We start from the raw sequence: 56,585 nt of genomic DNA on the forward strand, positions 1-56,585 counted from the left end.
GCCAGTTCGACGGGGTCGCCCTGGTCGCGCAGGTTCTGGAAGTTGACGCCCTTCACCACGCGTCCGGCGGCCACGTCGAGACAAGGGATGACCCGGACCGCGACGCTCATCAGATCCGCGCCGCGTGGATCGAGGTGACCAGGATCGCCCGGGCGCCCAGCTCGTAGAGGTCGTCCATGACGTGGTTGGTGCTGTCGCGCTTGATCATCACGCGCACCGCCACCCAGTCGGGCTCGCCGAGCGGCGAGACGGTGGGCGACTCGACGCCCGGAGTGAGCGCGACGGCCTGCTCCAGCAGGGCGACGGGGAGGTTGTAGTCGACCAGCACGTACTGGCGCGCGACCATGACGCCCTGCAGCCGGCGGAGCAGGGTGTCGACGCCGCTCGCGGGCGACGGCGAGGAGACCAGCACGGCCTCCGACTCCAGGATGACCGGGCCGAAGATCTCCAGGCCCTGCTTGCGCAGCGTCGAGCCGGTCTCCACCACGTCGGCCACGGCGTCCGCGACGCCGAGCCGCACAGCGGACTCCACCGCGCCGTCCAGCTTGATGAGCGAGGCGTCCACGCCGTTCTCGGCGAGGAAGCCGCCGACCAGGCCGGGGTAGCTCGTGGCGACGCGCTTGCCCTCCAGGTCGGTGAGGTCGCTGTAGGCGCCCGCCGGGCCGGCGAACCGGAAGGTCGACGCGGCGAAGTCGAGCGCTGCGATCTCGGCGGCGGGCGACTCGGAGTCGATGAGGAGGTCGCGGCCGGTGATGCCGACGTCGAGGGCGCCGGAGCCGACGTAGGTGGCGATGTCGCGCGGGCGCAGGTAGAAGAACTCCACGCCGTTGCGCGGGTCGGCGACGATCAGCTCCTTGGGGTCGCGGCGGCCGTTGTAACCGGCCTCGTGGAGCATCTGCGCCGCGGTCTCGGAGAGGGAGCCCTTGTTGGGGACGGCGATCTTCAGCATGTGATGTGGCTTTCGTGACGTGACGGACGGAGGCTGGGGGCGTTCGTCACAGATGTCGGTACACGTCGGCCGGCGTCAGGCCCTTGGCGAGCAGCAGCACCTGGAGGTGGTAGAGCAGCTGCGAGATCTCCTCGGCGGTCGCCTCGTCGGACTCGTACTCGGCGGCCATCCAGACCTCGGCGGCCTCCTCCACGATCTTCTTCCCGATGGCGTGCACGCCCGCGTCCAGCTCGCGAACCGTCCCAGAACCTTCCGGGCGGGCCTGGGCCTTCTCGCTGAGCTCGGCGAAGAGGTCGTCGAAGGTTTTCACCGTTACAGCGTACCGGTCGCGGGGCGCGGCTCGCTCCGCGTGACGCGGGAACGCGGCGGACTGCTGGCCGATGTGCTAATGTCGGCGGGTCTCATCTGACATATTCCATCTCGACGAGGAGATCCCCATGGTATCGACCGCCTCCCCGCCCCCCGCCGGCCGCCGCACGTTCTGGCCGCTGCTGCTCTGCTGGGTGATCGTCGCCCTCGACGGCTTCGACCTGGTGGTGCTCGGCACCGTGATCCCCACCCTGCTGAGCACCCGGGACCTCGGCTTCGACGCGGCGGCGGCCACAGCGGTCGCCACCGCCGGCCTGGTCGGCGTGGGCGTCGGCGCCCTCACGGTCGGCCCGTTGGCCGACCGCTTCGGCAGGAGGCTGTGCCTCGTCAGCTGCGTGACGGTGTTCTCGGTGCTCACGCTCGCGATCGTGATCGCGCCGAACGCCTTCGTCTTCGGCCTGCTCCGGGTGCTCGCCGGGTTCGCGCTCGGAGCCTGCCTCCCCGTCACGATCGCGTACGTCACCGACCTCATGCCGAGCGCACGCGCCGGCAAGGCGACCACGCTGACGATGACCGGCTACCACGCCGGCGCCGTCCTCACCGCGCTCCTCGCCATCGCCGTCATCCCGGACTGGCGCCTGCTGTTCGCGATCGGCGGCATCGCCGGACTGGTTGCCGTGCCGCTCATCCTGATCGCGCTGCCGGAGTCGCGCCCGGAGCGCACGGACGCCCCGCGCCCGACCGTGCGGCGACTGGTCGAGCCGCGCTACCTGACGATCAGCATCGGCGTCTGGGTCGCGTCCTTCATGGGGCTGCTGCTGGTCTACGGGCTCAACACCTGGCTGCCCCAGCTGATGCGCGACGCGGGCTACGGCTCGACCGACTCCCTCGGCCTGCTGCTCACCCTCAACGCGGGGGCCGTCACCGGGCTGGTCATCGCCGGGGTCGTGGCCGACCGGGCGGGCACCAAGCGGGTCGCCATGGCCTGGTTCGTGCTCGCCGGCGCCCTGCTGGCGATCCTCAGCATCCGGCTGGAGGACGTGACCATGGTGTACCTCACGGTCTTCGTCACGGGCGTGTTCGTGTTCTCGGCGCAGGTGCTCGTCTACGCGTTCATCACGCAGCTGTACCCGCAGGAGATCCGTGGCACGGCGCTGGGCTTCGCCGCGGGGATCGGCCGGCTGGGCGCGATCCTCGGGCCGGCGGTCACCGGGACGCTCGTCTCGCTGGGGATGGCCTACCCCGGCGGGTTCTACGTGTTCGCGGCGACGGCGCTGCTCGCGGTGGGGGCGCTCGCAGTCATCCCCACGCGGGCGCCGGCGCGGGTCGCGGAGTCGGAGACCGCCCGGGTCTGAGCAGTATCCGGGTCTGAGCTCTACCCGGTGGTGGCGCCGTCGTCAGTGGGCGTGCGCCGCCACCGCTGTCCGCAGGCCGGCGATCCGCTCGGCGGGCTCGCCGCGGAAGACGCTGGAGCCGGCCACGAACGTGTCCGCGCCGTTCTCGGCGGCGATCACGATGGTCTCCTCGGTGATCCCGCCGTCCACCTGCAGCCAGACGTCGAGGCCGCGGGCCGCGACGGCCTCCCGCAGCGAGCGCAGCTTGGGCATCGTCTCGACCATGAAGGACTGGCCGCCGAAGCCCGGCTCCACCGTCATGACGAGCACCTGGTCGAACTCCGGCAGGAGGTCGAGGTAGTCGTCGGCGGGCGTGCCGGGCTTGAGTGCGATCCCGGCGCGGGCGCCGATCGCGCGCAGCCGGCGGGCGAGCGCCACGGGGTCGGCGGCGGCCTCCGCGTGGAAGGTCACCGAGTAGGCGCCGAGCTCCGCGTAGCCGGGGGCCCAGCGGTCGGGGTCGTCGATCATCAGGTGCACGTCGAGCGGGATCGGGCTCACATCCTGGATGCGGCCCACCATCTGCGGGCCGAACGTCAGGTTCGGCACGAAGTGGTTGTCCATGATGTCCACGTGCACCAGATCGGCCGTGGCGATCCTGCCGAGGTCCCGCTCCAGGTTCACGAAGTCGGCCGCCAGGATGCTCGGGTTGATGCGCGTCGCCATGCTTCCAGCCTATTGGTCGGCGGACCCGGAACCGGTCACGCCGGCTTCTCCAGGAGGGCGATGAACATGGCGTCGGTCAGGTGGCGGTGCGGCCAGAGCTGGACGAAGTCGCCGTCCCCCGCGAGGTCGAGCCGCTCCTCGGCGACCGCCTGCACGATCTCTACGGTCTGCACCGGCCGGAGCGCGTCGCGGTGCCGGTCGAGGGCGTCCGCCACGACCGCGCGGGTCTCGGCGACGTGCGGGGAGCAGGTGACGTAGGCGAGGAGTCCGCCCGGCTTGAGCGCCGCCGCCGCGGAATCCAGCAGGCGCGCCTGCAGCGCGGTCAGCTCGGCCACATCGCGCGGGGTCTTCCGCCAGCGCGCCTCCGGACGCCGCCGGAGCGCGCCGAGCCCGGTGCACGGTGCGTCGAGCAGAATCCGGTCGAACGCCTCCGGCTCCTCCGCCCCGATGTCGACGCCGTCGCGCTCCCAGACCGGGACGTCGAGCGGCACGCCGGCGAGGGCGCGGCGGACCAGCTCCGCACGGGCGGGCACGAGCTCGTTCGCGACCAGGGTCGCCCCGCCCGCGAACGCCTCGGCGGCGAGCAGCGCGGCCTTGCCGCCCGGGCCGGCACACAGGTCGAGCCAGCGCTCCCCCGGCTCGATCGGCCGGGCACGCGTGAGCGCGAGCGCGGCGAGCTGCGAACCCTCGTCCTGGACGCGGAGACGGCCATCGGCGCCGGTGACGAGCCCCTGCGGGTCGCCGCCGCCCGCGGTGAACCCGACGGGCGAGAACCGGTCGGGACGCGCGCCCTCCGGCGGCTCGGCGAGGCCGGGCAGCGCGATCAGGTTGACCCGCGGGGCGGTGTTGTCGGCGTCCAGCAAGGCCTCCAGCTCGTCGCCGCGGCCCTCCGCCTCCAACGCGCGGTGGAACGCCCGCACGATCCAGGCCGGGTGCGACGTGAGCGCGGCGAAGCGCTCGTCGTCGTTGCCGGTGTCCGCGAGGACGCGCGCGCGCCACTCCTCGGGCGTCGACCGGCCGATCTCGCGGAGCACGCCGTTGACGAACCCGGTGCCGGAGCGGCTGCCGACCTGCCGGGCGAGGGCGACCGACTCGTTCACGGCCGCGTGCGAGGCCACCCGGGTCGAGAGGAGCTGGTGGGCGCCGAGCCGGAGGACGTCGAGCAGCGGCGGGTCGATCTTGTCGACGGTGCGGCCGGCGGCGCGCGCGATGACCCGGTCGTAGTAGCCCTGCATGCGCAGGGTGCCGTAGGTCAGCTCGGTGGCGAGGGCGGCGTCGGCGGGCGACAGGCCCGCCCGCGCGATCCTCCCCGGCAGCAGGAGGTTGGCGTAGGCGTCCGACTCGCGGACGGCCGAGATGACGTCGAGGGCGACCTTGCGGGACGGCTGGGCGCGGGCGCGCTCGGCGCCGCTGCGGCCGCGGCTGTGGTCGTTGTGCCTGCGGTCGTTGTGCCTGCGCTCGTTGTGCTTGTGGTCGCTCATGCCAGCACCGCCTCTCCGCCTGCGCCGCGCCACCAGTCGGCGGCGGCCATCGCGCGCTTGCCGGCCGGCTGCACCGTGATCAGTTCGAGTGGGGTGGTGCCCGTGCCCACCTGGATGCGTCCCTCGGTGTCGGCAACGACACCGGCCGGCAGCGAGAGCCCGGCCGCGGGTCGGGCGGCGTGGATCTTGAACCGCTCCCCGTCGAGCAGCGCCCAGGCGCCGGGTTCCGGCGTCACCCCGCGCAGCCGGGCGTAGACCTCCTCCACCGGCCGGTTCAGGTCGAGGTGGGCGTCGTCGATCGTCAGCTTGGGCGCGAGCACCGGCTCCCCCGACTGCGGCGTGGCCACCGCGCTGCCGTCCTCGAGGGCGGCGACGGTGTCCACCAGCAGCGACGTGCCCTCCTCGGCCAGCGAGTCGAGCAGCTCCCCCGCGGTCGCGTCGGCGGGGATCGGGCGGCGGAGCTCGGCGAACACGTCCCCGGCGTCGAGGCCTGGCACGAGCTGGAACACGGCGGCGCCGGTCTCGGCGTCGCCCGCCATCACGGCGCGCTGCACCGGCGCCGCTCCGCGCCAGCGCGGCAGCAGCGAGAAGTGCAGGTTGACCCAGCCGAGCCGTGGCGTGGAGAGCAGCGGCTCGCGGACCAGGCCGCCGTAGGCGACGATCACCCCGAGGTCGGGCTCGAGCCCCGCGACCTGGCGGGTGACGTCGTCATCGAGCCGGTTCGCCTTGATCACCGGGAGGTCGAGCTCGCTCGCGGCGTCCGCGACCGGCGACGGCGTCAGGATCCGCTTGCGCCCGAGCGGCGCATCCTCGCGGGTGATGACGGCGGCGATGTCGAAGCGTTCGGCGAGGGCGGTCAGGGAGGGGACGGCGACGGCGGGCGTGCCGGCGAAGACGAGGCGCATGTCAAGGTTCTTTCGGTCTGGTCCAGCCCCCGAGTCTACCCGCGCCACCCCCACCCCCACCCCCACCCCCACCCCCGCTCGCTGAGGGGCACGTTGTTGTCACTTCGGGGCGCCGAAAGTGACAACGACGTGCCCCTCGGCGGTGGAGACGAGGTCCGTCAGAGGATTTCGGGGTCGTCGAAGCGGACGCGTAGCGTCGGCGCCGGCCGGTAGCCGGGGCGGCCTCCCGGAGCCCGGCGGCGCTGTGTCGCGTTGCGGACGACCGTCGCGCGCACCGCAGCGGCCACTTCGGCGCCCTTCGCGTACTCGAACCGCAGGATGGCGCGTACCGTCTTCTCGTCGACCTCGGCCGGGCCGAGCACGTCGATCAGCAGCTCGGGATCGACCGCCTTCAGCACGCCGTCGACGGCATCGGGGGCGCCGGTGACGGACGCCAGGCGCACGGCCGGCGGGAAGCGCAGCTGGCGCCGGTCGGCGAGCTCCTCCCGGGCGAAGTCGACGAGGCGTCCGGTCGCGAAGTCGCGCGCGAGGTCGCCGGACACGCCGACGAGCACGGTCGGCGCACCCGCCGCGGCCAGGACTGCGGCGCTCGTCCACCAGCGCAGGCAGTCCTCCGCCACGTGCAGCGTCTCCCTGGCCAGCATCCGCTCACCGTCGAGCAGCAGCACGGCCTGGTAGCCGCCCTCGGCGATCGGCTCGGCGCCGCGGGTCGCCACCACGAGCGCAGGGGCGGACCCGACGCGCAGCACCGGGTGATCGCCGTCGGCGAGGATCACGCGCGTGCCGGGGAAGGCGCGGCCCAGCTCCTCGGCCGTCCGGCCAGAGCCCGGCGTCACCATCCGGAGCTTGGTCTGCTCGCAGCGCGAGCAGTGCCAGTCGATCGCCAGGGCGCCGCACCAGTCGCAGGACGGCGTCGCGCCGGCCCTGCGCTGCCCGAGCGGGCCGGTGCAGCGGGCGCAGCGCGCCGCCTGTCCGCAGTTCGCACAGCTCAGCACGGGCACGTAGCCGGGCCGGGCCACCTGCACGAGCACCGGGCCGGGCGGCCTCCCGCTCTCGCCGCTCAGCGCCTCCCGGGCCGCCCGCCACGCCGACGACGGGATGCGCGCCGCCCTGGCCGCCGGCTCGTCGGCGCTCTGGTTGGCGGTGAGCACGACCTTGGCCGTGTGCGACCGCTCCGGCCCGAGGTCGCGCAGCCAGCCGAGCTCGACGAGCCGCTGCGTCTCGACGCTTCGGACGAGGCCGCTCAGCACGAGCGCCCCGCCGTCCAGCTCCTGGCGCACCAGTGCGGCGTCGCGCGTGTGCACGTAGGGGCTCAGCTGCTCGGCGAGCAGCGGATCGGAGTCCTCCCAGACCGCGACGAGCCCGAGCCGGGCGGCCGGGGCGTAGACCACCGACCGGTTGCCGATCACGATGCGCGCGCCGGAGAGCGCGGCGAGGAAGCCCTTGTACCGTTCCGGGTTCGACTGCGACGCGTCCGCGCGGACCACGGCGGAGGCCGGAGCGATCGCCGCGAGCGCGGCCGCCAGCTGTTCGAGGTCGCGGTGGTCGGGCACGGCGAGGATGGCGGTGCGGCCGCCGCGCCAGGTGGCCGTCGCCAGCGCCGCGAGCGTGATGGCCCACTCCCCGACCCACGTGCCGTCCGGCAGCCTGCTCAGCCGTGGGATCGGCCGCAGGGCGATGCGCTCGCCGGCCAGGACGGCGGCCTCCACTACGCCGGCGCCGTACCCGCGCACGGGGAACGGCGCGGACTGCTCTGCAGCGACAACCCCCGCAGTCTCGGCGGGCCCAGCACCCGCGGCCTCCTGCGCCGCCAGCCACGCCTTCTCGACCCGCACCATCCGCGGCGGCACCGCCAAGCGGAGGATGTCGCTGGCCGTGCCCGCGCTGCGGTCGGCGAGCCGGCGGGCGAGCCGCCACACGGAGTCGGTGAGCACCGGAACCGGCGACACCACGGCCTCCAGCGGGCTCAGCGTGCCGGAGAACGCCTCGTCGGGCTCGGCGAGCTCCACCAGGTACCCGTCGGCGACGCGGCCGGCCGAGCGCAGCGGGACGCGCACCCGCACCCCCGGAACCGCCTGCGCGGCGAGCTCGTCCGGGACGCTGTAGTCGAACAGATGGTCGAGCTGCGGGAGCGGCGAGTCCAGGACCACACGGGCGACCGTCGCGGCCGCCGGCACCGCTACAGCCCCGCGGCGGAGCGCAGGTCGTCGACGCGGTCCAGCCGCTCCCAGGTGAAGTCGGGGAGTTCGCGGCCGAAGTGGCCGTAGGTCGCCGTCTGCGCGTAGATCGGCCGGAGCAGGTCCAGATCGCGCACGATCGCGGCCGGGCGCAGGTCGAACACCTCGCGGATGGCGCCGATGATGCGCTCGTCGGACACGGTGCCGGTGCCGAACGACTCCACGTAGAGCCCGACCGGGGCGGCCTTGCCGATCGCGTAGGCGATCTGCACCTCGAGCCGGTCGGCGAGGCCCGCCGCGACGGCGTTCTTCGCCACCCAGCGCATCGCGTACGCGGCCGAGCGGTCGACCTTCGACGGGTCCTTGCCCGAGAACGCGCCGCCGCCGTGCCGGCTCGCGCCGCCGTAGGTGTCGACGATGATCTTGCGCCCGGTGAGGCCGGCGTCGCCCTTCGGGCCGCCGATCTCGAACCGGCCGGTCGGGTTGATGAGGGTGCGGATGTGCTTGGTCTCCAGCCCAGCGGCGTGCATGACCGGGGCGATGACTTCTTCGATGACCTCGGCCTGGAGCTGCTCGCTGGAGACGTGCGGGGCGTGCTGCGTCGAGAGCACCACGGTCTCCACCGAGCGCGGCGTGTAGCCCTCGTAGCCGATGGTGACCTGCGTCTTGCCGTCCGGGCGGAGGTAGTCGAGCGTGCCGTCCTTGCGCACGGCGGCAAGACGCTCGGCGAGGCGGTGCGCCAGCCAGATCGGCAGCGGCATGTACTGCGGCGTCTCGGTGGTGGCGAACCCGAACATGATGCCCTGGTCGCCCGCGCCCTGGCGGTCGAGGTCGTCGGTGCTCTGCTCGGCGCGCGACTCGAACGCATTGTCTACGCCCTGGGCGATGTCGGGCGACTGCGCGCCGATCGAGACGGAGACGCCGCACTGTGTGCCGTCGAAGCTCACATCGGACGAGTCGTAGCCGATCTCCACGATCTTCTCGCGCACCAGGGCCGGGATCTCGACGTACCCCTTCGTCGTCACCTCACCGGCGACGTGGACCAGGCCGGTGGTGACCAGCGTCTCGACCGCGACGCGGCTGTGCGGGTCCACCGCGAGCAGGGCATCCAGGATGCTGTCGGAGATCTGGTCGCAGATCTTGTCGGGGTGTCCCTCCGTGACCGACTCTGACGTGAAGAGGCGCAGATCTGCCATTGTTCTCCCTGATCGTTGATCGCGGCGCGGAGGTTCGGGGCCAGGGATGCCGTGGCCCGGTCGAGGTCTAGACGACGACGTCCAAGATACGGTCGGCCACCGACAGCTTGCTCCCCGAGGCCTCCATCACTATATCGCCGCCCCTGCGGAGGACCACGACCTCGTTGCTCTCCGTTGCGAAGCCCTGCTCCCAGCCGACCTGGTTGAGGACGAGGAAGTCGCTGCCCTTCGCGGCGAGCTTGCTGCGGCCCAGCTCGATGAGGGTCGACGGGTCCGGCTCGGTCTCCGCGGCGAAGCCGACGACGACCTGGCCCTCGCGCTTGGCGGCGGAGAGCCCGGCGAGGATGTCCGGGTTCGCGACCAGCTCGATGGTCAGGCGGTCGCCCGCCTCGGACTTCTTGATCTTGGAGTCGCGCAGCTCGGCCGGCCGGTAGTCGGCCACGGCCGCGGTCATCACGATCAGGTCGGCCGACTGCGCCGCCGTGGTGACGGCCTCCTGCAGTTCGAGCGCGGTCTGCACCGTGACGAGCTCGACGCCCTCGGGCGGATCGACCTCCAGGTGCGCCGCGATGAGCACGACGTCGGCACCACGGGCCTGTGCGGCCGCTGCGACGGCGACGCCCTGGCGGCCGCTCGACCGGTTGCCGAGGAAGCGTACCGGGTCCAGCGGCTCGCGGGTGCCGCCCGCGGTCACGACCACGCGCTTGCCGGCGAGGTCGACTCCCCCGCGCGGTCGCCGGGAGGCCTCGTTCGCGCGGCGGCGCTCCGAGAGCACCACGACATCCGCGACGGGCTCGGGGACCGCGGAGACGGCCAGGCGCGGCGACAGGCCGGCGGCACGCAGCGCGGCGCGGACGATGACGTCGGGCTCCTCCATGCGGCCGGGCCCGGAGTCGGCGCCGGTGAGCTGGCCGGAGGCCGGGCCCACGACGGTGACGCCGCGGCTGCGCAGGGTGGCGACGTTGGCGACCGTGGCCGGGTTGCGCCACATCTCGGTGTGCATCGCCGGGGCGACGACCAGCGGGGCGGTGGAGGCCAGGACCGTGTTGCCGAGCAGGTCGTCGGCGATGCCGGCGGCGAGCTTCGCGAGCGTGTTCGCCGTCGCCGGTGCGATCACGATGAGGTCGGCGGACTGGCCGATGGCGACGTGCCGCACCTCGGCGACGCCCTCGTAGAGGTCGGTCGCCACCGGGTTGCGGCTGATCGCCTCGAGCGTCGGCCGGCCGACGAACCGCAGCGCGGCCTCCGTCGCCACCACGTGCACCGAGTGTCCTTCGAGGACCAGCGCGCGGATGACGCCGACGGCTTTGTACGCGGCGATGCCGCCGGTCACTCCGACGACGACGGTCAATCGTGGGCTCACGGCGGCATCTCCTCACACGCCGGGCGCACCCGGCTGCGGTCGTACGTTTCGCGCTGTGTCAGCGAATCTGTTGCGGCGGCTCTCTGTCTGCCGGGCGATCCGGGGAGGTTACTCCGCGGCGAGCGGCTTGATGACGAGCTTGTCCTCGTTGATCTCGTGCAGGGCGACCGAGAGCGGCTTGTCGTCGACGGACGAGTCGACCAGCGGGCCGACGTTGTCGAACAGGCTGCCCTCGTGCAGGTCGGCGTAGTAGTCGTTGATCTGGCGCGCGCGCTTGGACGCGAAGATGACCAGCGCGTACTTGGACTCGACGCGGGCCAGGAGTTCGTCGATGGGCGGGTCGATGATGCCGTTGTTGGTGGTTGCCATGCGGAAACCCTCTCTCTCATGCTCCCGGCTCGTGGTGCGAGGCGCGGAAATCTGCGGGTGGCGCCGGACGTGGCGCGACATGTCCTGTCAGAGACTGGCGGTCTACGGGCGCGACGGCGCCGCGCGGACCTTCATCAAGTCTACGACCTCCCGAGCGGCCTCAGCGACGGTGTGGTTGACCACACGGTAGTCGAACTCGTCCTGGGCTGCCAATTCCACCTTCGCGGTCTCGAGCCGGCGCTGCTGCTCCGCGGCCTCTTCGGTGCCGCGGCCGATCAGGCGGCGGACCAGCTCATCCCAGGTCGGCGGCAGCAGGAAGATCAGCCGCGCCTCCGGCATCGACTCGCGCACCTGGCGCGCGCCCTGGAGGTCGATCTCCAGCAGGACGCTCCTGCCCTGGTCGAGCGCTGCCTCGATCGGGGCGCGCGGCGTGCCGTAGCGGTAGGCGTTGTGCACCGTGGCGTGCTCCAGGAGCTCGCCTGCCTCGATCATCCGGTCGAACTCGGCGTCGTCGACGAAGTAGTAGTTGACGCCGTCCACCTCGCCGGGCCGCGGCGCACGCGTGGTCGCGGAGACCGACAGCAGCACGTCGGGGTAGTTCTCGCGGATGTAGGTGGAGACCGTTCCCTTGCCGACCGCGGTCGGGCCGGCGAGCACCACGAGCTGGTTGCGCCGGCGGCCGGCGCGGTTCTCGCGGTCGATCAGGAACTCGCGCAGCTTGAGCCGCTGGTGCCTGCCGAGCCCGCCGAGCCGTTTGGCCGGCGAGATGGCGAGCCGCTGCAGAGCCTCCTGCATCTTGGTGCTACCGATCGCGGGCACGCTCAGCAGGAACTCGGTGACGCGCAGCCGGCCTTCGACGCCGTCCGGCGCGGCGGTCGCGTGGTCGAGCACGACCAGCGGCGAGATCTCGCGTGCGGCGATGGCGTTCTTGACGGCGGCGCGCGCACGGCGGGCGGCGACGGCGGCCGCGGAGGCCGCGGTCCGGTCGACGTCGGGCGGCGCGGGGCGGCGCGAGGGCGTGGTGGTGTCGCTGGTCGGCTCAGCCATGGCTGGCGCGCACCTCCTCCGCGCGGCGCGCGACCGCACCGGCCAGACCGTCCGGGCCCGCGCTCAGCAGCCCGCGCGACTCGCTCACGATCACTCCGGGCGCGAACGCCCCGAAGATCCGCTCCACGTCGGCCACCCGGGCGCCCTGGTGGCCGAAGCCGGGCGCGAGCACCGGGGCGGCCGGCGCCACCGGGTCCGCCGTGTCGATCCCGTAGTCGCCCAGGGCGACCGTGGCGCCCAGCACCAGGCCGACGGTGCCGAAAGGATGCGGAGGCTGCTCCTGGTTGAACGCGTGCACGTCTTCGATGATCGCACGGGCGACCGTCATGCCGGCGCGCGGGCCGTCCGCGACGACCGCCTGCTGGATGGCGGCGGCCTCCGGGTTGGAGGTCGCCGCGAGCACGAACAGGCCCTTGCCCGTCGCCTCGGCCAGCCGCATCGGCTCGGCGATCGAGCCGACGCCCTGGAAGGCCGCGATGGTCATGGCGTCGGCCTCCAGCGGCGAGCCGGGGGTCAGCCACGCCTCGGCGTAGGCCGCGACGCTCGTGCCGATGTCGCCGCGCTTGGCGTCGGCGACGACCAGGAGGCCGGCGTCGCGCGCGGCTCGGATGACGTCCTCCAGAGCCGCGTAGCCCGCCGAGCCGTAGCGCTCGAAGAACGCGACCTGCGGCTTCACGATCCCGGCCCGGCCGGCGACGGCCTCCACCGCGCGCAAGCCGAACTCGCGCACGCCGTCGGCCGTCGCCGGCAGGCCCCAGTCCGCCAGCAGGTGCGCGTGCGGGTCGATGCCGACGCACAGGCGGCCGCGCGCGTCGAACGCGGCGGCCAGCCTGTCGCCGAACGACACGGCGCTCCCGCCCGTCACGCCCGCGCGGCCCTCTGCCGTGCGTACTCCTGCAACGACGTCACCTCGAAGCCCTCGCGCACCGCGTCGAGCGACGCGACGGCGGCGCTCAGCTCGGCGATCGTGGTGAACAGCGGCTTGTCGCCGGCCACCGCCGCGGCGCGGATCTCGTACCCGTCCGCACGGGCGGAGCGGCCGCTCGGCGTGTTGATGACGACGTCCACCTCGTTGCGGGTGATGAGCCCGACGACCGAGTCCTCCTCCGGCGCCTCGCTGAACTTGCGCACGATGCCGGCGGCGATGCCGTTGCGGTTGAGCACCTCCGCGGTGCCCTCCGTCGCGACGATGTCGTAGCCGAGCTGCTTCAGCCGGAGCACCGGGAGGACGATCGCGCGCTTGTCGCGGTCGGAGACCGAGACGAACACGGTGCCCTTCAGCGGCATCCCGCCGTAGGCCGCGGCCTGGCTCTTGGCGAACGCGGTCGGGAAGTCGCGGTCGATGCCCATTACCTCGCCGGTCGAGCGCATCTCCGGGCCGAGGACGGAGTCCACGATCTTGCCCTCGCGGGTGCGGAAGCGCTTGAACGGGAGCACGGCCTCCTTGACCGCGACCGGCGAGTCCATCGGGATGACCGAGCCGTCGGTCTCCGGCAGCAGGCCCTCCTCGATCAGCCCGGCGACGGTGTCGCCGACCATGATCCGCGACGCGGCCTTGGCGAGCGGGATGCCGAGCGCCTTCGAGACGAACGGCACGGTCCGCGACGCGCGCGGGTTGGCCTCCAGCACATAGAGCACACCCGCGCCGATGGCGAACTGCACGTTCAGCAGGCCGCGCACGCCGATGCCCTCGGCGATCTTCAGCGTGGCCTCGCGCACCCGGTCGATCTCGCGGCGGCCCAGCGTGATCGGCGGCAGGGTGCAGCTCGAGTCGCCGGAGTGGATGCCGGCCTCCTCGATGTGCTCCATCACGCCGCCGATGTAGAGCCGCTCGCCGTCGAACAGGGCGTCGACGTCGATCTCGATCGCGTCGTCCAGGAACCGGTCGACCAGCAGCGGGTGCGACGGGCCGACGATGCCCTGACCCGCGACGCGCTCGAAGTAGTCCGCGAGCGAGGCGGTGTCGTAGACGATCTCCATGCCGCGGCCGCCGAGCACGAAGCTGGGGCGCACCAGCACCGGGTAGCCGATCTGCTCCGCGGCGTGCGCGGCGCTCGGGAAGTCGATCGCGGTGCCGTTGCGCGGCGCCAGCAGGCCGGCGTTCTCCAGGATCTCGGCGAACAGGCCGCGCTCCTCCGCCAGGTCGATCGCCTCGGGCGTGGTGCCGAGAATCGGTACGCCCGCCGCCTCCAGCCCCTTGGCGAGGCCGAGGGCGGTCTGGCCGCCGAGCTGCACGACCACGCCGACCAGCTCGCCGGACTGCGACTCGGCGTGGATGACCTCCAGCACGTCCTCCAGCGTCAGCGGCTCGAAGTACAGGCGGTCGGAGGTGTCGTAGTCGGTCGAGACCGTCTCCGGGTTGCAGTTGATCATGATCGTCTCGAACCCGGCGTCGTGCAGCGCGAACGACGCGTGCACGCACGAGTAGTCGAACTCGACGCCCTGGCCGATGCGGTTCGGGCCGGAGCCGAGGATGACGACCTTGCGGCTGTCGCTCGGGGCGACCTCGGTCTCCTCGTCGTAGCTGGAGTAGTGGTACGGCGTGAGCGCCGGGAACTCGCCCGCGCAGGTGTCCACCGTCTTGTAGACCGGGCGCACGCCGAGGATGTGCCGCACCTCGCGCACGTCCGCCTCGCCGAAGCCGCGCAGCTCGCCGATCTGGGCGTCCGAGAAGCCGTGGTCCTTGGCGTAGCGGAGGGTGTCGGTGTCGAGCGTCTCGGCGTCGCGGAGCTGCTCGGCGACCTCGTTGATCAGCACGATCTGGTCGATGAACCAGGGGTCGATCTTGGTGGCCTCGAACACCTGCTCCGGCGTCGCGCCCAGGCGCAGCGCCTGCTGGACGTCCACGATCCGGCCGTCCGTCGGCGTCGCGATCGACTCCAGCAGCTGCTCCACGGTGCGGGACTCCTGGCCCCAGTGGAACGACGAGCCGCGCTTCTCCAGCGAGCGCAGCGCCTTCTGCAGCGCGCTCGTGAAGCTGCGGCCGATCGCCATCGCCTCGCCCACCGACTTCATGGTGGTGGTCAGCGTCGGGTCGGCGGCAGGGAACTTCTCGAACGCGAACCGCGGCACCTTGACCACGACGTAGTCGAGCGTCGGCTCGAAGCTCGCCGGGGTCACCCGGGTGATGTCGTTGGGGATCTCGTCGAGCCGGTAGCCGATCGCGAGCTTCGCGGCGATCTTCGCGATCGGGAAGCCGGTGGCCTTCGACGCCAGCGCCGACGACCGCGAGACGCGCGGGTTCATCTCGATGACGATGATCCGGCCGTTCTCCGGGTCCACCGCGAACTGGATGTTGCAGCCGCCGGTGTCGACGCCGACCGCGCGGATGATGTCGATGCCGATGTCGCGCAGCTTCTGGTACTCGCGGTCGGTCAGCGTCAGCGCGGGCGCGACGGTGATCGAGTCGCCGGTGTGCACGCCGACCGGGTCGACGTTCTCGATCGAGCAGACGACCACCGTGTTGTCGGAGGTGTCGCGCATCAGCTCGAGCTCGTACTCCTTCCAGCCGAGGATCGACTCCTCGAGCAGGACCTCGCTGGTCGGGCTCTGGTGGATGCCGTCGCCGGCGATGCGGCGCAGGTCATCCGGCGTGTAGGCGAAGCCCGAGCCGAGGCCGCCCATGGTGAACGACGGGCGGACGACCAGCGGGTAGCCGAGGTCCTCGGCGAACTCCAGGGCCTCCTCGACGGTGTGCGCGATGTGCGAGCGCGCCACCTCGGCGCCGGCGGCGATCACCAGGTCTTTGAAGATCTGGCGGTCCTCGCCCTTCTGGATGGCCTCGAACTTCGCGCCGATCAGCTCGACGCCGTACTTCTCCAGGATGCCGTGCTCGTGCAGCTGCATGGCCGCGTTGAGCGCGGTCTGGCCGCCCAGGGTCGGCAGGATCGCGTCCGGCTTCTCCTTGGCGATGATGGTCTCGATGACCTCCCAGGTGATCGGCTCGACGTAGGTGGCGTCGGCGAAGTCGGGGTCGGTCATGATGGTGGCCGGGTTGGAGTTGACCAGGATGACACGCACGCCTTCCTGCTTCAGCACCCGGCACGCCTGGGTGCCCGAGTAGTCGAACTCGCAGGCCTGGCCGATGACGATCGGGCCGGACCCGATGACCAGGACGGAGTGGATGTCGTCGCGCTTGGGCATCAGTCGGTGCCTTCCTGGGTCTGGTCGTCGTTCGAGCCGGCCTCACGTGCGTGAATCATTTCCAGGAACCGGTCGAAGAGGTAGTTGGCGTCGTGCGGGCCGGCCGCGGCCTCCGGGTGGTACTGCACGCTGAACGCGTCGATGTCGAGGCAGTTCAGGCCCTCCACGACGTTGTCGTTGAGGCTGAAGTGGCTGACCTCCACCTGGCCGAAGCCGGCCGGCGAGTCGAAGGTCGCGTCGATCGGCGCCTTGACCGCGAAGCCGTGGTTCTGGGCGGTGATCTCCACCCGGCCGGTGCGCTTGTCGAGCACGGGCTGGTTGATCCCGCGGTGGCCGAACGGCAGTTTGTAGGTCGTCAGGCCGAGCGCGCGGCCGAGGAGCTGGTTGCCGAAGCAGATGCCGAAGTACGGCAGCCCGGCGCGCAGCGTCTCCTGGAGCAGAGCGACATGCTTGTCGGAGGCCTGCGGGTCGCCGGGGCCGTTCGAGAAGAACAGCGCGGACGGCTTCAGGCTGAGCACGTGCTCGGCGGTCACCTGCTGCGGGAGGACGTGCACGTCCAGCCCGCGCGCGGCGAGGTTGTCGAGCGTGGACTTCTTGACGCCCAGGTCGAGCACCGCGACCGAGCCGACGCGCTCCCCGACCGCGGGGACCGTGTACGGCTCGACGGTGGAGACCTCGGCCGACAGGTTGCGGCCGGACATCTTCGCGCCGGAGAGCACCAGCTCGAGCTGCTCGGAGTCGCTCAGCCCGAAGTCGCCGCCGGAGAAGATCCCGGCGCGCATGGCGCCCGTCGAGCGGATGTGGCGGGTCACGGCGCGGGTGTCGATGCCGCTGATGCCGACGACGCCCTGCTCGACGAGGTCGTCGTCCAGGCTGCGCTGAGCGCGGAAGTTGGACACCACCCGGCTGGGCTCGCGGACGACGAAGCCGTCCACCCAGATCCGGCGGGACTCCATGTCCTCGTCGTTCGTGCCGGTATTGCCGATGTGCGGCGCCGTCATCAGGACGATCTGCCCCGCGTACGACGGGTCGGTCAGGGTCTCCTGGTAGCCGGTCATGCCGGTGGCGAAGACCGCCTCGCCGAGCGTCCGCCCGCGGGCGCCGTAGGCCCGGCCCACGTAGCGCTTCCCGTCTTCGAGGACGAGCACGGCAGGTTCTGCTGCAGCCACGTCACACCTCCCAATCTTCGGGGTTAGTACTGTCCGTTGTTGCCTCGGGCGTCGAACCGCCCGGGAGGATGTCTTCCACGGCCGCGGTCAGGAGGCCGCGGCCGGCCGGGTCCACGACCCGGAAGTAGCTGTCGGCGGCCGCGCCGCCGCTGGTGGTCCAGCCGAGCCGGAGCAGGCCGTCCCGCTCCACGACCCGGTCGATCGTGACCGTCGCCGCGCCGACGCCGGTGAGCGCCGACGCCGGGATGAAGACCGGCTGCTCCCCCGTCACGCGCAGCTGCACGCCGTCGGCGGAGACCTCGACGGTGCCCTTGCCGCGATACGACAACCCGGGCAGCGCCAGGCGCTCCAGGGACTCGCCGGCCTTGGTCGTCGCGACGTAGAGCACGTCGGAGGCCGCGGTCACCGCCGCCGCCGTCGCCGGCGCCGGGTAGCCGCCGCCCGCCGGGGCGTCGCGCCGCACGCGCCGGCGCCAGCCGACCAGCGCGAGCGCCAGCACGACGATGACGACGAGCAGGATGCCGATGGTGGGCAGGAGCTTATCCACGTGCGGCCTCCAGCTCCTCGACCACGGCACCGTCGAGCACGGTCGCGTAGCCGCGGTGGAAGGTCGCCAGCACCCGTCCGGGCAGCGTCATCGACAGGTAGGGCGAGTTGACGCCCTTGCCCGCGAGGTCGCCGGTCGTGAACTCCCGCGAGGCCGTCGGGTCGTAGAGGAACAGCTCGGCAGGCGAGCCGGTCTCCAGCGGGAGGCCGTGGCCGTCCAGGCGGCCGATGCGGGCCGGAGTCGCCGAGAGCACCCGGGCGATGTCCGTCCAGCCGAGCAGACCGTTGTCGACCACAGAGGCCTGCACGACCGAGAGTGCGGATTCCAGCCCCACCATCCCGAAGGCCGCAGCGTCCCACTCGCAGTCCTTGGACTCCACCGGGTGCGGCGCGTGGTCGGTGGCGACGATGTCGATCGTCCCGTCCGCGAGGCCGGCGCGCAGCGCCTCCACGTCCTCCGCGCGGCGCAGCGGAGGGTTCACCTTGTAGCGGGAGTCGTACCCGGAGGCGAGCTCCTCGGTCAGCAGCAGGTGGTGCGGCGTCACCTCGGCCGTGACGTCGACGCCGCGCGCCTTCGCCCAGCGGATGACGTCGACCGAGCCGGCCGTCGACACGTGGCAGACATGCAGGCGGGAGCCGACGTGCTCGGCGAGGAGCACATCACGGGCGATGATCGACTCCTCGGCCACGGCCGGCCAGCCGGTCAGGCCGAGCTCGCCGGACAGCGCGCCCTCGTTCATCTGGGCGCCCTCGGTGAGCCGCGGCTCCTGCGCGTGCTGCGCGATCACACCGCCGAACGCCTTGACGTACTCCAGGGCCCGGCGCATCAGCAGCGGGTCGGACACGCACTTTCCGTCGTCGGAGAAGACCCGCACCTTGGCGCGGGAGTCGGCCATCGCGCCGAGCTCGGCGAGCTGCTCGCCCGCGAGGCCGACGGTCACGGCGCCGATCGGCTGCACGGTCGCGTAGCCCGCGGCCTCACCGAGCCGGAGCACCTGCTCCACGACGCCGGCGGTGTCGGCGACCGGGGAGGTGTTCGCCATCGGGAAGACCGCGGTGAAGCCTCCCGCCGCCGCGGCGCGCGTGCCGGTGAGGACAGTCTCGCTCTGCTCGTAGCCGGGCTCGCGCAGGTGGGTGTGCAGGTCGACCAGGCCGGGGAGGGCGATCAGGCCGTCCGCGTCGATCACGGTCGCGCCCGCGTCGGACGCATCCCGGCCGGTGGCGGCGATCCGGCCGCCGGCGAGGAGCAGGTCGGTGCGGCTTCCGTCGGCCAGAGTCGCGCCGCGGATCAAGAACTTCTGCGTCGCACTCTCGCTCATCGCACACCACCATCGTTCATCGTCTGGGAACTGTTGTCGCCTCCGGACAGCAGCAGGTACAGCGCGGCCATTCGCACGGACACGCCGTTGGCGACCTGCTCCCGCACCGTCGACCGCGGCGAGTCGGCGGCGGCCGCCGAGATCTCCAGCCCGCGGTTCATCGGTCCCGGGTGCATCACAATGCTATCGGCCCCGAGACGCGCCAGCCGTTCGTCGTCGAGGCCCCAGCGCCGCGCGTACTCGCGCTCGGACGGGAAGTAGGCCGCGCGCATCCGCTCGCCCTGGATGCGGAGCATCATCACGACGTCGGGCCGGGCGTCGATCGCCGCGTCCAGGTCGTAGCCGATGGCGGCCGGCCAGCTCGACACGTCGACCGGCAGGAGCGTCGGCGGGGCGACCAGGTCCACTCGCGCGCCGAGCGTCTGCAGCAGCCACACGTTGGACCGGGCCACCCGCGAGTGCAGGATGTCGCCGACGATGGTCACCGTCACGCCGTCGAGGTCGCGGCCGCGGGAGGCGCGGCCGTGCAGCCGGCGCCGCATGGTGAAGGCGTCGAGCAGCGCCTGGGTCGGGTGCTCGTGGGTGCCGTCGCCGGCGTTGAGCACGCCCGCGTCGATCCAGCCGCTGGTCGCCAGGGTCAACGGCGCCCCGGAGGCGCTGTGCCGCACGACGACCGCGTCCGCGCCCATCGCCGCCAGCGTCTGCGCGGTGTCCTTCAGGCTCTCGCCCTTGGAGACGCTGGACCCCTTGGCGGAGAAGTTGATGACGTCCGCCGACAGCCGCTTCGCCGCCGCCTCGAACGAGATGCGCGTGCGGGTGGAGTCCTCGAAGAACAGGTTGACGACCGTCTTGCCGCGCAGCGTCGGGAGCTTCTTGACCTCGCGGTCCTGCACGTCCGCCATGTCCTCGGCGACGTCGAGCAGGGTGATCGCGTCGCCGCGCGACAGGGTCTTGGTGCTCAGCAGGTGCCTCATGCCGACGCCTCCTCGATCGTCACGGACTCCTCGCCGTCGACCTCGTCGAGCCGCACGAAGATCCGCTCGGACGCCGCCGACGGCAGGTTCTTGCCGACGAAGTCCGCGCGGATCGGCAGCTCGCGGTGGCCGCGGTCGACCAGCACGGCGAGCCGGACGGCCCGGGGCCTGCCCAGGTCGCTGAGCGCGTCGAGCGCGGCCCGGATGGTGCGGCCGGAGAACAGCACGTCGTCCACCAGGACCACGGTCCGCCCGTCGATCGGCCCCGGCAGCGAGGTCGGCTGCGGCGCCCGGGTGGGATGCCGCGACAGATCGTCGCGGTACATCGTCACGTCGAGCGAGCCGACGATGTCGTCGGGCGACGCGACCGAGTCCGGCTCGATCCGCTGGATGTTCTCGGCGATCCGCCGGGCGAGGACGACGCCGCGCGTCGGGATGCCCAGGATCACCAGGTCGTTCGTTCCCCGGTTGGACTCCAGGATCTCGTGGGAGATCCGAGTCAACGCCCGGGCGATGTCAGCCTGCTGCAGCACGGTACGCGCTGTCATGCCGACCTCCTTCCCCGCCTCGCAGGACGGCTGTTAAAGGATGCCAATTGGGTCGAGCCTAGCAGGGACTCCGGCGCTCACCGACCGAGGAAGCTCGCGAACTCCTTCTCGTCGCTGATCGACCCGGTGTACTGCTTGCCGTTCACGATGACCGTCGGCGTGCCCTGGATGTTGTCGAGCACCTTCGTGCCGTCGACCTCGATCGGACCGGTCTGGGAGTGGGCGGTGTTGGCCTGCGCCCACGCCTGGTACGGGCCGCTGCGGTCGATGCAGTCGCCGATGTCCGCGATGCCGAGGTCGGTCGCGAGCTTGGCGAGCTCCGTGTCGGTCAGTCCGCTGGAGTTCTCCTCGGGCTGGTTCGTGAACAGCGCCTGGTAGTAGTCGAGCGCCCGCTCCGGGTCGTGCACGGCCACGCAGACGAGCGCCGCGGCCGCGCGCGTGGAGTAGCCGGTGCCGTTCGAGGCCCGGTCCAGGAACGTCAGCGGGTGCAGCCGGAGGGTGATCGAATCGTCTGCGACGGCCTTCGCCAGCGTCTCGCCGTTCGTCTTCTCGAAGGCGCCGCACACCGGGCACATCGCGTCGAACCAGATGTCGACCTTCTTCGAGCCGGACCCCGCCGAGATGAAACCGCCGTCGAAGTTGGCGGCGCCGTCGGTCCCGGTGGCCGGCTTGGCGGTCGCGACCGGGACGTTCGAGTTGCCGCCGAGCAGCGAGCAGGAGGCGACGCCCGCGGTCACCGCGACCGCCAGGGCGACAGCGGCGACGATCCGGCGGAGCCGGCGCGTCGCACTCATGCGCGCTGCGGCCGGTTCTGCGCGATCTTCGCCAGCAGGCCGTTCACGAATCCGGCGGAGTCGTCCGTCGACAGCACGGTCGCGGCCTCCACGGCCTCCGAGATCGCCACGCCGTCCGGCACCTCGTCGTTGAACAGCAGCTCCCAGACGCCGATGCGCAGGATGGCGCGGTCGACGGCGGGCATGCGCGCCAGCGTCCAGCCCTGCGCGTACGTCTCGATCTGCTCGTCGATCTCGTCCTGGTGGTCGATCACGCCGTCCACGATCTCGCGCGCGTACAGCCAGGAGGCCTCACGAGTCGGCTCGTTGGCGGCGCGCTCCGCCTCGGTGGCCAGCGCCTGCGGCAGGGTCAGCTGGCGCAGGTCGGCGCTGAACAGCACATCGAGCGCGCGCTTGCGCGCCTTGGTCCGGGCGCTCACTAGTCGTTGACGCGGCCGAGGTAGTCGCCGGTGCGGGTGTCGACCTTGACCTTGGTGCCGGTCTCGAGGAACAGCGGGACCTGGATCTGGTAGCCGGTCTCCACGGTCGCCGGCTTGGTGCCGCCGGTGGAGCGGTCGCCCTGCAGGCCGGGCTCGGTGTAGGTGATCTCCAGGACGACCGAGGCGGGCAGCTCGACGTAGAGCGGCGAGCCCTCGTGCAGCGCGACCGTCACGTTCTGGTTCTCCAGCATGAAGTTGGCGGCGTCGGCGACGACCGTGCCGCTGATGGTGATCTGGTCGTAGTCGCTGGTGTCCATGAAGACGAAGTCGGCGCCGTCCTGGTACAGGTACTGGTACTCGCGGCGGTCGACGTTGGTGATGTCGATCTTCGCCCCGGCGTTGTAGGTGCGGTCGACGGTCTTGCCGGTCGTGACGTTCTTCAGCTTCGTGCGGACGAACGCTCCACCCTTGCCCGGCTTGACGTGCTGGAACTCGATGACGCTCCAGAGCTGTCCGTCGATGTTGAGGACGATGCCGTTCTTGATGTCAGCGGTCGATGCCATGCCAGAGTTCCATTCGGTTTGCGGAAGATTCGGGTGGATCCGGCGCCCCTCGCCGTCCACGACGGGCCCGGCGTACGGAGCCCCAGAAGATTCTAGACGTCAGCGCGCGTTTCGGCGAATGAACGCCAGAGCGAGCCGGTACGACTCGAACCCGAAACCGGCGATGACACCGGTCGAGACCGCGCTGATCACACTGGTGTGCCGGAACTCCTCGCGGGCGTGCGGGTTGGACAGGTGCACCTCGATGACGGTGCCGCCGGCCTTCGTCACGAGCGAGACCGCATCCCGCAGCGCGTAGGAGTAGTGGGTCCACGCGCCCGCGTTGAGGATGACCGGGGCGCCGGAGTCCGCGGCCTCGTGCAGCCAGCCGAGCAACTCCCCCTCGACGTCGGTCTGGCGGAGGTCGATCACCGCGTCGGGGGCGTCGCGCTGCAGTTCCGCGCGGAGGTCGTCGAGCGTTCCCGCGCCGTAGACGTCCGGCTCGCGGGTGCCGAGCCGGCCGAGGTTGGGACCGTTCAGGACGAGGACTGCACTCATGCCGCTCACCCTACCGGCGCTTCGCCGTCGGCGAGCGGACGGACGCGCACCGCCGACCAGACGTCGTCGACGGCGACATTGCTGATCGCGCGCCAGCCGAACGCTCCGGCCTCCCGGATGAAGGTGTCCCGATTGAAGTCGGCCTTGCCGCCCTTCGGGTAGAGGAACCAGACCGCGCGGGCGCCGGCGAGCGCGGGCAGTTCGGCCCCGAACCGCGCCAGGAGCTCGTCGCGGGTGCGCACGAACGTCACGGACACCACGGCCTCCCCCGGATCGACCTCCGTCACGCCGTCCGGCAGGGCGCCGAGCACGACGCGCTCGTCCTCTCCGGCCCCGACGAGGCTCAGGGCGTCGCCCGCCTTCAGGAGCAGCTTCTGCACGACGGTCTTGGCCATCAGGAGCCCACCTCCTGGTAGGCGGCGAACAGGAGGCTCTGGTCCGGCCCGGCGAGCACGGTCGGCCGCCCGATGTCGTCCAGCACGATGAACCGCAGCAGGCTGCCGCGCGCCTTCTTGTCGCGCTGCATGGTCGCCAGCAGGGTCTGCCAGCGGCCGAGCGGGTAACTGGTCGGCAGCGTGAGCGACTCCAGGATGCGCCGGTGCCGGTCCACGGCCTCGTCGCTCAGCCGGCCGCTCAGCCGGCCGAGCTCGGCGGCGTAGACCATCCCGACCGAGACCGCGGCGCCGTGCCGCCACTGGTAGCGCTCGGCGTGCTCGATCGCGTGGCCGAGGGTGTGGCCGTAGTTGAGGATCTCGCGGAGGCCCTGCTCGGTGAAGTCCTCCCCCACCACCCGGGCCTTGATCCCGACGGACAGCTCGACCAGGCGGCGGAACTCCGGCGACTCCGGGTCGGTCGCGACATCGACGTCCCGCTCGACGATGTCCAGGATCTCCGGTTCGGCGATGAAGCCGTACTTGACGACCTCGGCGAAGCCCGCGAGGAGCTCGTTGCGGCCGAGCGAGGTGAGCGTGTCCAGGTCGCAGATCACCGCGGCCGGCGCGTAGAAGACGCCGACCAGGTTCTTGCCCTCGGCGGTGTTGATGCCGGTCTTGCCTCCGACCGCCGCGTCCACCATCCCGAGCAGCGTCGTCGGCACCTGCACCAGGCGCACGCCGCGCAGCCAGGTGGCCGCGACGAAGCCCGCCAGGTCGGTTACCGCGCCACCGCCGAAGCCGACGACCGCGTCCGACCGGGTGAAGTCGGCCTGGCCCATGATCCCCCACAGGAACGACGCGACCTCCACGCGCTTCGCGGCCTCCGCGTCCGGGACCTCGGCGAGCAGCACCTCGTACTGGCCGACGAGCGACTCGCGCAGCTCCGCCGCGGCGGCGCCGAGGGTCGGCGGGTGCACGACGAGCACCTTGTTCACACCGCTGCCGAGGTGTGCGGCGAGGCCGAACCGGAGGCCGCGCCCGATGACGACCGGGTACTGGTTCGCGCCGGCGACGAGGATCTCGGTGGGCTGGTCGGTCATGACTCTCCTTGTTCGGTGCTGCGGCCGCCTTCCACCCAGCGCGCGATCTCCTCGACGATGGTCTCGATCGGCCGGGTCGAGGTGTCAGCGGTGTAGTCCGCGAGCGACTGGTACAGCGGGGTGCGCGCCTCCACGAGCCGCGTCCACGACTCCAGGTCGGTGACCAGCGGGCGCTTGCGGTTGGTGATCCGGGAGGCGATGGCCTCCGGCCGGACGGTGAGCAGGACGACCCGCGTCGCCGCGAGGTCCGCCTGCGTGTCCGGGTCGAGCACCGCTCCCCCGCCCAGCGAGACGATGCCGGGCCGGGCGACCGCCTCGGCGACCGCGGCCCGTTCGAGGGCGCGGAAGTAGGGCTCGCCGTGCTCCGCGAAGATGTCGGCGATGGCCCCGTGCCCGGCGACCACGACCGCGTCGGTGTCGACGAACGGGAGGCCGAGCCGCCGGGCGAGGCGCTTGCCCAGCCGCGTCTTGCCCGCTGCGGGTGGGCCGATCAGGACGATCGTCACCGGACTCAGGCGTACGGCGCGCTGACGCGCTCCGTCGCCAGATTCTGCGGGATGTTGTCGAGGTACCCGCGGAGGTTGCGCGCCGTCTCGGTGACGGAGTCGCCGCCGAACTTCTCCAGCACGGCGTTCGCGAGCACGAGCGCGACCATGGCCTCCGCGACCACGCCGGCCGCGGGGACCGCGCAGACGTCGGAGCGCTGGTGGTGCGCGGGCGCGGCCTCACTGGTCGCGACGTCGATGGTGCGCAGCGAGTGCGGGACCGTGGCGATCGGCTTCATGCCCGCGCGCACACGGAGCACACTGCCGGTGCTCATGCCGCCCTCCGTGCCGCCGGCACGATCGCTGGTGCGCTGGATGGCGCCCTCCTCGGTGACGAGCTCGTCATGCGCCTGCGAGCCGCGCCGGGTGGTGGTCAGGAAGCCGTCGCCGACCTCCACGCCCTTGATCGCCTGGATGCCCATCAGCGCGGCGGCGAGCTGCGCGTCGAGGCGGCGGTCCCAGTGCACGTGCGAGCCGAGCCCCGGCGGGAGGCCGTAGGCGAGCACCTCCACGACACCGCCGAGGGTGTCGCCCTCCTTGTGGGCGTCGTCCACCTCGGCGACCATCCGCTCGGAGGTGGCGGGGTCGAAGCAGCGCAGCGGGTCGGCGTCGAGCGCGGCGACATCGGCCGGCGTGGGCAGCGGGGCGTCCTCGGGCACGCGGACGGGTCCGATCGACAGCGTGTGGCTGACCAGCGTGATGCCGAGCTCGGCGAGGAACGAGCGCGCGACGGCGCCGAGCGCGACCCGGGCCGCGGTCTCCCGGGCGCTCGCGCGCTCCAGCACCGGACGGGCCTCGTCGAAACCGTACTTCTGCATGCCGACCAGGTCGGCGTGACCGGGGCGCGGGCGGGTCAGCGCGGCGCCGCGACCGCTGGCGAGCTTCTCCGGGTCGACCGGCTCGGCGCTCATCACGTCGACCCACTTGGGCCACTCGGTGTTGCCGATGCGCAGCGCGATCGGGCTGCCGAGGCTCAGGCCGTGCCGGACGCCGCCGGAGACCTCCAGCGCGTCCTGCTCGAACTTCATGCGCGCACCGCGGCCATAGCCCAGCTTGCGGCGGGCCAGATCGGCGCGGACGGCGTCCAGGGAGACGGGGACGCCCGCGGGGAGCCCCTCGAGGACGGCGATGAGTTCGGGACCGTGGGATTCCCCGGCCGTGAGCCAACGAAGCATGCTTCGATTCTGGCACAGCGACGGGGGCCCGCCTCCCGCCGTTACGCCGGAAGCGGCCGCTGCGGCAGTGGTCGGCCTATTCCGCTTCGCCCTCGACGGAGCCGTCGCCGACGGGCGCCCCCTCCGCGTCGATGCCGACCGCGGCGAGCATGGCCTCCAGCACGCCCTCCTCATCGGGCAGCGGCTGCAGCACGTCGCCGGACACGAAGATCCGCACCTGCAGCAGCGCCTGGTGCGCGAGCATCGCCAGCCCGGAGACCACCCGGCCGCCGACGGCCTGCCAGGTCGTCGCGAGCACGCTCGGCCACGGGTCGTACGCCACGTCGAGCAGCACCGCCTTGCGGCGGGTCGAGTCCGTGTAGAGCGCCTCCGTGGTGGCACCGCCGGGCAGGGCGCTGATCACGAGCTCCGGGACGTCGAGCGACCGGTCGGCCTGCGCGAACGACCGGATGCGGATCATCAGCCCGAGCTGGTGGGCGAGCGGCTCCAGCCAGACGCTCTTCTGCAGGTCGCGGACGTGCACGTCCACGCGCTCGGCCCCGAGCTCGGCCGCGGCGACCAGCGCGGACGCGGCGGTCGCACCCCCGCCGAGGACGTGCACGTAGCGTGCGCTCGCCAGCCCAGCGGCCGAGAGCGCGCGGACGATGCCGGCGACATCGGTGTTGAACCCGCGGAGGTCGTCCCCGTCGAGCAGCACGGTGTTGGCCGCGCCGGTCTGCTCCGCGACCCGGTCGGTCTCGGTCAGCAGCGGGATCACGGCCTGCTTGAGCGGCATCGTCAGCGACAGGCCGCGCCACTCCTCGCCCAGTCCGTCGATGAAGTCCGCGAGCCCGTCCTCCGCCACGTCGAGCTGGTCGTACGACCAGTCCAGCCCGAGGGCGTCGTAGGCGGCCCGGTGCAGAGCCGGCGACTTCGAGTGCCCGATCGGCGAGCCGAGCACGGCCAGCCGGCGGGAGGCGGTGGCCGGCGGCGCGACCTCGACGACGACCTCGTCGACCTCCTCGACCTCGATCACGCCATCCTCGTCTACGGTCTCGATGACCTGCTCGACCTCGACGACCTCGACGACCTCAGGCTCGGGCTCGACCTCGGGCTCGACCTCGTCGCGCGGCTCCTCGCTGTCGGCGGCCTCCTCGGCCTCCGCGATCGCGGCTTCTTCGGCCTCCGCCTCGCGCTCGGCCTCCACCAGCTCGGCGATCAGTCCTTCGGCCGACGCCTCGGAGACCCCGTTCTCCACGGAGGAGTCGAGCGCGTCCGCGGGCGCCCCCTTCGTCCCCTGCGCGCGGGGCTTACGGGGCTTCGCGGTGGGCCGGGACTTCGGTTCGTCACTCATAGCCGGGGTTGTCCTTCATCCATTGCTGCCACTTCTCGACCGCGGCGTCGTGCTCGGCCTGGGTGGTCGAGAAGATCGTCTCGCCGGTCTTGAGGTTCCAGGTCACGAAGTACATCCAGGTCCCGTCCGCCGGGTGCATCACCGCGTTGAACGCGAGGTCGCCGGGGTTCGAGATGGGCCCGACCGGGAGGCCGGGGTGGGCGTACGTGTTATACGGGTTCGACGCGTCCGCGCGCTCGGCGTCGGTGGTCGCGACGCGGTCGGTGTGGCCGGTCCCGTAGGCGACGGTCGCGTCCGACTGGAGGTCCCAGCCCTGGGCGAGGCGGTTGAGGAACACACGTGCGACCTTCGGGAAGTCGTCCTTGAGGCCGGCCTCGCGCTGCACGATCGAGGCGAGGACCACCGTGTTCCAGCGGTCGGCGACCGGCACGCCGGCCTCGTCGAGCGACTGGAAGGAACGGTCGACCATGGTCTTGATCGCGTCGTGCGCCGAGATGCCGGGCGGGAACGTGTACGTCGCAGGGAACAGGAAGCCCTCCAGGGTCTTCGCCTGCGCGGGCACCCCGAACTCGGCCGGGTTCGCCGCGGCCTGCTGCAGCTCGGCCAGCGGGATCTTCGTCGCGTCGGCGACCGTCTGCAGCGCGTCCTTCTCCGCCGTGCCCTCCGGGATCACCGCGGTGTTCTGCATCCGGGAGGCCGGGTCCTGCAGCGCGGTGAGCGCGGCCTTCGCACTCATCTGCTTGGCCAGCTTGAACACGCCGGGCTGCCAGACCACCTGCGGCTGCTGACGCAGCAGCAGCGAGTAGAAGGCGTCGTAGCTCTTCGTCACGCCGGCCTTCTGCAGGTTCGTGGCGATGGCGCTGCCGTCGTCACCCGACTTGATCGTGAACGTCACAGACCCGGTGCCGGTGCCCTGGTAGTCGTCGTCCTGGGGCATCACCTTCGCGACCAGCGCCGCGACCTGGGGCTGGAACGCCATGAAGCCACCCGCCGCAAGGCCGCCGAGGACGAGCACGACCACGAGGGTGATGACGAGCCGCTTCACCCAGCGCCGCTTGCGCTTGCGCGGCGGCTCGTGCGAGACGTAGTTCTGCTGGCGCCAGGCGAGCGGAGAGCCGTGGCCACCATCCGCACGGCGTGCGGCGTCGTCGGCGAGCGGCGCGAAGATCGCGTGCGCCGGGTCGTCGAACCGGTGCTGGTCACGCTTCTCGCCCCCGTGGGCGGCCTCGTGACGCGCGGCCACGGCGACGGTCTCGCGCTCATCGGCCTCGGTCGTGTCGACCGGCACGGGACCGGTCACCACGGAGTCGAAATCCAATCCGGCGAGGGTCTGCCGGTTCACCGGGGTCTCGGCGGGAGGCGGCGTCCACGGACCCGGGGTCTGCGGGTGACGGGCGTCGGCATCCCGTCCTTCCTGCGGCGCGGGAGCTTTCTGCCCCGCCAGAGCTTCCTGCGCCTCCCGTGCCTCCCTGGCCTCACGCGCCTCGCGCCTGGTCAGCGGCTGCTGCCGGTTCACGGCGGGGAAGACGGGCGGCTCCGGCTTCTCCTGCGGGTTCTGCGACAAACTAGTGTCCAATGCTCGGTTCGACGGGTTGGCCCGGCGGACGGCCTGAAGCGCGCTCCGCGTCGAGGGCGTGCTGCAAAATTATCGTGGCGGCTACCTGATCCACCACCGGACGCGCGCTTTTCGAGTTCTTGCCCGACGCCCGGAGCGCCGAATGGGCCGAGACGGTCGAGAGCCGTTCGTCCACCAACCGCACCGGGACGTCCACCTCGGCGTCGAGCGCTTCCGCGAAGGCGACGGCATCCGCCGTCGACGCGGTGTGCGCGCCCGAGAGCGCCAGAGGCAACCCGACGATAATCTCGAAAACTCCGAGTTCGGTCACAATCTCCGCGATCCTGCGCCGATCCGCAGCATCCTCGGAGCGTGCGACCGTCTCCACCGGAGTCGCCAGGACGCCATGGAGGTCGGACCGGCTCACGCCGATGCGCACCTTCCCGACGTCGATGCCGAGCCGCACTCCGCTCCGCACGTGTCAGCCGATCGCCGCGACCACCGCGGAGAGCGCCGCCGGGATGGCTTCGGCGTCCGTGCCGCCGCCCTGCGCGAGGTCCGCCTTGCCGCCGCCGCCGCCGCCCAGCACGCCGGACGCCGTCTTCGCGAGCGCGCCCGCGTTCACGCCGGCGTCACGGGCGGCCTGGTTGGTCGCCACGATCACGACGGGCTTGCCCGCCGCGCGCGCCGCGAGCGCGACGGCCGCCGCGTCCGAGCCCAGTCGCTCGCGCACGGTCGTCACCAGCAGCCTCAGGTCGTCCGCGGAGTTCAGCGCGCCGGCGTCCTCCGCCACAACGGTGACCGCACCCCGGCGGGAGGCGGACTCCAGCAGAGCGGGCACCTTGTCGAGCACCGCGCGGGCCTCGAACGCCTGGATGCGCTTCTCCGCCGCCTTGAGGCTCGCCATCAGGTCGGCGATCTTCTCGGGCAGCTGCTCGCGCGGCGTCTTGAGCGCGCCGGAGAGCTGGGACACGATCGTGCGCTCGACCGCGAGGTCCTGGAAGGCCTCCAGGCCGACCAGCGACTCCACGCGCCGGTTGGTTGAGCCGACCGACGACTCGCTGACCAGGTTGATCATCCCGATCTCCGAGCTGGTCGTCACGTGCGTGCCAGCGCAGAGCTCGCGCGACCACGGTCCGCCGATGTCGACGACGCGCACGACGTCCCCATACTTCTCGCCGAACAACGCCATCGCGCCGAGCGCCTTGGCCTCGGCGAGCGGCAGCTCGCGCGTCGTCACCTGGAGGTTGTCGCGGATCGCGTTGTTGGAGATCTCCTCGATCTCGCTGCGGGTCTCCGGCGACAGCGCCTGGTTCCAGGAGAAGTCGAGCCGGAGGTAGCCGGCCTTGTTGAACGAGCCGGACTGGTGGGCGTTCGGGCCCAGCACCTGGCGCAGCGCCGCGTGGATGATGTGCGTGCCCGAATGCGCCTGCTTGGCTCCGCGGCGGTACTCCGCGTCCACGAGGCTCGTCGCCGGGGAGCCGACGCCGACCTCGCCGCTGCGCACGAGCACCTTGTGGCTGATCAGGCCCTTCACCGGCTTCTGCACGTCGAGTACGTCGAGCTCGTAGCCCGGGCCCACGATCGTGCCCGCGTCGGCGTCCTGGCCGCCGGACTCCGCGTAGAGGGAGGTCGCGCCGAGGATGATCTCCGCGACCTGACCCTCGCGCGCGACGTTCACGGACCGGCCGTCCACGATCAGGCCGAGCACGCTCGACTCCGTCTCGAGGTCGGTGTAGCCGGTGAAGACCGTCTCGCCCTGCGCGCGGAACGCGCTGTAGACCGACAGGTCCGCCAGAGCGGTCTTCTTCGCCTTGGCGTCGGCCTTCGCGCGGGCGCGCTGGTCGGCCATGAGCGTGTCGAACGCGGCGCGGTCCACGCTGAGGCCGGCCTCCTCCGCCATCTCCAAGGTCAGGTCGATCGGGAAGCCGTAGGTGTCGTGCAGCAGGAACGCCGTGTCACCGGCCAGCTCGTCCTTGCCCGCGCCCTTGGTGTTCGCGACCGCCGTGTCGAGGATGCTCGTGCCGGACGCGAGAGTGCGCAGGAAGGTCTCCTCCTCCGCGTACGCGAGCTGCGAGGTGCGGCTGAACTCGGCCTCCACCTCGGGGTACGCCGCCTTCATGGCGTCGCGGGAGGCCGGGAACAGCTGCGGGAAAGTCGCCGTCTCGACGCCGAGCAGGCGCATCGCGCGCACCGTCCGGCGCAGCAGCCGGCGCAGCACGTAGCCGCGGCCCTCGTTGGACGGCGTGACGCCGTCTGTCATCAGCATCAGGGCGCTGCGGACGTGGTCGGCGACCACGCGCAGGCGGACGTCGTCCTCGTGCGCCTCGTTGCCGTACGGCTTGCCCGCCAGCTCCGCAGCGCGATCGAGCACCGGACGCACCTGGTCGATCTCGTACATGTTGTCGACGCCCTGCTTGATGAACGCGACGCGCTCCAGCCCGAGGCCGGTGTCGATGTTCTTCTTCGGCAGGTCGCCGAGGATGTCGAAGTCCTTCTTGCCGGTGCCCTCGCCGCGCAGATACTGCATGAAGACGAGGTTCCAGATTTCGACGTAGCGGTCGTCGTCGGTCGCCGGGCCGCCGTCGATGCCGTACGCCGGGCCACGGTCGAAGAAGATCTCCGAGCACGGGCCGGCCGGGCCGGGCTGACCGGTCGACCAGTAGTTGGTGTCCTTGCCGAGGCCCTGGATGCGCTCGGCCGGGAGGCCGGCGACGCGGGTCCAGATCTCGCGGGCCTCGTCGTCCTCCTCGTACACCGTGACCCAGAGGTCCTTCGGGTCGAAGCCGAGGCCGCCCTCGTCCTCCGCCGTGGTGAGGAGGTCCCAGGCGAACGTGATCGCCTGCTCCTTGAAGTAGTCGCCGAAGGAGAAGTTGCCGCACATCTGGAAGAAGGTGCCGTGCCGCGGGGTCTTGCCGACCTCCTCGATGTCCAGCGTGCGGATGCACTTCTGGACGCTGGTCGCGCGCGGGAACGGCGCGGGGACGACACCGGTCAGATACGGGACGAAGGGCACCATCCCGGCCACCGTGAACAGCAGCGACGGGTCGTCGCTGACGAGCGAGGCGGACGGAACGACGGTGTGACCGCGCGTGGCGAAGAAGTCGAGCCAGCGGCGGTGGATTTCAGCAGTCTGCATGGTTTCCGGTCGATCGAGGGTGAAGCGAGGAGGCGAGGTCGGAAGAGGGGACGGGCGCTCAGTCGCCGTCGATGGCGGACCGCAGCTCGGCCTCGCGCTGGCGGTACCCGTCGGAGACGGCCTCGCCGAAGTCGCGCGCCTTCTTGTCGAGCGTGCCGAAGAAGTCGCGACCCCTCGGGGTCTCGTTGACCTTGTGGGCGACGACGAAGCCGAGAGCCACGCCGATCAGGAGCCACAGGAAACTCTTCATTGCCGGATCTTCCCTCCCTGGATGCGTGCGTTCAGCGCACTCGCGCAAGTCTAGTCCGCCTTGCGGCGCGAACGCCGGGAGGCCCCGGGCACGCGGAGGGCGGCGCGCACGGCCGCGCTGAAGCCCGCGAGCTTGATCAGCGGGCCGCCGACGGTCGCGGCGAAGAGCGCGACGAGCGCGGACACGTTGCCGGTCACATCGGCGACGTTCTTGGTGATGGTGTCGACCCTGGCGAGCTGCTTGTTCGTCTCCTGCAGGGTGGTCGCGGTCTCCTCCAGGATCGGCGTGATGCCGTCGCTGGTCTCCTTGATCGCGTCGCGCGTGGAGTCGAGCACCCGCCCGAGCTTCAGCAGCGGGACCGCGATGAATCCGACGAGGACGGCGAACACGCCCGCCGCGATCAGTCCCGCGATGTCGCCTCCGGACATGTCGGCCCCCTCCATTCCGTGACGGGCATACGACCCCCAGCGTACGGGAAACCGGCCCGGAATGGACCGGGGAACGCGAGAACGGGGCCGCGGCCGAAGCCGCGACCCCGTTCCACGGGAGTCTCGCTCGCCTTAGCGGGCGGCGTAGTACTCGACGACGAGCTGCACGTCACAGGTGATGGGGACCTCGGCGCGCTTCGGGCGGCGCACGAGGCGGGCCTGGAGCTTGTCGATCTCGACCTCGAGGTAGGCCGGGACCTTCGGGAGGACGTCGACGTGACCGCCGGCGGCCGCGACCTGGAAGGGCTCGGTGCCCTCGGAGCGGGCCTTGACGTGGATGAGCTGACCCGGCTTCACGCGGAAGGACGGGCGGTCGACGATCTTGCCGTCGACGAGGATGTGGCGGTGCACCACGAACTGACGGGCCTGGGAGATGGTGCGGGCGAAGCCGGCACGCAGGACCAGGGCGTCGAGGCGCATCTCGAGGAGCTCGACCAGGTTCTCACCGGTCAGGCCGGCGGTGCGGCGCGCCTCTTCGAAGGCGATGCGGACCTGCTTCTCGAGGATGCCGTACTGGGCGCGCAGACGCTGCTTCTCACGCAGACGAACGGCGTAGTCGGAGTCGGCCTTGCGCTTGGTGCGGCCGTGCTCACCCGGTGCGTACGGGCGCTTCTCCATGTAGCGGGCCGCCTTCGGGGTGAGGGCGATGCCCAGGGCGCGCGACTCGCGGGTCTTGCTGCGGGAACGTGAAGACACGGTTTCCTTTCGGTTTTCTCTCTACGAATGTTGGTCGCAGGGCGCACAGGGGCGCACTGCGCAGGGTTTTTCACCTGCAAGAGAGAGGGATTCACGCCAGGGACGCCCGGCTACAGGGCCTGTCCCGTCGAAAGCGTGTCCCGGGCAGCCGCACCCTGAACACGCTTCTAGGCCCGTCGATTCTAGCAGACCGCGGTCAGCGTCCGCGCACGATGCGGCGCAGCTTCGCCAGGCGTGCGGCGACCTCGCGCTCGTTGCCGTGCTCGGTCGGCGCGTAGTAGGTGGTGTCGGCCAGCTCGTCGGGCAGGTACTGCTGCTCCAGCACGCCGAGCGCGTCGTCGTGCGGATACTTGTAGCCCTTGCCGTGGCCGAGCCGCTTGGCCCCGGGATAGTGCGCGTCGCGCAGGTGCTTGGGCACCCTCCCGATCTTGCCGGCGCGCACGTCGGCGATCGCCGCGTCCAGCGCCATGTGCGCCGCGTTCGACTTGGGTGCGGTGGCCAGGTGGACGACCGCCTGGGCGAGCGGGATGCGTCCCTCCGGCATCCCGATGTACTGCACGGCGTCGGCGGCGGCGATCGCGACCACCAGGGCCTGCGGGTCGGCCATCCCGATGTCCTCCGACGCCGAGACGATGATTCTGCGGGCGATGAATCGCGGATCCTCCCCCGCCTCGATCATCCGCGCCAGGTAGTGCAGCGCCGCGTCGACGTCCGAGCCGCGGACGGACTTGATGAACGCGCTGATGACGTCGTAATGCTCGTCGCCGTTGCGGTCGTAGCGCAGCAGGGCGCGGTCGACGGCCTGCGCCACGAGCTCGGCCGTGATGACCGGCTTCTTCTTGGCGGTCGCGGGCGTCAGTGACGCAGCGGTCACCGACGCGGCCTCCAGCGCGGTGAGGGCGCGCCGGGCGTCGCCGGAGGCCAGCCGGACGAGCGCCGCGCGGGCCTCGTCCTCCAGGGTGTACTGGCCGCCCAGACCCCGGTCGTCGGACACCGCGCGGTCGATGACCACGCCGAGGTCCTCGTCGCTCAGCGTCTCCAGCGTGAGCAGGAGCGACCGCGACAGCAGCGGCGAGATCACGGAGAACGACGGGTTCTCGGTGGTCGCGGCGACGAGGATGACCCAGCCGTTCTCGACGCCGGGCAGGAGCGCGTCCTGCTGCGCCTTGGTGAACCGGTGGATCTCGTCCAGGAACAGCACGGTGGAGACGCCGTACAGGTCGCGCGTGGAGAGCGCCTCGTCCATCACCAGCCGGACGTCCTTCACACCGGCCGTCACCGCGGACAGCTCCACGAACCGCCGGCCGGATGAGTGCGCGATGGCCTGCGCCAGCGTGGTCTTGCCGGTGCCGGGCGGGCCCCACAGGATGACCGAGACCGAGCCGGACTGGCCATCTTTGTCGGAGGCCAGCGCGACCAGCGGGGAACCCGGCCGCAGCAGGTGGCGCTGTCCCGCGACCTCCTCGAGGGACTTCGGCCGCATGCGCACGGCGAGAGGCGTCGCTCCCGTCCGGAGCCCAGGTTGCACGTCGACCACTCGACAAGCGTAGTCGCCGCCACCGACATCGCTGTCTCGCCGGTCGGGCGCAGGACGGCGCGCGGGTTTGGGCGCTCATAGCCGCGACGGATAAGGTTCGTGCAGCATCCATCCCGCGCGACCCGACCGTCGGAGCGGAATGGCACCCATCCCCCGCTCGACGGCGCCCCCGGAGGACAGACGTGGCACCCAGCAAGCAGAACGACCGCGACGCGCGACAGGCTCGCGAGCGTCTCCGGGCCTATCAGGCGCGGCAGACGGTGCACGAGGAGAAGGCCAGGCGCCGCCGCCGCGACAACTGGGTGGCCGGGATCGCCGTCCTCGTGATCGTCGCGCTCGCGATCGGCACGCAGCTGCTCTTCTTCGCCAAGCCGGCCGCCACCAGCGCGTCCGCCTCGCCGTCGCCCTCCCCCTCCTCGTCGGCGGCGGCCGGGGTGCCGTCCAAGAGCATCGCAGAGGGCCGCACCTGGACCGGCGACCTCACCATCAACGGGATCAAGCTCGGCGTCTCGCTCGACGGCGCCGCCGCGCCGCAGGCGGTCTCCTCGACCATCGCGCTGACGCAGAAGAAGTTCTACGACGGCCTGACCTGCCACCGCCTCACCAACGGCGGCTTCTACGTGCTCCAGTGCGGCGACCCGAACGGCGACGGCAGCGGTGGCCCCGGCTACTCCTACGGCCCCATCGAGAACGCGCCGAAGGACGACAAGTACCCGGCGGGCACCCTCGCCATGGCACGCCAGAGCGGCAACGCGAACAGCCAGGGCAGCCAGTTCTTCATCGTCTACAAGGACACCACCATCCCGTCCGACTCGGCCGGCGGCTACACCGTCATCGGCACGATCACGAGCGGCCTCGACACCCTGGTGACCGACGTCGCCGACAAGGGCGTCCAGGGCGGCGGCACGGACGGCAAGCCCGCCGTCGCGACGAAGATCGACAGCTTCACGCTGCAGTGATCCCGGCGCGTGCAATAGGCTGATTCTCAACGTGGCACCGCAAGCAAGGTGAGGCTCTTGGCTACTTCTGAACAGCACCCCTGGGGTCGCGTCGACGAGACCGGCACCGTGTACGTCCGTGAGGGCGACGGCGAGCGCGCCGTCGGCGAGTACCCGGACGGCACTCCGGAGGAGGCGATCTCCTACTTCGAGCGCAAGTACACCGACCTCGCCGGCCAGGTCGGCCTCCTGGAGCAGCGCGCCCGCCGCGGCGCCCCGGCGGCCGATGTCGCCAAGTCCGTGGCGAGCCTGCGCAGCTCGGTGGAGGGCGCCAACGCCGTGGGCGACCTTGCGTCGCTGATCACGCGGCTCGACGCGCTCGGCGGCACCGTCGAGGAGCTCACCGAGCAGCAGAGCGCCGAGGCCAAGGCCGCACTGGAGCAGGCCATCGCCGACCGCACCGCGATCGTGGAGCAGGCCGAGGCCCTCGCCGCGCAGGACCCGGGCCGCACGCAGTGGAAGCAGACCACCGCGGAGCTCGACGCGCTCTTCGCGAGCTGGCAGGCGCACCAGCACGACGGCCCGCGCCTCCCCAAGAACGAGGCGAACGAGCTCTGGAAGCGGTTCCGCGCCGCGCGCTCGACCATCGAGCACAACCGCAAGGCGTTCTTCGCCGAGCTCGACAACCAGCACCGCGACGTGCGCTCCCGCAAGAACGCGCTGATCGAGCAGGCCGAGGGCCTCGTGCCGCTCGGCGCCGACGGGGTGCCGGAGTACCGGCGCCTGCTCGACCAGTGGAAGCTGGCCGGGCGCGCGGGCAAGAAGAACGACGACGCGCTGTGGGCACGGTTCAAGGCGGCGGGCGACGCGATCTACTCGGCGAAGGCCGAGGTCGACGCGCGCGACAACGTCGAGTACGAGGAGAACCTCACGCTCAAGCTCGCGCTGCTCGACGAGGCGGAGCCGCTCCTCACGGAGAAGGACCGCGAGACCGCGCGCACCAAGCTGCTCTCCATCCAGGAGCGCTGGGACGCGATAGGACGCGTGCCGCGCGACCAGGTGCGCCCCATCGAGGACCGGCTGCGCAAGGTCGAGGCGTCCGTCCGCCGGTTGGACGAAGAGCACTGGGAGCGCAACAACCCCGAGAAGAAGGCGCGCTCCGAGGGGCTCGCCAGCCAGCTGAATGCGGCGATCGCCAAGCTGGAGCAGGAGCTGGAGGAGGCCAAGGCCAGCGGCGACTCCGCCAAGGTCAAGGCGGCTCAGGAGGCGCTGGACGCCCGCAAGGTGTGGCTGGACGCGCTGGGCTGAGTTGCAGCACACCGGGCTGAGCTGTGCGCTGGGCTGAGCTGTCCTCCACAGCCGTTCACGGCGTCGAGTAGTCCACTGATCCGGCGACGGCGGCCCACGGCGGCCGCGGTCGGCGGAGGCTGGACGCATGACGACAGCAACTCCTCTCCTCTTCGACCGTGACGTCCTCCCGCTGGCCGAGCTCTTCGCGCTCGTGCTCGACGGCGAGCTCTACCGCGTCGGCGACGCGTTCGCCTCGCCGGACACCCCCGACACCCCCTCCTTGCGCGCAGCGGCGTTCGCGGCGCTACGGCCTGGGCGCACGGTCGCCGATCGCGGCACCGCGGCGTGGATCCACGGCACCCGGTCCGTGCCTCCGCTCCGGCCGCAGGTCTGCGTGGACGGCGGTCGACGTGGGCGGGTGCCTCCCGACTTCGACGCGCACCAGCACACGCTCGCGGCGGGCGAGGCGGTGAAGCTGAGTGGCGTCCGCGTGACCGTGCCCCTGCGCACCGCGGCCGATCTCATGCTGACGCTCCCCCGGTTCGGGCCAGCCGAGGCGCTCGAAGTGCGCCACCTGCTGCAACTCGGCCGCGAGGGGCCGGACGAGTTGGGCGCCTCCCTGGCCTGTTCGCGCAGGCAGGGAGTGCCCAGGGCGCTCACCCGGATGTCGCTGGTGGAGCGGACCCGGCTTCCGGCGCCGGTCAGCCCGCGCTGACCCGGTACACGTCGTAGACGCCGTCGATCCGGCGCACGGCGTTGAGCACGCGGTCGAGGTGGGTGGTGTCGCCCATCTCGAACACGAAGCGGCTCAGCGCCAGCCGGTTGCTCGACGTCGTCACCGTCGCAGAGAGGATGTTGACATGGTGCTCGGACAGCACCCGCGTGACGTCGGAGAGCAGCCCGGAGCGGTCGAGGGCCTCCACCTGGATCTGCACCAGGAAGACGCTCTTCGAGCTCGGCGCCCACTCCACGTCGATCATGCGGTCGGGCTCCTGCAGCAGGGACTGCACGTTGTGGCAGTTCGCCTGGTGCACGGAGACGCCCTGACCGCGCGTCACGAAGCCGACGATGGGATCACCGGGGACGGGCGTGCAGCACTTCGCGAGCTTCACCAGGATGTCGGGCGCGCCGCGCACGAGCACCCCGGAGTCGCTGTTGCGCAGCTGCTTGGGCCGGCCCTTGACCGGGATGTCCATCTCGCCGTCGGACTCGACCTCGCTCTGCAGCGAGGAGACGATCTTCTCGATCACCGACTGGGTCGAGATGTGGCCCTCGCCGACGGACGCGTACAGGGACGAGACGTCGGGGTGCTTGAGCGACGACGCGACCTCGACCAGGGCGTCCTGCGTCATCAGCTTCTGCAGCGGCAGGTTCTGCTTGCGCATCGCGCGTGCGATCGCGTCCTTGCCCTGCTCGATCGCCTCGTCGCGGCGCTCCTTGGTGAACCACTGCCGGATCTTGTTGCGCGCCCGCGGGCTCTTGACGAAGTTCAGCCAGTCCTGGCTCGGGCCGGAGTCCGGGTTCTTGGAGGTGAAGATCTCGACGACGTCACCGGTGGAGAGCGTGCTCTCCAGCGGCACCAGCCGTCCGTTCACCTTCGCGCCCATCGTGCGGTGGCCGACCTCCGTGTGCACGGCATACGCGAAGTCGACCGGCGTCGCGCCGGCGGGCAGGCCGATCACGCGGCCCTTCGGGGTGAAGACGTAGACCTCTTTCGCGCCGATCTCGAACCGGAGCGAGTCCAGGAACTCCGACGGGTCGGCCGTCTCGGCCTGCCAGTCGGAGATGTGCGCGAGCCACGCCAGGTCGGTGTCCACCTTGCCCGGGCCGCCGGTGCTCTTGCCGGTGGTCGTCTCCTTGTACTTCCAGTGCGCCGCCACACCGAACTCGGCGCGCTGGTGCATCTCCTCGGTGCGGATCTGGATCTCGACCGGACGGCCCTGCGGACCGATCACGGTCGTATGCAGGGACTGGTACAGGTTGAACTTCGGGGTGGCGATGTAGTCCTTGAACCGGCCGGGCATCGGCGTCCAGCGCGCGTGGATCGAACCGAGCACGGCGTAGCAGTCGCGCACCGTGTTGACCAGCACGCGGATGCCGACCAGGTCGTAGATGTCGTCGAACTCGCGGCCCCGCACGACCATCTTCTGGTAGATCGAGTAGTACTGCTTCGGGCGGCCGACCACCTTGCCGCGGATCTTCGCGGTCTTGAGGTCGTCGTTGATCGCGTCGATCACCTGCTGCACGAGCCGCTCGCGCTCCGGGGTGCGCTGCTTCACCAGGCTCTCGATCTCCGCGTAGAGCTTGGGATAGAGCACGGCGAACGACAGATCCTCGAGCTCCCACTTGATCGCCTGGATGCCGAGCCGGTGTGCCAGCGGCGCGTAGATCTCGAGCGTCTCCGTCGCCTTGCGGGTGGCGCTGGCCGCCGGGACGAAGCCCCAGGTGCGCGCGTTGTGCAGCCGGTCCGCCAGCTTGATGATCAACACACGGATGTCCTTGGACATCGCGACGATCATCTTGCGGACGGTCTCGGCTTGGGCGCTGTCCCCGTACTTGACCTTGTCGAGCTTGGTGACGCCGTCGACCAGCATGGCGATCTCGTCGCCGAACTGGTCGCGCAGCTCGTCGAGCGTGTAGGCGGTGTCCTCCACCGTGTCGTGCAGCAGCGCGGCGGCGATCGTCTTGGCGCCGATGCCGAGGTCCGCGATGATCTGGGCGACCGCGACCGGGTGCGTGATGTACGGCTCGCCGGACCGGCGCTTCTGGCCGTCGTGGGCGCGCTCCGCCACGGTGTACGCCCGCTCGATCAGCGAGAGGTCGGCCTTCGGATGGTGCATGCGCACGGTGCGGATCAGCGTGTCGACCGCGCCGGCGGGCTGCGCGCGGGAGAAGATCCGCGGGACGAGACGGCGCAGCGAGGCGGACTGCGGTGTCGTCGTGTCAACCATCTGCTCGCCTCCTGTCGTCCATTATCGTCGCTGTTCGCGCCTTCCCGTTCACCGGGCGGGCGCGAGCGGCGCTCAGGCGGACGCTCCCGGCGGCCGGCCGGGCTGGGCGATCGGTCCCCCGGGAGGGAGCGGGTCGGAGACCGGGCCGCCGGACGCCTGCCAGGCGAGCATCCCGCCGGCCACGTTCGCAGCGGGATAGTCGGCCTGCAGCAGCGCGTCCGTCACCATCCGCGATCGGCCGCCGACGGCGCAGATCACCAGGATCTGCTCGTCCTCCGGCAGCTCGTCCTGGCGCAGTCCGAGTTCCCCCATCGGGATGTGATGGGCGGCCGGAGCATGGCCGGACTCCCACTCGTGGTCCTCGCGGACGTCCAGCAGCCAGGCCGCTCCGGCGTCCACCAGCTCGCGCGCACGCGCGGCAGTCACCTCGTCCTCCGACAGGTAGCTTCCGCTCATGCGCCGACGCTACTCCGCCGGGACGGGCTCGGTCGCGGCGACCTGGGCCTTGGGCCGGATGGAGCGGACCTTCTGGTCGTGCTTCTTGATCCCGGCCTCGCCCTCGCGGAACTGCGAGTACATCGGGGCCGCCAGGAAGATGGTCGAATACGTGCCCACGATGATGCCGATCAGCAGCGCGAGCGAGATGTCGCGCAGCGTGGCGGCGCCGAAGGCATACGCACCGATGAAGAGGATCGACGCGACCGGCAGCACCGCCACGACGGCGGTGTTGATCGACCGGACCAGCGTCTGGTTCACCGCCAGATTCACCGCCTCCGGGAACGTCCGCCGGCTGAGCTCCATCTCCTCGCGCGTATTCTCGCGGATCTTGTCGAACACCACGACGGTGTCGTACAGCGAGTAGCCGAGGATCGTCAGGAAGCCGATCATCGTCGCGGGCGACACCTCGAAGCCGACGAGGGCGTAGATCCCAGCGGTGATGATGAGGTCGTGGAAGAGCGAGATGATCGCCGACGCCGACATCTTCCAGGTCCGGAAGTACAGCGCCATGGCGATGAACGCCAGCAGCAGGAAGACCACCAGGCCCTGGATGGACTGCTGCGTCACGTCCGCGCCCCACGAGGGGCCGATGAACGTCGACGAGACTTCGGACGACGGGACGCCGTACGCCTTGGCGAGCGCGTCGGCCACGGCCTTGGTCTCGGTGTCCGAGAGCTGGTCGGTCTGCACCTGGATGGCGTTGTTGCCCACCACGCTGACGTGGGAGACGGCGTTCGGCACGACGCCTGCGACGGCGCTCTGCGCCTTGCTGGTGTCCGTGCTCTGCACCTGGCTGATCTGGAACTGCGACCCGCCGCGGAACTCGATCGAGAAGTTGAACCCGCCCTTGACGACCGGGATCAGGATCGAGAGCACGACCATCACGATCGCGATGGAGTACCAGATCTTGCGCTTGCCGACGAAGTCGAACGAGCGCGCGCCGGTGTAGAGGTCGTTTCCGAACGTGGTGAGGCGGCTGGCCATCAGTTGTCCTTCCCCTCGGTCGATCGATCGGATGACGAGGAGGTCGAGGCGGAGGCGAGCTCGGCCGCCTTGCGCTCGGCGATCGTCTGGCGGCGGGCCGCCTCGCCGCTGCTGCGGGCGTTCTTGCCTGCGCCCACCAGCTCGGGCTGCGGCGCACGGAACCGGGCCGCGCCGCGGTACACCGCGCCGAGAGCCTCGGGATCGAGACCGGACAGCGGGTGGCCACTGCTGAAGAACCGGGTCTTCGCCAGGAGCTGGAGCGTCGGGTGCGTGAACAGCAGCACCACGATGACGTCGATGATGGTCGTCAGGCCGAGCGTGAACGCGAATCCGCGCACGTTCGCCGCGGCGAGCACGTACAGCACGACGGCCGCGAGGAGGTTGGTCGCCTTGGACGCATAGATCGTGCGGCGTGCACGGCCCCAGCCGGCCTCCACCGCGGATTCGAGACTGCGCCCGTCGCGCAACTCGTCTCGTATTCGCTCGAAGTAGACGATGAACGAGTCCGCTGTGAAGCCGATCGCGACGATCAGACCGGCGACGCCCGCGAGCGAGAGCCGGTAGTCGTAGTGCCAGGACATCAGCGAGATCGTCAGCCAGGTGAGCGTGCCGGCGACCACGAGCGAGAAGATCGTGACCAGGCCGAGCAGGCGGTACTGGAAGAAGGTGTAGATCGCGACCAGGATCAGACCGATCAGGCCGGCGATGAGACCGCTGATCAGCTGCGAGGTTCCCAGGGTGGCCGAGATGTCGTCCTGGCTCTGCACCTTGAAGCTGAACGGCAGGGCGCCGAACTTGAGCTGGTCGGCGAGCGTCTTGGCGCTCTGCTCGGTGAAGTTGCCCGAGATCTGCGGCTTGCCGTCGGTGATTACCGCGTTCGTCGTCGGCGCCGAGATGACCCGGCCGTCCAGGACGATCGCGAACTGGTTCTGCGCGCCCTGGAGGGCGTTCAGGCGCGTGGTCACGGCGGCGAACTGCTTCGTGCCCGTGGCGTCGAAGACGATGTTGACCGCCCACTGGCCGGTCGTGACGCCCTGCGAGCTCTGCATCAGGCCGGCGCTCGCGTCGGAGATGTTCTGGCCCTTCACCTCGACCGGGCCGAGCAGGTACTTGACCGTGTTGCCGTCGTCACAGGTGATCAGCGGCTTGTCGGTGGGCGCCGCGCTGAGGTCCTTGTTCTTGTTGTCGGCGCACGAGTACGCGTCGAACTGCGCCTGCAGCTCCGGGGTCACCCAGGCCAGGTCGCTGCCGTTCGTCGGCTTGGTCGACGGCGTGGACTGCAGGCCGGGCGCGGGGCTCGGCGCCGGGGTCGACTTGCCGTCGGCACCCACGACCTCGTTCGTCGGGCCGCTGGTCTGCAGGACCGGACGGAAGTCCAGTCGCGCGCTCGCCTTGACGCGGTCGAGCGTCTGCTGGTCGGGCTTGCCCGGCAGCGAAACCACGATGTTGCGCGAGCCCTCGGTGGAGATCTGCGCCTCGGACACACCCGACGCGTCGATGCGCTGCCGGATGATCGAGACCGCCTGGTCGAGCTGCTGCTGCTGCACCGACTGACCGTTCTCGACCTGCGGGGCGAGGATGATCTGGGTGCCGCCCTCGAGGTCGAGGGCGAGCTTGGGCAGCCACGTCGCGTTGCTGAACAGGACGCCGGCCGCGAGGGTCCCGAGCAGGACCACCACGATCACACCGAGCCACGTCAACGAACGCCAGGCCTTTTTGACCGGAGTCGACTTTGCCACCTAGGAACTCAGCTTTCTACGAGCGATCCGCGCACCCAGTCGGCACGCGGAGCACAGGGATGCTATCAGTCGTCGCTCTTCGCGCCGGGCTTCTTCGGCGCGTCGTCGATCCGCTCGCCGAATTCCGGAGACGAAGGCTCGGCCGGGATCGCGTGGTCCTCGTTGAGCTCAGCCGCGGCGACCTCGGTGTCGTCGGTCTCGGCGGTCTTCGGCTCCACGACGCGCGCGAGCACCTGGCGGTGCACCTTCACGACGTGGCCCGGGCTGGTCTCGATGACAGCGGTGTTGTCGTCCTCGTCGACGGACAGCAGGGTGCCGTAGAGGCCGAAGTTGGTCATCACCTCGGCGCCGGGCACCATCTTCGAACGCGTCTCATCCTGCTCCCGACGCCGCTTGCGGCTGTTGCGGAACATGAAGAAGACGAGGGCCGCCAAGATGACGACCATCACAATGGTCAACGGATCCATGAAGAAAGCCGAACCTTCCGGTGAAGTCAAGGGGGTATGGCGAATAGCCAGCTTGAATTATAGGTCATCCATCAGGGACGGTTGCTGTGAGAGGCCTTGTCGTTCGCCCCCAGGTCGAGGGCTGGACAGTCCGAAGTGCCGCCAGGCCGCCGCGGTGGCCATGCGTCCGCGCGGCGTGCGCGACAGCAGCCCGATGCGGACCAGGAACGGTTCGACCACTGATTCGATGGTCTCCGCCTCCTCGCCGACCGACACCGCGAGGGTGTTGAGCCCGACCGGGCCGCCCTCGAAGCGCTCCAGGATCGCGTGCAGGACGGCGCGGTCGAGGCGGTCCAGCCCGAGCGGGTCGACGTCGTAGAGCTCCAGCGCCGCCCGGACGGCCGCCAGGTCGGCGCGGGCGCCGTGCACGAGCGCGTAGTCGCGCACCCGGCGCAGCAGCCGGTTGGCGATGCGGGGCGTCCCCCGGCAGCGGCCGGCGATCTCGGCCAGCGCCGAGCGGTCGATCTCGAAGCCGAGCATCGTCGCGGCCCTGGACAGCACCTGCGTCAGCTCGCCCTCGTCGTAGAACTCCAGGTGAGCGGTGAAACCGAAGCGGTCGCGCAGCGGGTTCGGCAGCAGCCCGGAGCGGGTGGTCGCCCCGACGAGCGTGAACGGCGCGAGGTCGAGCGGGATGGAGGTGGCGCCGGCGCCCTTGCCCACCATGATGTCGATCCGGAAGTCCTCCATCGCGAGGTAGAGCATCTCCTCCGCCGAGCGGGCCATGCGGTGGATCTCGTCGATGAACAGCACCTCGCCCGGCGTCAGCGAGGAGAGCAGCGCGGCCAGATCGCCCGCGTGCTGGATGGCGGGGCCGCTGGAGAGCCGGAGCGGACGCTCGCTCTCGTGCGCCACGATCATCGCGAGCGTGGTCTTGCCGAGCCCGGGAGGTCCGGCGAGGAGGATGTGGTCGGCGGTCCGCTCCTGCATCTTCGCCGCCGTCAGCAGCAGCTGGAGCTGGCCGCGGACCTTCGCCTGGCCGACGAACTCGGACAGCGTGCGCGGCCGCAGCGCGCCCTCGAAGGCGAGCTCGGACTCCGACTCCAGCTCCGGTGCGGTGAGGTCGTCGCTCATCGGCTCGCCCCGCTTGAGGCGCCGGCCGGCCCGAGGCGCGCGAGCGAGAGCCGCAGCAGCGCCTGGACGGAGGCGCGGGCGCTCTCGTCGGTCTCGGCGACCACGTCGGAGACCGCCTCCGCGGCGATCTTCTCCGGCCAGCCGAGGCCGACCAGCGCCACGATCACGCTGTCGGGCACGGCGGAGGGCGCGCCCTTCGCAGCGGCGGCGCGGGCGGGCGCACGCCGGGCGGCGAGCTTTCCTGTGAGCGAGACGACGATCAGCTTGGCCGTCTTGGGGCCGATCCCCGACACCTTGCGGAAGGGCGCGTCGTCGTCGGCCGCCACGGCGTCGGCCACCTGGTCGGGGCTGAGCACCGCCAGCACGCCGATCGCGGACTTCGGGCCGACTCCCGACACCCCGTTGAGCAGCTCGAAGACCTGGAGCTGGTCGAGGTCGGCGAAGCCGAAGAGCTGGAGGGCGTCCTCCCGGACGATGAGCGACGTGTGCACGAACGCCTGGTCGCCGACGCGCAGCGAGAGCACGTGGTCGGGGGTGAGCTGCACGGCGAGGCCGACGCCGCCCACCTCGATCACAGCGGTGCCGCCGCTGGCAGAGAGGACGGTGCCGCGGAGGGAGGAGATCACCTCGCCAGCCTACGGGGAACCGCCGACGTGCGGGCGGAGCGCTCGGCGGCGAGCCACGCCGCCTGGGCCGGGGTCTGAGCAGCGCCCGCTGCTCCCCCGTCGGTCGCGGGCGCGCCGCGCCAGGCGTGGCAGATCGCGATGGCCAGGGCGTCAGCCGCGTCCGCCGGCTTCGGCGCCTCGGCCAGGCCGAGGATGCGGGCCACCATGGCCTGGACCTGCTTCTTGTCGGCGGAGCCGTATCCCGTGATCGCGGCCTTGACCTCGCTCGGGGTGTGCAGGGCGACGCGGAGGCCGCGACGGGCTGCGGCGTGCAGCGCCACCCCGCTCACCTGCGCGACGCCCATGACCGTGCGGAGGTTGTGCTGCGCGAACACGCGCTCGATCGCCACCACGTCCGGGCGGTGTTCGTCGAGCAGCTCGTCGATCCCGGTGCCGACCGCCAGCAGCCGCTGCTCCAGCGGCATGTCCGCGGGCGTGCGGATGACGGTGACCACCACGAGGGCGGCCGTGCGGTCGGGCCGGACGTCCACGACGCCCACGCCGCAGCGCGTGAGACCCGGGTCGATGCCGAGCACCCGGATCGTCATGTCGGCGCCTTACTCGTCGTCTTCGAGCTGGGCCTGCACCTCGGGCGTGAGGTCGAGGTTGGTGTAGACGTTCTGCACGTCGTCCGAGTCCTCCAGGGCGTCGATGAGACGGAAGACCTTGCGCGCCAGCTCGGCGTCGGCCTCCACGTTGACCGTCGCGACGAACTCGGCGTCGGCCGAGTCGTAGTCGATGCCGGCCTCCTGCAGCGCGGTGCGCGCGCCGACCAGGTCGGTCGCCTCGGTCAGGACTTCGAAGCTCTCGCCGCGGTCGGTGACCTCCTCGGCCCCCGCGTCGAGGACGGCGGTGAGGACGGTGTCCTCGTCCACGCCGTCGGCGTGCGGGACGACGATGACGCCCTTGCGGTGGAAGTTGTACGCGACGCTGCCCGGGTCGGCCATGGTGCCGCCGTTGCGCGACATCGCGGTGCGGACCTCGGCGGCCGCGCGGTTCTTGTTGTCGGTGAGGCACTCGATCATGAGGGCGACGCCGCCCGGGCCGTAGCCCTCGTACATGATGGTCGTGTACTCGATCGACTCGCCGGTGAGGCCGGCGCCGCGCTTGATCGCGCGGTCGATGTTGTCATTGGGGACCGAGGTCTTCTTGGCCTTCTGGACCGCGTCGACCAGGGTCGGGTTGCCGGTCAGGTCGGCGCCGCCGGTCTTCGCCGCCACCTCGATGTTCTTGATCAGCTTGGCGAACGACTTGGCGCGGCGGGCATCGATGACCGCCTTCTTGTGCTTGGTCGTTGCCCACTTGGAATGCCCGGACACTGGTGCTCCCTCGAGTTGCGGTTGAACCTGTCCATAATAATGCCTCGGCCGGGAGCGGCCCGAAGGCGCGGCAGGCGGAAGGCGTGGAGGGCGCGCTACCGGGCAGCGAGCGCCCGGTGCACCGACGCGACGGCGCTCGCGCCCTCGCCGACCGCCGCCGCGATGCGCTTCATCGAGCCGTGCCGGACATCCCCCGCCGCGAACACGCCCGCCAGGCTCGTCTCGAACGGCAGCGGGCCGCGACCGCCGTCAGCGGCGAGCGCGGCTGCCGGGAGGTCCACGTCGGTCAGCAGGAAGCCGCTGCCGTCCACGGCCGCGCCGCTCAGCCACGACGCCCGCGGCTCAGCGCCCACGAAGCAGAACAGCGCCGCCGCTGCGACGCGCTCGCTGTCGCCGGTGGTGGACGAGGTCAGCGTGACGGCCTCCAGCTGCTCGCCGCCGTGCAGCGCGGTCACGTCGGAGGAGCTGTGCACCCTGATCCGCTCGTGCGACCGCACCCTGTCGACCAGGTAGCTGGACATCTTGGACGCGATGTCCGGTCCCCGGACGACGAGGGCCACTTCGCTGCCGAGCTCGGCGAGGTAGAGCGCGGCCTGGCCCGCGGAGTTCGCCCCGCCGACGACGACCGCGGGGCGGCGCGCGACGGTCCTGGCCTCCAGCTCGGTCGTCGCGAAGAAGATGCTGCCGCCCTCGAAGTCCGCCCAATTGTCGAGCGGGAGCCGACGGTAGCGCGCGCCCGTGGCGACGACGATCGCGCGCGCCCGGATGGCGTCGCCCTCCGCCAGGGTCAGCTCGTGGCCACCCTCGCGCGGTGACAGCGCTGTGACCTCCGCGGGCGCCGACAGCCGCACGCCGAACTTGAGCGCCTGCACCAGGCCCAGCTCGGTGATCTCGGCGCCGGAGACCCCGGACGGGAAGCCGAGGTAGTTCTCGATCCGGGAGCTGGCCGCGGCCTGGCCGCCGGGAGCGAGCGCGTCGAGCACGAGGGTGCGCAGGCCCTCGGAGGCGCCGTAGATGCCGGCGGCGAGCCCGGCCGGGCCGGCGCCCACGACGACCAGGTCGAACTCGTCGCCGTCGCGATACCGGTAGGCCAGGCCCACCGCCTCCGCGAGCGCGAGCGGTGTCGCGGCGGCGATCACGGCCCCGCGCGACACGACGAGCGGGAGGTCGAGGCCGGCGTGTTCTGAGGCCTCCAGCGCCTGCCGGCCCGCCTCTGTCGACACATCGGTCCAGCGGTGCGGCAGCTCCATGCGCGCGGCGTAGCGGCGGAGGGCCATGGCCGCGGCCGAGCCCTCGGTCCCGAAGATCTGCGTGGTGCGGTCGGCGGCGGCCATGAGCAGGCGCCGCCGGGCGCGGAAGGCGGCGAGCAGGGTCTCCGACAGCCCCCCGTCGTTCGACATGAGCTGCTTGAAGACCGCGTTCGGGATGCGCCGCACCCTGCTCGGCTCGACGACGCGGGCGGTGAGCAGCGACGCCTGACCGGTCAGCATGCTCAGCTCGCCGAGGAACTCCCCGGCCTGCCACTCGGCGACGACGCGCGCGGGCGAGCTCCCGGTGGCCTCCCGGACGATGTCGACGCGGCCGGACTCCATGACGAAGAAGTCGAGCTCCTCGTCGCCGGCGCGGAACAACGTGTCCCCGACGCCGAACTCCTCCGACTCGCCGAGTGCCGTCAGGCGCGCGAGCGCATCCTGCTCCAGGACAGGGTTGGCCGCGGTGCCGACCGGGACGCGGAACGGCGGCCGCTCGGCGGGAGGCGTCGGCACGCCGCGATCATAGGCGACCGCGGCGTACCCGCGCCATCCTCAGACCGCGGCGTCCACCGGGCGCGCCGCACGCGCGCGCACCTTGTCCAGGAAGTACGCGTGGAACCGCGTGTCCCCGGTGATCTCCGGGTGGAACGACGTTCCGAGGAGGTCGCCCTGTTCGACGGCCACGACCCGGCCGTCCGGCACCCGGGCGAGCACGGTCGCGCGCTCCCCCACGCTCTCCACGATGGGCGCGCGGATGAACACCGCGTGCACCGGCTCCTCGCCGAGCTGCGGGATGTCGAGGTCGGTCTCGAAGGAGTCCACCTGCGAGCCGAATGCGTTGCGGCGCACGGCGACGTCCAGGCCGCCGAGGCTCTGCTGGCCGGCGATCCCGTCCACGATCGCGTCCGCGAGCATGATGAGTCCGGCGCAGGTGCCGTACACAGGCAGCCCGGCGGCCATGGCGGCCTTCAGCGGCTCGGCCACGCCGAACGCGCGCGACAGCTTGTCCATGACGCTGGACTCGCCGCCGGGGATGACCAGGCCGTCGATCTGCTCCAGCTCCTCCGCCCGGCGGACCGGGACGGCGTCGGCGCCGAGGCCGCGCAGGACCGCGAGGTGCTCGCGGAAATCGCCCTGCAGGGCCAGGACGCCGACGCGCAGGCCGGCTCCTGTCGCGTTACCAGCCACGCTCGGCGAGGCGGTGCGGCGCGGCGAGGTCGGAGACGTTGATGCCGACCATGGCCTCGCCCAGACCGCGCGAGACCTCCGCGATGACCTTCGGGTCGTCGTAGAACGTGGTCGCCTTGACGATCGCGGCCGCGCGCTGCTCCGGGTTGCCCGACTTGAAGATGCCGGAGCCGACGAACACGCCGTCTGCGCCGAGCTGCATCATCATCGCCGCGTCGGCCGGGGTGGCCACGCCGCCCGCGGTGAACAGGACGACGGGGAGCTTGCCGGTCTCGGCGATCTCCGCGACCAGCTCGTAGGGGGCCTGGAGGTCCTTGGCCGCGACGTAGAGCTCGTCGCGCGTCATCGACTTCAGCGCGTTGATCTCCGAGGTGATCTTGCGGATGTGCTTGGTGGCCTCCGAGACGTCGCCGGTGCCGGCCTCGCCCTTCGACCGGATCATGGCCGCGCCCTCGTTGATGCGGCGCAGCGCCTCACCGAGGTTGGTGGCGCCGCACACGAACGGGACGGTGAAGCGCCACTTGTCGATGTGGTTGACGTAGTCGGCGGGCGAGAGCACCTCGGACTCGTCGATGTAGTCGACGTCGAGCGCCTCCAGCACCTGGGCCTCGACGAAGTGGCCGATGCGGGCCTTCGCCATGACCGGGATGGAGACCTCGGCGATGATCGCCTCGATGAGGTCGGGGTCGCTCATCCGGGCGACGCCGCCCTGCGCGCGGATGTCGGCGGGGACCCGCTCCAGCGCCATGACGGCGACGGCGCCGGCGTCCTCGGCGATGCGCGCCTGCTCCGGCGTGACGACGTCCATGATGACGCCGCCCTTCAGCATCTCGGCCAGGCCGCGCTTGACCCGGCTCGATCCCGTCGCGGTGCCCTGTTCTCTGTCTGTCATGATCGCCCTCTCGTGCGGAACAAAAACTGTTTTGGCCTATGCCGAAGATAGCATCCTGTCGAGGGCTGGTTAGACTCGACGCCGGGGAGCGAAATGGACGAACAGGTCATCACGGGTACGACCGCGGCGGAGATCGCCGCGAGCGTGCGCGCACTGCACGAGCGCGGCGCGCTGCGTCGCGGCGACGCCCTCCCTCCGGTGCGCGAGCTCGCCGCGCAGCTCCGGGTCAACCGCAACACGGCCGTCGCCGCCTACCGGCTGCTCGCGCAGGCGGGCGTCGTCGTCGCACGCGGCCGCGCCGGCACGGTCATCGCGGGCGTGGAGGCGGTGGCCCAGGAGGGCTACGCGGCCGACAGCGTGCTGCGCGACATCGGGACGGGCAATCCCGATCCCGGCCGCATCCCCGACCTCTCGTCCGCGCTGGCCCGCGCCACCGGGCGGCCGGTGCTCTACGGCGAGCCGGTGATCGACCCGGCCCTCGAGGCGAGGGCGCTGGCGTGGGCCAGGGAGGACCTCCCCGGCCCGGACCTCCGGATCACCGTCACGAACGGCGCGGTCGACGCGGTCGAGCGGCTGCTGGCCCAGGCCCTGCTGCGCGACGACGCTGTGGCGCTGGAGGACCCTTGCTTCCTCGCCAGCATCCACACGGTCCGGCACGGCGGCTACCGGGCGGTGCCGGTGCCGGTCGACGCCGAGGGGATGACCGTCGACGGTCTCCGGGCGGCACTGGACGCGGGCGTGCGCGCCATCATCTGCACGCCGCGCGCGCAGAACCCGACCGGCGCGACCCTCTCCCCCGCACGAGCCGCCGCGCTGCGCGCGCTGCTGGCGGACCACCCGTACGTGCTCGTCATCGAGGACGACCACTTCTCGATGCTCTCGCAGCGCCCCTACGAGACGTTGATCGGTCCCGGCCATCGCCGCTTCGCGCTGGTCCGCTCGGTGTCGAAGTTCCTCGGCCCGGACATGTGCCTCGCGATCGCGGCGACCGACGCGGAGACCGCCGACCGCCTCGCCTTCCGGCTCAGCCCCGGAACCACCTGGGTCAGCCACATCCTCCAGCGCCTCGTGCTCGCGCAGCTCACCGACGACGCCGTGCTCCGGGAGGTCGAGGACGCCGGACGGCACTACGCCGAGCGCAACGCGGCGTTCGCGGCGCTGCTGACCGCGCGGGGCCTCCCGGCCGAGGCGACCGACGGGCTGAACCTGTGGCTGGCGCTGCCGGTCGAGGCGAGGATCGTCGCCGAGCGGCTGATGCGGCGCGGCTGGCTCGCGCGCACCGGGGACGAGTTCCTGCTGGGAGCGCACCCCTCACCGTCGCACCACCTCCGGTTGACGGTGCACGACCTGACCGAGGAGGAGACGGGGCGACTGGTGGACGACGTGCTGGAGGCGGCTCGAGTCTGACGCAGGCCTGGCGGGATGAAAGGATCGAGGGATGCGCATCCTCTCGATCCAGTCCGCCGTCGCCTACGGGCACGTCGGCAACTCCGCCGCCGTGTTCCCGCTCCAGCGCATCGGCGTCGAGGTCCTCCCCGTTTACACGGTGAACTTCTCCAACCACACCGGTTACGGCGCGTGGCGCGGTCCGCTCATCGCGCCGGACGACGTGCGCGCGGTGATCACCGGGATCGAGGAGCGCGGCGTGCTCGGGAGCATCGACGCGGTGCTGTCGGGGTATCAGGGCGGCGAGGGTATCGGCGACGTGATCGTGGACGCCGTCGCCCGCGTCAAGGCGGCCAACCCGAACGCCGTGTACGCCTGCGACCCGGTGATGGGCAACGCGAAGTCCGGCTGCTTCGTCGCGCCGGCCATCCCGGAGCTGCTGCGCGACCGGGTCGTCCCGGTCGCCGACCTCATCACGCCGAACCAGTTCGAGCTCGGCTACCTCACCGGCACGGAGCCGGGCGACCTGGACTCCACCCTCGCCTCGGTCGACGCCGCCCGTGCGCTCGGCCCGCGCAGCGTGCTCGTCACCAGCGTGGAGCGTCCCGACCAGCCCGAGGACACCATCGAGATGCTCGCCGTGGACGACGCGGGAGCCTGGATCGTGCAGACGCCGCGGCTGTCGATGAAGGCGAACGGGTCGGGCGACGTCACGGCGGCGCTCTTCACGGCGCACTACGTCGCGTCCGGCGACGCGGCCTCCGCGCTCAGCAAGACCGTCTCCAGCGTGTACGACCTGCTCGCGAACACCCTCGCGTCGGGCGACCGCGAACTGCGGCTGGTCGAGTCCCAGGAGTCCTACGCGCACCCGCGCGAGCAGTTCGCCGTCACGCAGGTGCGCTGACCCCGCTCTAGTCCTCGGACTTCGGCCACGCGTCGGCGATCGCCGTGCGCACCTCCCCGAGGAGCTGCGGCAGCGCCTTGGTCTTGGCGATGATCGGGAAGAAGTTCGCGTCCTGCGCCCAGCGCGGCACGATGTGCTGGTGGAGGTGCGCGGCGATCCCCGCTCCCGCGATCTCGCCCTGGTTCATCCCGAGGTTGAAGCCGTCGTTGCGGGAGACCTCCCGGATGACGCGCATCGCGGTCTGCGTGATGCTGCCGATCTCGGCGACCTCCTCCGGCGTCGCCTCGTCGTAGTTCGCGATGTGGCGGTACGGGCAGACCAGCAGGTGGCCGCTGTTGTACGGGAACAGGTTGAGCAGCGCGTACGCGTGCGTGCCGCGCGCGACGATCAAGGCGTCCTCGTCGCTCAGGGTCGGCGCGACGCAGAACGGGCAGTCGTCCTTGCCGGGCTGCTGCCCGTGCTGGATGTAGACCATCCGGTGCGGGGTCCACAGCCGCTGGAACTCGTCCGGCACGCCGACGAGGTACGACGGGTCGTCCACGCGGATCCCCTCCGCGTGGACGTCCCCGCCGCTCCCGTCGTCGCCGGCGTCACCGGTGCCGTCGGGAGCGGCGTAGTCGTCGAGGCTCAGTCGAGCCATGCCGTGTCGACCAGCTCGTGGCTCTCGATGCTCGCGACGATCCGCTCGATCGCCTCGTCAACGGTCACGCCGTTGCGCTGCGTGCCGTCGCGGAAGCGGAAGCTGACCGTCGAGGCCGTCGCGTCCTCCTCGCCCACGATGAGCTGGAAGGGCACCTTGGCCTTGGTGTGGTTGCGGATCTTCTTCTGCATGCGGTCGTCGGAGTGGTCGACCTCGGCGCGCACGCCCCGGGCCTTCAGCCGCGACACGACGTCGTCCAGGAACGGCCCGTAGGCGTCGGCGACGGGGATGCCGACCACCTGCACCGGCGACAGCCAGACCGGGAAGGCGCCCGCGTAGTGCTCCAGGAGGATCGCGAAGAACCGCTCGATCGAGCCCAGCAGCGCGCGGTGGATCATCGCCGGCTGCTTGCGCGTGCCGTCGGCCGCGTTGTACTCCAGCTCGAACAGCTCCGGCTGGTTGAAGTCGAGCTGGACCGTGGAGAGCTGCCAGGTGCGCCCGATCGCGTCGCGCGCCTGCACCGAGATCTTCGGGCCGTAGAAGGCCGCCCCGCCCGGGTCGTCCACGAGGTCCAGCCCGGACTCGACCGCCACCTCGCGGAGGGTCTCGGTCGCGGTCTCCCAGCTCTCGTCGCTGCCGACGTACTTCTCCGGGTCCTTGGTGGAGAGCTCCAGGTAGAAGTCGGTGAGCCCGTAGCCGCGCAGGGTCTCGAGCACGAACTCGAGCTGGCTGGCGACCTCGTCCTTGATCTGGTCGTCGGTCACGTAGATGTGGGCGTCGTCCTGCGTCAGGCCGCGCACGCGGGTGAGGCCGGAGAGCGTGCCGGACTTCTCGTACCGGTAGACGGTCCCGAACTCCGCCAGCCGCAGCGGCAGCTCGCGGTAGCTGCGCCCGCGCGCCCGGAAGATGAGGTTGTGCATCGGGCAGTTCATCGGCTTGAGGTAGTAGTCCTGCCCCTGCCGGGTGATGTTGCCCTCGGCGTCGCGCTCCTCGTCCAGGTGCATGGGCGGGAACATACCGTCCTTGTACCAGTTGAGGTGCTGGCTGATCTCGTAGAGGTGCGCCTTGGTGATGTGCGGCGTGTTCACCACTTCGTAGTCGTTCGCGATCAGCCGATCGCGCATGTAGTCCTCGATCTCCTTGCGGATGATCCCGCCCCTGGGGTGGAACACCGCCAGGCCCGAGCCGATCTCGTCGGGGAAGCTGAACAGGTCGAGCTCCGCGCCGAGCTTACGGTGGTCGCGCTTGGCGGCCTCCTCCATCCGGGTCTGGTACGCGCGCAGTTCGTCCTTGCTGGGCCACGCGGTGCCGTAGATGCGCTGCAGCTGCGGGTTCTTCTCCGAGCCGCGCCAGTAGGCGGCCGCGACGCGGGTGAGCGCCCAGCCGTTGCCGAGCATCCGCGTGCTCGGGACGTGCGGGCCGCGGCAGAGGTCCTTCCAGACCGTCTCGCCGGTCTTCGGGTCGACGTTGTCGTAGATGGTCAGCTCGCCCGAGCCGACCTCCACGGACTCGTCGCCGCCCGCGGACTCGGCGCCGGAGCCCTTGAGCCCGATCAGCTCGAGCTTGTACGGCTCGCCCGCGAGCTCGGCGCGCGCCTCGTCGTCGGTGACGACCCGGCGCATGAAGCGCTGGCCCGCTCGGACGATGCGCGCCATCTCCTTGTCGAGGGCCTTGAGGTCCTCGGGGGTGAACGGCTCTGCGACGTCGAAGTCGTAGTAGAAGCCGTCGGTGATGGGCGGGCCGATGCCGAGCTTGGCATCCGGGTTGATCGCCTGCACGGCCTGGGCGAGGACGTGCGCGGTGGAGTGACGGAGGATGCTGAGGCCGTCCGGCGAGTCGATGGTGACCGGCTCGACGGTGTCGGTGGTCGTGACGGTCGTCGCGAGATCCTTCAGCTCACCGTTGACGCGCATCGCGACAACGGAACGGTCGGTGAAGAGCTCGAAGCCGTCGGCCACCTGTCCACTCCTATGAGTCGTATTCCAATGGGATGGATCAACTCTAGTCGGCGGAGTGCCCCCTCCCGTCCGGGAGGGGGCACTCGTCGATGCGGGCGGTGCGCTACTTCGTGATCGCCGCGAAGAAGGAGGCGCCGTTCGGCGTCCCCACTCCGGTGGCGGTGTCGTAGCCCTTCGTGCTGTGGAGCGTCTGGTTCGGCGTCTCCTCGGTCCGCAGGCTGTAGCTGAGTCCGCCGGCCGCGCTCTCGTTGTCGACGTAGTTGACCCGCAGCACGCTCGGCAGCGCCGAGCCGAACACGTCGGCCTGGTCGACGTCGTAGTAGGCGGAGCCTCCCGCCGCGTACGTGCCGTAGATGCGCGGGTTCAGGAACCCGAGCGGGGCGCCGGCGACCTGGTTGGCGACGGCGGCGATTCCCGCGGTGAGCGGGGCCGCGACGGAGGTGCCGCCGATGCGGTACTCGTCGTAGTAGGTGCCGTTGCTGAACGCCTGCGTCTGCCCCACGAGCAGGCCGGTGTTCGGATCGGCCAGGGCGCTGATGTCGGGGACCAGTCTCCCGGAGGCCGAGCCGACCGCCGCCGCCTGGTACGAGGGCTGCGCGAAGACCTTGCTGACGCCTCCACCGCCACCGCCGTTGAAGCCGCCGGGCAGGGGCGAGGCGAACGTGCCGTCGAGCTCGTACGGCGCGCCGGACATGTGGTCGGTCGCCGTCGGCGTCACCGCGTCGAGTCCGGTCTGCCAGCCCACCTCGAAGGAGCGCTTCCAGCCGGTCTTGTTGAGAGCGGAGGCCGGGTCGTCGATCGCACCGTAGCCGAGGCCGGCCGGCGCGCCGCCGGACGGGACGACCGAGGCCGACGAGCCGCCGACCGCCGTCACGAACGGGCTGTCCGCGTAGAAGTCGACCTGAGGCGAGCCGAAGTTGCCGACCTCGTCACCGCTGTCACCGCTGGAGACGAAAACGCCGATGCCGGTGGCCGCGGCCTGGATGAAGGTGTTGTTGAGGCTGTTGATGTAGCCCTGCGGCACGGCCTCCCCCTGGAAGCCGTAGCTGATCGAGAGGATGCTCGCCAAGTGCTTGTCGACGACGTGGTTGACCGACGCGTCGAAGTCCTGGCGCGCGTTCGCCGAGCCGACGTAAAGCAGGGCGGCGTCCGGGGCGGTGGTGTGGATGGCCTCCGCGTCCAGCGTCTCCTCGCCGTAGAAGTCGCCAGGCGTCTGCTGCGGCGTGTCAGGGAGCTTGTAGACCCCCGGTGGCACGATCTGCGTGATCTTCGGGGCCGGGAGGCCGTGCAGGCTGCTGTACTTCGTCACGTCCTGCACGAGCGTCGGGCTCGCGGTCGCGCCGACG

Annotated in this window: 55 protein-coding genes (2 of these 55 only partly in view); 6 read left to right on the forward strand and 49 right to left on the reverse strand. The window is 71.3% G+C overall.

Going from position 1 to position 56,585, the window contains the following annotated elements:
* The 3 genes in view from hisF to AC3A3H_RS15130 are tightly spaced (at most 46 nt apart) and all read right to left on the reverse strand, a layout consistent with a single transcriptional unit that may run on beyond the window.
* On the reverse strand, positions 1-110 hold the start of the coding sequence (gene hisF / locus AC3A3H_RS15120; RefSeq protein WP_487615363.1) for an imidazole glycerol phosphate synthase subunit HisF. Its footprint begins 655 nt before the window's first position; only the first 110 of its 765 coding nucleotides appear in the window; its start codon is at positions 108-110; the stop codon falls past the left edge of the window.
* Positions 110-949 carry an ATP phosphoribosyltransferase gene (gene hisG / locus AC3A3H_RS15125; RefSeq protein ID WP_487615364.1) on the reverse strand — a complete coding sequence of 280 codons (840 nt, stop codon included), beginning with the start codon at positions 947-949 and terminating at the stop codon, positions 110-112. The genes hisF and hisG overlap by 1 nt, the downstream gene beginning before the upstream one ends.
* 46 nt (positions 950-995) lie before the next feature.
* Entirely contained in the window at positions 996-1,259 is a 264-nt protein-coding gene (locus AC3A3H_RS15130) for a phosphoribosyl-ATP diphosphatase (RefSeq protein WP_487615365.1), read from the reverse strand.
* Positions 1,260-1,386: 127 nt separating this feature from the next.
* Here AC3A3H_RS15130 and AC3A3H_RS15135 point away from each other — a divergent pair, with 127 nt between their 5' ends.
* On the forward strand, positions 1,387-2,613 hold the full coding sequence (locus tag AC3A3H_RS15135) for an MFS transporter (RefSeq protein ID WP_487615366.1): 1,227 nt from the start codon (positions 1,387-1,389) through the stop codon (positions 2,611-2,613).
* Between the two features lie 42 nt (positions 2,614-2,655).
* Here AC3A3H_RS15135 and rpe read toward each other — a convergent pair whose 3' ends face one another.
* The 31 genes from rpe to AC3A3H_RS15290 all read right to left on the reverse strand — a co-directional run bounded on the left by rpe (position 2,656) and on the right by AC3A3H_RS15290 (position 35,057).
* Complete coding sequence (gene rpe / locus AC3A3H_RS15140; RefSeq protein ID WP_487615367.1) at positions 2,656-3,315, reverse strand: ribulose-phosphate 3-epimerase; 660 nt, start codon at positions 3,313-3,315, stop codon at positions 2,656-2,658.
* Between the two features lie 35 nt (positions 3,316-3,350).
* Positions 3,351-4,796: an RsmB/NOP family class I SAM-dependent RNA methyltransferase gene (locus AC3A3H_RS15145; RefSeq protein WP_487615368.1), complete on the reverse strand. Its 1,446-nt coding sequence runs from the start codon at positions 4,794-4,796 to the stop codon at positions 3,351-3,353.
* A complete protein-coding gene (fmt, locus tag AC3A3H_RS15150) occupies positions 4,793-5,701 on the reverse strand; it encodes a methionyl-tRNA formyltransferase (RefSeq protein ID WP_487615369.1) in 909 nt (302 codons plus the stop codon). The genes AC3A3H_RS15145 and fmt overlap by 4 nt, the downstream gene beginning before the upstream one ends.
* Positions 5,702-5,859: 158 nt before the next feature.
* A complete protein-coding gene (locus tag AC3A3H_RS15155; protein WP_487615370.1) occupies positions 5,860-7,878 on the reverse strand; it encodes a primosomal protein N' family DNA-binding protein in 2,019 nt (672 codons plus the stop codon).
* 2 nt (positions 7,879-7,880) lie between these two features.
* Positions 7,881-9,074: a methionine adenosyltransferase gene (metK, locus tag AC3A3H_RS15160; protein ID WP_487615371.1), complete on the reverse strand. Its 1,194-nt coding sequence runs from the start codon at positions 9,072-9,074 to the stop codon at positions 7,881-7,883.
* A gap of 67 nt (positions 9,075-9,141) precedes the next feature.
* Entirely contained in the window at positions 9,142-10,425 is a 1,284-nt protein-coding gene (locus AC3A3H_RS15165) for a bifunctional phosphopantothenoylcysteine decarboxylase/phosphopantothenate synthase (protein ID WP_487615473.1), read from the reverse strand.
* Positions 10,426-10,545: 120 nt separating this feature from the next.
* Complete coding sequence (rpoZ, locus tag AC3A3H_RS15170) at positions 10,546-10,806, reverse strand: DNA-directed RNA polymerase subunit omega (protein WP_370053719.1); 261 nt, start codon at positions 10,804-10,806, stop codon at positions 10,546-10,548.
* 102 nt (positions 10,807-10,908) lie between these two features.
* Complete coding sequence (gene gmk, locus AC3A3H_RS15175) at positions 10,909-11,853, reverse strand: guanylate kinase (protein WP_487615372.1); 945 nt, start codon at positions 11,851-11,853, stop codon at positions 10,909-10,911.
* Positions 11,846-12,718 (reverse strand): orotidine-5'-phosphate decarboxylase, encoded by an 873-nt coding sequence (pyrF, locus tag AC3A3H_RS15180; RefSeq protein ID WP_487615373.1) that lies wholly within the window; start codon positions 12,716-12,718, stop codon positions 11,846-11,848. Before pyrF ends, gmk begins: the two co-directional genes overlap by 8 nt.
* A complete protein-coding gene (gene carB, locus AC3A3H_RS15185; RefSeq protein WP_487615374.1) occupies positions 12,715-15,996 on the reverse strand; it encodes a carbamoyl-phosphate synthase large subunit in 3,282 nt (1,093 codons plus the stop codon). Before carB ends, pyrF begins: the two co-directional genes overlap by 4 nt.
* Positions 15,996-17,165, reverse strand: a complete 1,170-nt coding sequence (carA, locus tag AC3A3H_RS15190; RefSeq protein ID WP_487615375.1) for a glutamine-hydrolyzing carbamoyl-phosphate synthase small subunit — start codon at positions 17,163-17,165, stop codon at positions 15,996-15,998. The genes carB and carA overlap by 1 nt, the downstream gene beginning before the upstream one ends.
* A 1-nt stretch (position 17,166) precedes the next feature.
* Positions 17,167-17,712, reverse strand: a complete 546-nt coding sequence (locus AC3A3H_RS15195; protein WP_487615376.1) for a PH-like domain-containing protein — start codon at positions 17,710-17,712, stop codon at positions 17,167-17,169.
* Entirely contained in the window at positions 17,705-19,030 is a 1,326-nt protein-coding gene (locus AC3A3H_RS15200; RefSeq protein ID WP_487615377.1) for a dihydroorotase, read from the reverse strand. The genes AC3A3H_RS15195 and AC3A3H_RS15200 overlap by 8 nt, the downstream gene beginning before the upstream one ends.
* Positions 19,027-20,004, reverse strand: coding sequence for an aspartate carbamoyltransferase catalytic subunit (locus AC3A3H_RS15205; protein WP_487615378.1), 978 nt, complete (start codon positions 20,002-20,004; stop codon positions 19,027-19,029). Before AC3A3H_RS15205 ends, AC3A3H_RS15200 begins: the two co-directional genes overlap by 4 nt.
* Positions 20,001-20,552: a bifunctional pyr operon transcriptional regulator/uracil phosphoribosyltransferase PyrR gene (pyrR, locus tag AC3A3H_RS15210; protein WP_487615379.1), complete on the reverse strand. Its 552-nt coding sequence runs from the start codon at positions 20,550-20,552 to the stop codon at positions 20,001-20,003. Before pyrR ends, AC3A3H_RS15205 begins: the two co-directional genes overlap by 4 nt.
* Before the next feature lie 77 nt (positions 20,553-20,629).
* Complete coding sequence (locus AC3A3H_RS15215; RefSeq protein WP_487615380.1) at positions 20,630-21,346, reverse strand: DsbA family protein; 717 nt, start codon at positions 21,344-21,346, stop codon at positions 20,630-20,632.
* On the reverse strand, positions 21,343-21,765 hold the full coding sequence (gene nusB, locus AC3A3H_RS15220) for a transcription antitermination factor NusB (protein ID WP_487615381.1): 423 nt from the start codon (positions 21,763-21,765) through the stop codon (positions 21,343-21,345). The genes AC3A3H_RS15215 and nusB overlap by 4 nt, the downstream gene beginning before the upstream one ends.
* Positions 21,765-22,328, reverse strand: a complete 564-nt coding sequence (gene efp, locus AC3A3H_RS15225; protein ID WP_487615382.1) for an elongation factor P — start codon at positions 22,326-22,328, stop codon at positions 21,765-21,767. Before efp ends, nusB begins: the two co-directional genes overlap by 1 nt.
* 99 nt (positions 22,329-22,427) lie before the next feature.
* Positions 22,428-22,865, reverse strand: a complete 438-nt coding sequence (locus AC3A3H_RS15230; RefSeq protein WP_487615383.1) for a type II 3-dehydroquinate dehydratase — start codon at positions 22,863-22,865, stop codon at positions 22,428-22,430.
* 5 nt (positions 22,866-22,870) lie between these two features.
* A complete protein-coding gene (locus AC3A3H_RS15235; RefSeq protein WP_487615384.1) occupies positions 22,871-23,260 on the reverse strand; it encodes a hypothetical protein in 390 nt (129 codons plus the stop codon).
* Positions 23,260-24,339, reverse strand: a complete 1,080-nt coding sequence (gene aroB, locus AC3A3H_RS15240; RefSeq protein ID WP_487615385.1) for a 3-dehydroquinate synthase — start codon at positions 24,337-24,339, stop codon at positions 23,260-23,262. Before aroB ends, AC3A3H_RS15235 begins: the two co-directional genes overlap by 1 nt.
* A complete protein-coding gene (locus tag AC3A3H_RS15245) occupies positions 24,336-24,854 on the reverse strand; it encodes a shikimate kinase (protein ID WP_487615474.1) in 519 nt (172 codons plus the stop codon). Before AC3A3H_RS15245 ends, aroB begins: the two co-directional genes overlap by 4 nt.
* Positions 24,851-26,059, reverse strand: coding sequence for a chorismate synthase (aroC, locus tag AC3A3H_RS15250; protein WP_487615386.1), 1,209 nt, complete (start codon positions 26,057-26,059; stop codon positions 24,851-24,853). Before aroC ends, AC3A3H_RS15245 begins: the two co-directional genes overlap by 4 nt.
* A 76-nt stretch (positions 26,060-26,135) precedes the next feature.
* Positions 26,136-27,392 (reverse strand): shikimate dehydrogenase, encoded by a 1,257-nt coding sequence (locus AC3A3H_RS15255; protein ID WP_487615387.1) that lies wholly within the window; start codon positions 27,390-27,392, stop codon positions 26,136-26,138.
* Positions 27,385-28,968, reverse strand: a complete 1,584-nt coding sequence (gene mltG / locus AC3A3H_RS15260) for an endolytic transglycosylase MltG (protein ID WP_487615388.1) — start codon at positions 28,966-28,968, stop codon at positions 27,385-27,387. The genes AC3A3H_RS15255 and mltG overlap by 8 nt, the downstream gene beginning before the upstream one ends.
* Positions 28,958-29,425, reverse strand: coding sequence for a Holliday junction resolvase RuvX (gene ruvX, locus AC3A3H_RS15265; protein ID WP_487615389.1), 468 nt, complete (start codon positions 29,423-29,425; stop codon positions 28,958-28,960). Before ruvX ends, mltG begins: the two co-directional genes overlap by 11 nt.
* A gap of 3 nt (positions 29,426-29,428) precedes the next feature.
* Positions 29,429-32,086, reverse strand: a complete 2,658-nt coding sequence (alaS, locus tag AC3A3H_RS15270; protein WP_487615390.1) for an alanine--tRNA ligase — start codon at positions 32,084-32,086, stop codon at positions 29,429-29,431.
* A 58-nt stretch (positions 32,087-32,144) separates the two neighbouring features.
* A complete protein-coding gene (locus tag AC3A3H_RS15275) occupies positions 32,145-32,336 on the reverse strand; it encodes a hypothetical protein (RefSeq protein WP_487615391.1) in 192 nt (63 codons plus the stop codon).
* A gap of 50 nt (positions 32,337-32,386) precedes the next feature.
* A complete protein-coding gene (locus AC3A3H_RS15280; RefSeq protein WP_487615392.1) occupies positions 32,387-32,764 on the reverse strand; it encodes a DUF948 domain-containing protein in 378 nt (125 codons plus the stop codon).
* A gap of 132 nt (positions 32,765-32,896) precedes the next feature.
* The gene (gene rpsD / locus AC3A3H_RS15285) at positions 32,897-33,520 is read right to left on the reverse strand and encodes a 30S ribosomal protein S4 (RefSeq protein WP_487615393.1); all 624 of its coding nucleotides are present in this window, start codon (positions 33,518-33,520) and stop codon (positions 32,897-32,899) included.
* Between the two features lie 196 nt (positions 33,521-33,716).
* Positions 33,717-35,057 (reverse strand): replication-associated recombination protein A, encoded by a 1,341-nt coding sequence (locus tag AC3A3H_RS15290; protein ID WP_487615394.1) that lies wholly within the window; start codon positions 35,055-35,057, stop codon positions 33,717-33,719.
* A 182-nt stretch (positions 35,058-35,239) separates the two neighbouring features.
* On the opposite strand from AC3A3H_RS15290, the gene AC3A3H_RS15295 reads away from it, so the two are divergent.
* The 3 genes from AC3A3H_RS15295 (at position 35,240) to AC3A3H_RS15305 (ending at position 38,000) form a co-directional block, all read left to right on the forward strand.
* Positions 35,240-36,016 (forward strand): peptidylprolyl isomerase, encoded by a 777-nt coding sequence (locus tag AC3A3H_RS15295; RefSeq protein WP_487615395.1) that lies wholly within the window; start codon positions 35,240-35,242, stop codon positions 36,014-36,016.
* Positions 36,017-36,073: 57 nt separating this feature from the next.
* Positions 36,074-37,303 carry a DUF349 domain-containing protein gene (locus AC3A3H_RS15300; RefSeq protein ID WP_487615396.1) on the forward strand — a complete coding sequence of 410 codons (1,230 nt, stop codon included), beginning with the start codon at positions 36,074-36,076 and terminating at the stop codon, positions 37,301-37,303.
* 127 nt (positions 37,304-37,430) lie between these two features.
* The gene (locus AC3A3H_RS15305) at positions 37,431-38,000 is read left to right on the forward strand and encodes a type IV toxin-antitoxin system AbiEi family antitoxin (RefSeq protein WP_487615397.1); all 570 of its coding nucleotides are present in this window, start codon (positions 37,431-37,433) and stop codon (positions 37,998-38,000) included.
* Here AC3A3H_RS15305 and AC3A3H_RS15310 read toward each other — a convergent pair.
* From AC3A3H_RS15310 to pdxS, 12 genes are all read right to left on the reverse strand, one after another.
* Positions 37,987-40,236 carry a RelA/SpoT family protein gene (locus tag AC3A3H_RS15310; RefSeq protein WP_487615398.1) on the reverse strand — a complete coding sequence of 750 codons (2,250 nt, stop codon included), beginning with the start codon at positions 40,234-40,236 and terminating at the stop codon, positions 37,987-37,989. The genes AC3A3H_RS15305 and AC3A3H_RS15310 overlap by 14 nt on opposite strands.
* 72 nt (positions 40,237-40,308) lie before the next feature.
* Positions 40,309-40,692 carry a rhodanese-like domain-containing protein gene (locus AC3A3H_RS15315; protein WP_487615399.1) on the reverse strand — a complete coding sequence of 128 codons (384 nt, stop codon included), beginning with the start codon at positions 40,690-40,692 and terminating at the stop codon, positions 40,309-40,311.
* Between the two features lie 9 nt (positions 40,693-40,701).
* Positions 40,702-41,718, reverse strand: a complete 1,017-nt coding sequence (gene secF, locus AC3A3H_RS15320; RefSeq protein WP_487615400.1) for a protein translocase subunit SecF — start codon at positions 41,716-41,718, stop codon at positions 40,702-40,704.
* On the reverse strand, positions 41,718-43,457 hold the full coding sequence (gene secD / locus AC3A3H_RS15325; protein ID WP_487615401.1) for a protein translocase subunit SecD: 1,740 nt from the start codon (positions 43,455-43,457) through the stop codon (positions 41,718-41,720). Before secD ends, secF begins: the two co-directional genes overlap by 1 nt.
* Positions 43,458-43,522: 65 nt before the next feature.
* Positions 43,523-43,924, reverse strand: coding sequence for a preprotein translocase subunit YajC (yajC, locus tag AC3A3H_RS15330; RefSeq protein ID WP_487615402.1), 402 nt, complete (start codon positions 43,922-43,924; stop codon positions 43,523-43,525).
* Between the two features lie 57 nt (positions 43,925-43,981).
* Positions 43,982-45,034, reverse strand: a complete 1,053-nt coding sequence (ruvB, locus tag AC3A3H_RS15335) for a Holliday junction branch migration DNA helicase RuvB (protein WP_487615403.1) — start codon at positions 45,032-45,034, stop codon at positions 43,982-43,984.
* Positions 45,031-45,660 carry a Holliday junction branch migration protein RuvA gene (ruvA, locus tag AC3A3H_RS15340; RefSeq protein WP_487615404.1) on the reverse strand — a complete coding sequence of 210 codons (630 nt, stop codon included), beginning with the start codon at positions 45,658-45,660 and terminating at the stop codon, positions 45,031-45,033. The genes ruvB and ruvA overlap by 4 nt, the downstream gene beginning before the upstream one ends.
* Complete coding sequence (ruvC, locus tag AC3A3H_RS15345) at positions 45,657-46,241, reverse strand: crossover junction endodeoxyribonuclease RuvC (protein WP_487615475.1); 585 nt, start codon at positions 46,239-46,241, stop codon at positions 45,657-45,659. Before ruvC ends, ruvA begins: the two co-directional genes overlap by 4 nt.
* 15 nt (positions 46,242-46,256) lie before the next feature.
* Positions 46,257-47,018, reverse strand: coding sequence for a YebC/PmpR family DNA-binding transcriptional regulator (locus tag AC3A3H_RS15350; protein ID WP_487615405.1), 762 nt, complete (start codon positions 47,016-47,018; stop codon positions 46,257-46,259).
* A gap of 95 nt (positions 47,019-47,113) precedes the next feature.
* Entirely contained in the window at positions 47,114-48,784 is a 1,671-nt protein-coding gene (locus AC3A3H_RS15355; protein ID WP_487615406.1) for an FAD-dependent oxidoreductase, read from the reverse strand.
* A gap of 39 nt (positions 48,785-48,823) precedes the next feature.
* The gene (pdxT, locus tag AC3A3H_RS15360) at positions 48,824-49,459 is read right to left on the reverse strand and encodes a pyridoxal 5'-phosphate synthase glutaminase subunit PdxT (RefSeq protein ID WP_487615407.1); all 636 of its coding nucleotides are present in this window, start codon (positions 49,457-49,459) and stop codon (positions 48,824-48,826) included.
* Entirely contained in the window at positions 49,449-50,351 is a 903-nt protein-coding gene (gene pdxS / locus AC3A3H_RS15365; protein ID WP_487615408.1) for a pyridoxal 5'-phosphate synthase lyase subunit PdxS, read from the reverse strand. Before pdxS ends, pdxT begins: the two co-directional genes overlap by 11 nt.
* 93 nt (positions 50,352-50,444) lie before the next feature.
* On the opposite strand from pdxS, the gene AC3A3H_RS15370 reads away from it, so the two are divergent.
* Entirely contained in the window at positions 50,445-51,758 is a 1,314-nt protein-coding gene (locus tag AC3A3H_RS15370) for an aminotransferase class I/II-fold pyridoxal phosphate-dependent enzyme (RefSeq protein WP_487615409.1), read from the forward strand.
* A 31-nt stretch (positions 51,759-51,789) separates the two neighbouring features.
* Positions 51,790-52,641 carry a pyridoxal kinase PdxY gene (pdxY, locus tag AC3A3H_RS15375; protein WP_487615410.1) on the forward strand — a complete coding sequence of 284 codons (852 nt, stop codon included), beginning with the start codon at positions 51,790-51,792 and terminating at the stop codon, positions 52,639-52,641.
* 7 nt (positions 52,642-52,648) lie between these two features.
* Here the strand turns inward: pdxY and AC3A3H_RS15380 are convergent, their stop codons facing one another.
* The 3 genes from AC3A3H_RS15380 to AC3A3H_RS15390 all read right to left on the reverse strand — a co-directional run.
* Positions 52,649-53,281, reverse strand: a complete 633-nt coding sequence (locus AC3A3H_RS15380) for an HIT family protein (RefSeq protein ID WP_487615411.1) — start codon at positions 53,279-53,281, stop codon at positions 52,649-52,651.
* Entirely contained in the window at positions 53,269-55,239 is a 1,971-nt protein-coding gene (gene thrS / locus AC3A3H_RS15385; protein ID WP_487615412.1) for a threonine--tRNA ligase, read from the reverse strand. The genes AC3A3H_RS15380 and thrS overlap by 13 nt, the downstream gene beginning before the upstream one ends.
* Before the next feature lie 103 nt (positions 55,240-55,342).
* Positions 55,343-56,585 carry the 3' portion of a S53 family peptidase gene (locus AC3A3H_RS15390; RefSeq protein WP_487615413.1) on the reverse strand. 815 nt of this gene lie beyond the right edge of the window, so 1,243 of the gene's 2,058 nt are visible here — the last part of the coding sequence; its start codon lies off the right edge, out of view; the stop codon is at positions 55,343-55,345.

Source organism: Leifsonia sp. Soil_N53, assembly GCF_057655165.1.

Excerpts from the sequence above, each read along its gene's own strand:
- hisG (WP_487615364.1), bottom strand. The coding sequence starts at position 949 with ATGCTGAAGATCGCCGTCCCCAACAAGGGCTCCCTCTCCGAGACCGCG.
- AC3A3H_RS15135 (WP_487615366.1), top strand. The coding sequence starts at position 1,387 with ATGGTATCGACCGCCTCCCCGCCCCCCGCCGGCCGCCGCACGTTCTGG.
- rpe (WP_487615367.1), bottom strand. The coding sequence starts at position 3,315 with ATGGCGACGCGCATCAACCCGAGCATCCTGGCGGCCGACTTCGTGAAC.
- AC3A3H_RS15145 (WP_487615368.1), bottom strand. The coding sequence starts at position 4,796 with ATGAGCGACCACAAGCACAACGAGCGCAGGCACAACGACCGCAGGCAC.
- fmt (WP_487615369.1), bottom strand. The coding sequence starts at position 5,701 with ATGCGCCTCGTCTTCGCCGGCACGCCCGCCGTCGCCGTCCCCTCCCTG.
- metK (WP_487615371.1), bottom strand. The coding sequence starts at position 9,074 with ATGGCAGATCTGCGCCTCTTCACGTCAGAGTCGGTCACGGAGGGACAC.
- rpoZ (WP_370053719.1), bottom strand. The coding sequence starts at position 10,806 with ATGGCAACCACCAACAACGGCATCATCGACCCGCCCATCGACGAACTC.
- gmk (WP_487615372.1), bottom strand. The coding sequence starts at position 11,853 with ATGGCTGAGCCGACCAGCGACACCACCACGCCCTCGCGCCGCCCCGCG.
- carB (WP_487615374.1), bottom strand. The coding sequence starts at position 15,996 with ATGCCCAAGCGCGACGACATCCACTCCGTCCTGGTCATCGGGTCCGGC.
- AC3A3H_RS15200 (WP_487615377.1), bottom strand. The coding sequence starts at position 19,030 with ATGAGCGAGAGTGCGACGCAGAAGTTCTTGATCCGCGGCGCGACTCTG.
- AC3A3H_RS15205 (WP_487615378.1), bottom strand. The coding sequence starts at position 20,004 with ATGAGGCACCTGCTGAGCACCAAGACCCTGTCGCGCGGCGACGCGATC.
- pyrR (WP_487615379.1), bottom strand. The coding sequence starts at position 20,552 with ATGACAGCGCGTACCGTGCTGCAGCAGGCTGACATCGCCCGGGCGTTG.
- AC3A3H_RS15215 (WP_487615380.1), bottom strand. The coding sequence starts at position 21,346 with ATGAGTGCGACGCGCCGGCTCCGCCGGATCGTCGCCGCTGTCGCCCTG.
- efp (WP_487615382.1), bottom strand. The coding sequence starts at position 22,328 with ATGGCATCGACCGCTGACATCAAGAACGGCATCGTCCTCAACATCGAC.
- AC3A3H_RS15230 (WP_487615383.1), bottom strand. The coding sequence starts at position 22,865 with ATGAGTGCAGTCCTCGTCCTGAACGGTCCCAACCTCGGCCGGCTCGGC.
- AC3A3H_RS15235 (WP_487615384.1), bottom strand. The coding sequence starts at position 23,260 with ATGGCCAAGACCGTCGTGCAGAAGCTGCTCCTGAAGGCGGGCGACGCC.
- aroB (WP_487615385.1), bottom strand. The coding sequence starts at position 24,339 with ATGACCGACCAGCCCACCGAGATCCTCGTCGCCGGCGCGAACCAGTAC.
- aroC (WP_487615386.1), bottom strand. The coding sequence starts at position 26,059 with ATGCTTCGTTGGCTCACGGCCGGGGAATCCCACGGTCCCGAACTCATC.
- AC3A3H_RS15255 (WP_487615387.1), bottom strand. The coding sequence starts at position 27,392 with ATGAGTGACGAACCGAAGTCCCGGCCCACCGCGAAGCCCCGTAAGCCC.
- alaS (WP_487615390.1), bottom strand. The coding sequence starts at position 32,086 with ATGCAGACTGCTGAAATCCACCGCCGCTGGCTCGACTTCTTCGCCACG.
- AC3A3H_RS15275 (WP_487615391.1), bottom strand. The coding sequence starts at position 32,336 with ATGAAGAGTTTCCTGTGGCTCCTGATCGGCGTGGCTCTCGGCTTCGTC.
- AC3A3H_RS15280 (WP_487615392.1), bottom strand. The coding sequence starts at position 32,764 with ATGTCCGGAGGCGACATCGCGGGACTGATCGCGGCGGGCGTGTTCGCC.
- AC3A3H_RS15305 (WP_487615397.1), top strand. The coding sequence starts at position 37,431 with ATGACGACAGCAACTCCTCTCCTCTTCGACCGTGACGTCCTCCCGCTG.
- AC3A3H_RS15310 (WP_487615398.1), bottom strand. The coding sequence starts at position 40,236 with ATGGTTGACACGACGACACCGCAGTCCGCCTCGCTGCGCCGTCTCGTC.
- AC3A3H_RS15315 (WP_487615399.1), bottom strand. The coding sequence starts at position 40,692 with ATGAGCGGAAGCTACCTGTCGGAGGACGAGGTGACTGCCGCGCGTGCG.
- secF (WP_487615400.1), bottom strand. The coding sequence starts at position 41,718 with ATGGCCAGCCGCCTCACCACGTTCGGAAACGACCTCTACACCGGCGCG.
- yajC (WP_487615402.1), bottom strand. The coding sequence starts at position 43,924 with ATGGATCCGTTGACCATTGTGATGGTCGTCATCTTGGCGGCCCTCGTC.
- ruvB (WP_487615403.1), bottom strand. The coding sequence starts at position 45,034 with ATGAGCGACGACCTCACCGCACCGGAGCTGGAGTCGGAGTCCGAGCTC.
- pdxS (WP_487615408.1), bottom strand. The coding sequence starts at position 50,351 with ATGACAGACAGAGAACAGGGCACCGCGACGGGATCGAGCCGGGTCAAG.
- AC3A3H_RS15370 (WP_487615409.1), top strand. The coding sequence starts at position 50,445 with ATGGACGAACAGGTCATCACGGGTACGACCGCGGCGGAGATCGCCGCG.
- pdxY (WP_487615410.1), top strand. The coding sequence starts at position 51,790 with ATGCGCATCCTCTCGATCCAGTCCGCCGTCGCCTACGGGCACGTCGGC.
- AC3A3H_RS15380 (WP_487615411.1), bottom strand. The coding sequence starts at position 53,281 with ATGGCTCGACTGAGCCTCGACGACTACGCCGCTCCCGACGGCACCGGT.